Origin of the sequence: Microcystis sp. M049S2 (assembly GCF_020245625.1) — a bacterium.
GTDB classification, from domain to species: domain Bacteria; phylum Cyanobacteriota; class Cyanobacteriia; order Cyanobacteriales; family Microcystaceae; genus Microcystis; species Microcystis ichthyoblabe_A.
In genome coordinates, this window is the sequence record NZ_JADBUN010000116.1 from 1 (window position 1) to 57,671 (window position 57,671).

Below are 57,671 nucleotides of genomic sequence, written 5' to 3' on the forward strand. Positions count from 1 at the left end.
CAAATCTTTTAATAACTGTTGGCTATCACCACCGTTATTAAGATTAATCCCCAAAGCCGCTAAATCCGCATCTACCATTAATTTTACCAGTCCCTCGAACGTCACCGACGGCTGCCAACCTAATTTCTCTCTGGCTTTTGTAGAATCTCCTATTAATAAATCTACTTCCGCTGGACGCAAATAACGTTGATCAAACTCCACATAATCCTGCCAATTTAAATTAACGTATTGGAAAGAAATATCGAGAAACTCCCGGATAGAATAGGTTTCATTTGTCGCCACCACATAATCATCCGGTTCTTCCTGTTGTAACATTAACCACATCGCCCGCACATAATCCTTAGCATAACCCCAATCCCTTTTAGAATCGAGATTTCCTAGATAGAGTTTTTTCTGTTGTCCGGCAATAATTCGGGCCAAAGCGCGGGTAATTTTGCGCGTGACAAAAGTTTCTCCCCGACGGGGGGATTCATGGTTAAATAAAATGCCGTTACAGGCAAATAAGTCGTAGGATTCCCGATAGTTGATTGTTTGCCAGTGACCGTAAACTTTCGCACAAGCGTAGGGACTGCGGGGATAAAATGGCGTGGTTTCTTTTTGGGGAACTTCCATGACTTTCCCAAACATTTCCGAGGAACCTGCTTGATAGAAACGCACTTCGATGCCAGTTCTTTTTTGGTAATCCCGAATTGCTTCTAGTAATCTTAAGACCCCCACCCCCACAGCATCAACGGTGTATTCTGGAGCATCAAAACTAACCCGGACGTGGGATTGAGCGCCTAAATTATACACTTCTACCGGTTGCACTTGTTCGAGGATACGCCGCAGGGTCGTCCCGTCGGTGAGGTCGCCATAATGAAGAAATAATTTAGTATCGGGCTGGTGGGGGTCAGTGTAGATATGATCGATGCGATCGGTGTTAAAAGTTGAAGTACGACGGATGATACCGTGGACTTCATAGCCTTTTTCTAATAATAATTCGCTCAGATAGGAACCATCTTGACCGGTGATGCCGGTAATTAGGGCGCGTTTAGCTTCAGTCATCAGTAATTTACCTAATCGGGAAGAATAAAGACCATGGCAGGGTCTGACTGCTTATAGCACACTTTAGCCCCTCAGGACAAGTTTGGCCATAGTTATCGGCACAGTCACGGCAAAATCCCCTGAACGTGAATTTAGGTTTGGCAGTCCCCTTAACCCTCAATCCTTCCCCGTCTCTGGAGTTGCCCCAATCTTGTCCAGAAAACTCTTGCAACAAATAGCACAAATCTGTTATTATGGTTTGTCTGTGTCCCGATTAACCATACCAGTATTGAGAACAAGAAACGACTGTGGCTAATACAAAGTCTGCACTCAAACGAGTCCAAATCTCCGAAAGAAATCGTCTACGCAACAAAGCGTACAAGTCAGCCGTAAGAACCCTGATCAAAAAATGTCTTGTCGCTGTCTCGGCCTACGGAGCCAACCCCAGCCCAGAAGGGTTAGAAAGCGCCCAACAAGCTCTATCGGAAGCTTACAGTAAAATCGATAAAGCCGTCAAGCGCAACGTCTTGCACCGGAACAACGGTGCAAGAAAAAAAGCTGGTTTAGCCAAAGCTTTGCAAAAAGTTAGCCAAGCTTCCTAAGAAACGAGTAAGCTGTAATCAGGACAGACGCAACAAGCGATCGGGGGTCGATGCAATTAATAGATACGCACGTTCATCTGAACTTTGACGTTTTGCAAGCCGACTTGCCCGCTATCTCCGAACGTTGGCGAAGTGTGGGAGTCGTTCATCTGGTTCACTCCTGTGTCGAACCAGAGGAATTTGCAGCGATTAAAGCCATTGCTGATCAATTTGAGGAAATTTCCTTCGCCGTCGGTTTACATCCCCTAGATGCCCAAAAATGGCGAGATAATAGTGCCGATCAGATCGAATCCCTAGCCCGATCTGATCGGCGCGTCGTGGCGATCGGGGAAATGGGTTTAGACTTCTATAAAGCGGATAACCAAGAGCAGCAAAAACAAGTCTTTTGGACGCAATTAGAAATCGCCCATCGTCTCGATAAACCCGTGATTATCCATTGTCGAGATGCGGCCAAGGCAATGCGGGAGGAAATCAGCGCCTTTCGGCAACAAGTGGGCAAAATTGGCGGTGTGATGCACTGCTGGACTGGCAACCCCGAAGAAACTCAATGGTTTTTAGATTTGGGTTTTTACATCAGCTTTAGCGGCATTGTCACCTTCAAAAACAGTAAAACCGTGCAAGCTGCCGCCCAAATTGTCCCCAGCGATCGCCTACTGATCGAAACCGATTGCCCCTTCCTCTCCCCCAATCCCCACCGCGGTAAACCCTGTGAACCCTCTTTCGTCTTCCATGTGGCCGAAACCGTCGCCCGTCTGCGCGGCTATCCGGTCGAAACCCTAGCCGAACAAACCACCCAGAACGCCCGCAACTTATTTCAACTCCCCAGTTAAAAAACATAGTTTATTAGCACAGAGCAGGGGACGGGGAAATGGGGAAATGGGGAAATGGGGGAATTCAACTAAAACCCTAAAACCCCAACACCCTAAAACCCCAACACCCTAAAACCCTAAAACCCCAACACCCAACCCCTAAAAACCCCGATCTCCGAGAGCAATTCCCGACCGTCGCTATCGTGTCATCAGCCCTTGTAACCCTATGAACAATCTTACCTTTAACCTCTTACCCGACCTCATCGAAATCCAACACTCCAGTTTTCGGTGGTTTTTGGAAGAAGGACTAATCGAGGAACTGAATAGCTTTTCCCCCATCAGCGACTATACAGGTAAATTAGAACTACATTTCCTCGGCCAGGACTACAGACTCAAAGAACCGAAATACAACGTCGATGAAGCCAAACGACGCGATAGCACCTATTCCGTTCAGATGTACGTTCCCACCCGTCTAATCAACAAAGAAACGGGAGAAAACATCGAACAGGAAGTCTTTATCGGCGATTTACCCCTGATGACCGAACGGGGAACCTTTATCATTAACGGGGCCGAACGAGTCATCGTCAATCAGATCGTCCGTTCCCCCGGTGTTTACTACAAAGCCGAAATCGACAAAAACGGTCGCCGCACCTACTCCGCTTCCCTGATTCCCAACCGAGGAGCTTGGTTAAAATTCGAAACCGACAAAAACGGCTTAGTTTGGGTCAGAATCGACAAAACCCGCAAATTATCCGCCCAAGTTCTCCTGAAAGCGATCGGATTGAGCGATAACGAAATCTTTGACTCCCTACGCCATCCCGAATTTTACCAAAAAACCCTCGACAAAGAAGGCAATCCCAGCGAAGAAGAGTCCCTCCTCGACCTGTACCGCAAACTACGCCCCGGAGAACCTCCCACCGTCACCGGCGGACAACAACTGCTCGAATCGCGCTTTTTTGACAATAAACGCTACGATCTCGGTCGCGTTGGTCGTTATAAACTCAACAAAAAACTACGCCTCAACGTCCCTGATAACCAGCGCGTTCTCACCACCACCGACATCTTAGCGGCGATCGACTACCTAATTAACCTCGAATTTGACATCGGCAACACCGACGACATCGACCACCTCGGCAACCGTCGCGTCCGTTCCGTGGGTGAACTGCTACAAAACCAAGTGCGAGTAGGTTTAAACCGCTTAGAAAGAATCATTCGGGAACGGATGACCGTCAGCGAATCCCAAAACCTCACCCCCGCTTCCCTAGTCAACCCGAAACCCCTAGTAGCGGCCATTAAAGAATTCTTTGGTTCCTCGCAACTCTCCCAGTTCATGGATCAAACCAACCCCCTAGCGGAATTGACCCATAAACGCCGTATTTCCGCCCTTGGCCCTGGCGGTCTCACCCGGGAACGGGCCGGTTTTGCCGTGCGCGACATTCACCCCTCCCACCACGGTCGCATTTGTCCGGTGGAAACCCCAGAAGGTCCCAACGCCGGTTTAATCGGTTCCCTGGCCACCTACGCCCGCGTCAACGACTACGGTTTTATTGAAACCCCCTGTTATGTGGTGGAAAATGGCCGAGTCCGCTACGATCTCCCCGTTAAATACCTCACCGCTGACGAAGAAGACGATCTCAGAGTCGCACCGGGAGACGTGGCCACCGATGAAAATGGTTATATCCTCGGCGAAACTATCCCCGTGCGCTATCGGCAGGAATTCTCCACCACTTCCCCCGAACAAGTGGACTACGTTTGTGTTTCCCCCGTCCAAATTGTCTCGGTGGCCACTTCCCTGATTCCCTTCCTCGAACACGACGACGCTAACCGCGCCCTGATGGGGTCTAATATGCAGCGACAAGCGGTTCCCCTGCTGCGTCCCGAACGTCCCCTTGTGGGTACTGGATTGGAAGCACAGGCTGCTCGCGACTCTGGTATGGTCATCGTTTCCCGTACCAATGGGGTCGTTTCCTATGTCGATGCTAACCGGATTCGCATCAAAGTGGCGGATGAAGACAAAGAGATTTTCGGCAAGAGCGAGATCGAGTACGAAATTCAGAAATATCAACGCTCTAACCAAGATACCTGCCTAAATCAGCGTCCTTTAGTCTATCAAGGTGAACAGGTTGTTCCAGGGCAGATCCTCGCCGATGGTTCCGCCACCGAAGGAGGAGAAATCGCCCTCGGCCAGAATATCCTCGTCGCCTATATGCCCTGGGAAGGCTATAACTACGAAGACGCGATTTTAATCAGTGAACGACTGGTGGCACAAGATGTCTATACCAGTATCCACATTGAAAAATACGAAATCGAAGCCCGTCAAACTAAACTTGGACCTGAGGAAATCACCAGGGAAATTCCCAACGTCGGTGAAGATGCCCTGCGAAACCTCGATGAACGCGGCATTATTCGCATCGGTGCTTGGGTAGAAGCCAGCGATATCCTCGTGGGCAAAGTCACCCCGAAAGGAGAATCAGACCAACCCCCTGAGGAAAAACTACTGCGGGCAATTTTCGGCGAAAAGGCCCGGGATGTACGGGATAACTCCCTGCGCGTCCCCAACGGCGAAAAAGGCCGGGTAGTGGATGTGCGGGTATTTACCCGCGAACAGGGGGACGAATTACCCCCCGGGGCCAATATGGTAGTACGGGTTTACGTTGCCCAAAAACGCAAAATCCAAGTGGGCGATAAAATGGCGGGTCGTCACGGCAATAAAGGGATTATTTCTCGCATTCTGCCCCTAGAAGATATGCCCTACCTCCCCGATGGTCGCCCCGTCGATATCGTTCTTAATCCCCTAGGGGTTCCCAGTCGCATGAACGTCGGTCAGGTGTTTGAATGTTTACTGGGTTGGGCCGGGGAAAATCTGGGCGTGCGCTTTAAGATTACTCCTTTTGACGAAATGTACGGGGAAGAAGCCAGCCGTTTAACCGTCCACGGATTGCTAGAAAATGCCTCGAAAAAACCTAATCGCGATTGGGTGTTCAAGGAAGAACACGCAGGCAAAGTCACCGTCTATGATGGTCGCACCGGCGAACCCTTTGACCGTCCCGTTACCGTCGGTATGGCCTATATGTTAAAACTGGTTCACCTGGTTGATGATAAAATTCACGCCCGTTCTACCGGTCCCTACTCCTTGGTTACTCAGCAACCCTTGGGCGGTAAAGCTCAACAGGGGGGCCAGCGCTTCGGAGAAATGGAAGTCTGGGCCCTGGAGGCCTACGGGGCAGCCTATACCTTGCAGGAATTGCTAACGGTAAAATCCGATGATATGCAAGGACGGAATGAGGCTTTAAATGCGATCGTAAAAGGCAAGCCGATTCCCCGCCCAGGTACGCCAGAATCCTTTAAGGTTTTGATGCGAGAATTGCAATCCCTCGGCCTCGATATCGCCGTTCACAAGGTGGAAAATGCCCCCGATGGTACTTCCCGCGATGTGGAGGTGGATCTGATGGTCGATGTCGGCCGCCGCGCCCCCTCTCGCCCCACCTACGAATCCTTAACCACAGAAGACCTTGAGGAAGAAGAATCGGAAGTGTAATTTCAGTTATCAGTTATCAGTTATCAGTTATCAGTGAGAAGTCAGGAGTCAGTAATCAGGAGACAGGAGACAGGAGAGAATTTTCAAGGAAAAAGCCCAAAAAAAGGACAGTAAAGTAAAAATTTGCCTATTCCCCGTTCTCTATTCCCTGTTTCCTGTTCCCTTTTCTAACTGATAGCTGAATGCTGATGGCTGATAGCTAATAGCTGTTTACTTGTTACCCGGATCGAGATGTTTTATAACCAAACTGTTGACAAAGGAAAACTGAAAAAACTGATCGCTTGGGCCTATCAAAACTACGGTTCGGCGCGCTGTTCACAAATGGCCGATGAATTGAAAAACCTCGGGTTTCGTTTCGCTACCAAAGCGGGGGTTTCCATTAGTGTGGATGATTTAACCGTACCACCGGCTAAACGACAGATGATCGAAAGTGCCGAACAGGAAATCCGGCAAACCGAACAGCGTTATGTGCGCGGGGAAATCACCGAAGTGGAACGCTTCCAAAAAGTAATTGACACTTGGAATAGTACATCTGAATCGCTTAAAGATGAAGTAATTCGCAACTTCCAAGTCACCGATCCCCTCAACTCCGTCTATATGATGGCTTTCTCCGGGGCGCGGGGTAATATGAGCCAAGTGCGTCAGTTAGTGGGAATGCGGGGATTAATGGCTAATCCCCAGGGGGAAATTATCGACCTGCCGATTAAGACTAACTTCCGGGAGGGATTGACCGTTACCGAATACGTTATTTCTTCCTACGGGGCCCGCAAAGGTTTAGTTGATACAGCCCTACGGACGGCAGATTCCGGTTATCTGACCCGTCGTCTCGTCGATGTGTCCCAAGATGTCATCGTCCGCGAGGCCGATTGTGGCACCAATCGTTACATCGAATTAACCGCCATGACCGATGGCGATCGCGTGTTAATTCCCTTAAGCGATCGCCTATTAGGTCGTTCCTTGGCCGAAGATGTGGTGGTCAAGGGAGAAGTGATCGCCACCCGCAACCAGATTATCGATGATGAAACGGCGGAAAAACTGGGCAAACTGGTGGATAAAATCAAAGTCCGCAGCCCCTTAACCTGTGAAGCAGCCCGCTCGGTTTGCCAAACCTGTTACGGTTGGAGTCTCGCCCACGGTCATCCGGTAGATATGGGGGAAGCAGTGGGGATTATTGCCGCCCAATCGATCGGGGAACCGGGGACTCAGTTAACCATGCGTACCTTCCACACCGGGGGCGTATTTACCGGAGAAGTAGCCCGGCAAGTGCGGAGTCCCTTCGAGGGAACCGTGCGTTTTCTGCCGGGGTTAAGTATCCGTAACGTGCGAACTCGCCACGGAGATGAACGGGATCAGGTGGAGGCCCCGGGGGAAATTAAATTAACACCCAAGGATAAAACTAAAGAAACCGTCACCTACTCTTTGACTCCTGGATCGCTGCTATTCGTCACCGATGGGGCAGCGGTAAGCGAGGAACAGTTACTAGCGGAAATAACCTCCGATAAAGTCCAAAAATCGACAGAAAAAGCCACAAAAGACGTAACCAGTGACTTAGCTGGCGAGGTACTATTCTCCCAATTAGTCCCAGAGGAAAAAACCGATCGCCAAGGCAACACCACCCGCATCGCCCAACGGGGGGGATTACTATGGATTCTCTCCGGAGAAGTGTATAACTTGCCCCCAGGAGCCGAACCCGTGGTCAGTAACGGCGATCAAGTACAAGTGGGGGATGTTTTAGCGGAAACTAAGTTAGTATCCACTAACGGCGGTTTGGTGCGTTTAGCCCCCAATAGCCGGGAAATCGATATCGTCACCGCTTCCGTGTCTTTGGATCAGGCCGAAGTAAAAGTAGAAAGTAGTGCCGGTCGGGAACAGTTTATTATTCATACGGGAGATGGTCAAAGCTTCCTACTGAAAACCACTCCGGGGACAAAAGTACAGAATCATGCCATTGTCGCCGAGTTAATCGACGATCGCTATCAAACCCACACCGGTGGCATGATTAAATACGTCGATATCGAAGTCGCCAAAGGCAGCCGTAAACAGGGTTATGAAATTACCAAAGGCGGCACGATCCTCTGGATTCCCGAAGAAACCCACGAAGTCAATAAAGATATCTCCCTCTTACAGGTGGAAGATGGCCAGTATGTGGAAGCAGGGGAAGAAGTGGTTAAAGACATCTTCTGCAACTCTAGCGGTGTGGTGGAAGTGATCCAGAAAAATGACATCCTCCGGGAGATTATTGTCAAACCGGGGCTGTTATTTATGGATCTCGAACCAGAATCCTCCGGAATCGCCCCAGAACAGTTAATTTACCCCGGGACACAGTTGACTCCCGAAGTGACGATCGAGGAGTTACGGCAAGCGGAATGGGTGGAAACTAACGAGGGTTTGGGATTACTGCTGCGACCAGTACAGGAGTTCACCGTAGAAGACCAATCCACTTCTCCCACCCAGGGTTCTGCTAACCAAGAGGGAGGACGACATATCGAACTGCGATCGGTACAGCGCATCTTCTTTAAAGACGGGGAAAGAGTTAAATCCGTCGAGGGTTGTCAACTAATCAGCACCCAATTAGTCCTAGAAATTTCTAGCGAAGAACCAGAATCAGTCTCCCATCTGACGGCCGATATCGAGTTAGAACCAATCGAGGACAGGGATTGTCAGCGTTTACAGTTAGTTATTCTCGAATCCCTGGTGCTGCGTCGGGATAGTGATAATGATCCTTTAGGGGGTAATATTCAGACTCGCGTTCTCGTCCAAGATGGCGATGAAATCCCACCGGGGGCAGTGGTGGCCCGGACGGAGATTCAGTGCAAGGAAGCTGGAGAAGTTCGCGGGCTTCGCAAGGGAAGCGAAGCGGTACGCCGTCTTTTAATTGTCAGTGACCGTGACGAGTTTATTCTCCCGCTCCCCTTCGACGTAGCTCAGGGCAAGGCTGTTGCTCCCACCGTCAAAGCTGGAGATCTGGTAATCGCCGAAGCTGAGATCGCTGCCGGAGTTTTAGCCCCCAATTCCGGTCAAGTGCTGGCCATTGACCAAACCACCACCGGCTATGAAATCCGTCTGCGTAAGGCCCGACCCTACCGAGTATCGGCGGGGGCCATTTTGCACATCGATGAGGGGGATTTAGTCCAACGGGGCGATAATTTGGTGCTGTTGGTGTTTGAGCGCTCGAAAACTGGGGATATCATTCAAGGTTTACCGAGAATCGAAGAACTGCTCGAAGCACGCAAACCAAAAGAGGCTTGTGTACTAGCACGCAAACCGGGAGTTTGTCAAGTGGAGTACCAAGATTCTGAGATCGTCGATATTAAGGTGGTCGAGGATGACGGCACGATCAGTGAATATCCGCTTTTAGGCAGTCAAAACCCTCTGGTGAGCGATAATCAGCGTATCGATGTGGGCCAGGCGTTAACCGATGGTCAGGCTAATCCCCACGAGATTTTAGAGGTGTTCTTTAATTATTACGTGGATAGCTTGGGCAGTTACGAGGCAGCCCTGAAAGCTTTGGAAAAAACCCAGATGTTCCTCGTCGATCAGGTACAGTCGGTTTACCAATCCCAAGGGATCGATATTGCTGATAAACACATTGAAGTGATCGTGCGTCAGATGACTTCTAAGGTGCGGATCGATGACGGTGGCGATACCAGTATGTTGCCCGGGGAATTGTTGGAACTGCGACAGGTGGAGACGGTAAACGAAGCCATGTCAATCACCGGTGGGGCGGCGGCTAAATATACGCCTGTATTACTGGGGATCACCAAAGCTTCCCTGAATACCGATAGCTTTATCAGTGCCGCCTCCTTCCAAGAAACCACCCGCGTCCTCACGGAAGCGGCGATCGAAGGCAAGTCCGACTGGTTACGCGGTCTCAAGGAGAACGTGATTATCGGTCGTCTGATTCCAGCAGGTACTGGCTTCAATGCCCACGAAAACATGGCGGGGATCAGTGATTACACCCCCCCAGAGGAGGAATATAACTACAACAACAATCGTGGTTATTACGCTGCCCCCGGCGGTATCGGTTTCCCCCCTCGTCCCGGTTTCGGCGATAGTAGTGAGGATAGCGATATGATTCTTGACGATCAGACCGCTCGCGCCTACGCTGAGGGTGATGTGGTCGATTTAGAGGATGATGAAATGGCTTTCCTATCTTCCCGCGGCAGCAGTCGCTTTAGTCGCCAACCCATCAGCGACACCTGGTCAGAAGTCGATGAGGAAGGGGGAGAGGAGGATTTCGAGGAGGATTACGAAGAAGAATAATCGTCTGTGGAGATATTACAAGGAGCAGTGGGAGACACGGGGAAGCAAGGGCAATTTTTCTGGAGAAAAACCCCGATTATTCCCAAAAAATCCCCTGCTTCTCTCCTCAAACTCCCTAGGGTTTGCTGAATAAATATGAAATATAGACGAGGTAAGGGTTTTAGGGTTTTGTTTTGCGAAACAGGTGCAAGATTTTGGGCGTTGTCAGATCAGAATATGAAAGATGCAATGCAATCCTTGCTATCAAAGTAATTTCAGTTCCAAGCTGATTCGGAGCATCTTTCAATTTGACAACGCCAGATTTTGAGAGAATCGTGGTTCAAAACCTTGCATCTTCATCGACCCGCGTCTTGCACGGGCGAAGCAGTCGGGCATAACCTATCGCTGAAACCGTAGATTTCCTACCCGAATGCTTCGCCCCTACTTTTCCCCCTAACTCACCAGAGTTTGCCAATAAAAGAAGGCAGCATTGTTTGTCAACCAGAAAGGGTACAGGGTTGAGATTTTCTGAGTTTTCTCTCCAGTCGGGATGACAGGATTTGAACCTGCGGCATCCTGCTCCCAAAGCAGGCGCGCTACCAAGCTGCGCTACATCCCGAAGTCGATTCCTTCTTTAGTATAGCTTAAGAGCCGCATTCTTAATCAGGATACCAAAACATCCCTTTGATACCTTCGGGATCGAGAACAAAACCGAGACGACGATAGAAATCCACCACCTGCGGATCGGCGAAAAGAGTTATATTACTGATATCCTCACCCCGCAACTTCCTGATCATAAATTTCATCATTGCTTTACCAAAACCCTTGCTTTGATAGTGAGGATGAACAACCACATCCCAGACCGTGGCATTAAAAGCGTGATCGGAAGTGGCACGAGCAAAACCCACTAAACGACGGCGATTGCCTCGCACTTCCCACATCGACACCACTAAAAAACTACATTCGATCGCCTTTTTAACTTTGCGTAAAGGACGACGGGCCCAACCTACCGAGTCACAAAGTTCTTCTAACTCGTATAGATCTAGCTCTCGATCGGTACTAAAAAACACTCGCGTCTGTCCGAGGTCATTCTGGGCAACCTCTACCAAGTCTCCCGAATAGTCAGGTGATGCAGTGACTTCGGAACTATTAAACAATCTTTTCCAAAAAACCATGCCGGGGGGCTACTGCCTCAATATTATCCTTTTAGCCTAGTATATTTTATTTTCCCCTCTCTAAGAACAATCGGGCAACCGGAGTCCAAATGTGATTGGGTGAGTACGGAGAGGGTGGGATTTGAACCCACGAACCATTGCTGGTTACTCGATTTCAAGTCGAGCGCGATCGACCACTCTGCCACCTCTCCAAGGCAGCTAGACCTATATATTATCATTAGATCTCTTGCATAAATCAAAAAATTTTCCGCAAATGAAAGCAAAAGGTGTGCATATTATAAGCTTAAGGATTAAAGGTTAAAATTTCCCCTTTCCCCCTTCCCTGACTTCTGCAAGAGGTCTATTCTGGTACATTAGAAGCGTGATTAGGGCTTTCTGAGCAGGATTTTGGGCAGGCCTATCGGCCAGACCAGGATCACTTCCCCTCACCATCCCCACCGAGATGACCGACTTATTTCTTTAATTTCTGTAATTTTCGGCTTTCACTGGGGAAAACTCAAATTAGAATAGGGGGGAATACCTTGAAATCCCTCTTTTGACGTATAATCACCTCAATAAAATTTAGAAGCTCCTAGAGTTGATAGTTTTAAACATTTCTGAGAGGAAAATGTATTTATTATGAGTTCAATTATTGAAATCGGCGACCAAAAAATTAGCGAGTCAGAGGTATTGCCTCTTTTGGCAAAATATGGTATGTTACCCCAGTTAATCCGGGAAGTAATTATCGAGCAAGCGATCGCCGATATCACCTGCAATCCAGAAGAAAGAAACGCGGCCTATTCCCGTTTCTATCAAAATAATCAAATTGCCAACGATGAGCAAATGAAATCTTGGTTACAACAAAACGGGATGGATTCCGAGCAACTAGAATATCTAATTCTGCGGGACATTAAATTAGAAAAATTTAAACAGGAGACTTGGGACAACAAAGTAGAATCCTACTTCTTGCAAGTCAAAAATCAATTGGATAAGGTGGTTTATTCGCTGATTCGGACAAAAAATATCGGCATTGCCCAGGAACTATTTTTCCGGATACAGGACCAAGAAAATAGCTTCGCTGAACTAGCCAAAAAATATTCTCAAGGATCAGAAGCGGAAACCGGAGGACTGCTCGGACCGGTGGAACTGAGCGTCCCCCATCCCCAGATCGGGCAAATTCTCAAAGCAAGTAAACCGGGGCAACTGTGGCCACCGACGCAAGTGGGAGAATGGGTCGTGATTGTCCGGTTAGAAAAATATTTATCCTGTGAACTGGATCCTCCCACCCGTCAACGCTTACGCAATGATTTATTCCAACAATGGTTAATGACTCAAATGCAAACAGTGAAACTTATCTCTGAATCAACCCCAGTCAATGGCGAGCAGGTATCGATTATATAGCATTTCCTCGCAACACTGGGTAAACCCAGTCTTTTCGCCTAATTATTTGCCAACCTAGTCAATTTTCGCCTAGCCAATGAGTTATACCACTTTAGATTTTACCGCCTTTCTGGAGACTGTACAGCCCTTTGATCGCCTGCCCGTCGAGGTTAGACGTTCTCTGGGCCAGAAATTACAACCCTTTCGCTATGAGATGGGCAATGCCATACTCAAGTGCGATCGCTTACCCTCTCACCTCGTCCTTCTCTACGAGGGAGAGGCCAGACTTTTGGGTTATGATGCTAGGGTTAACAATCCGCTGCCGGTCACTTTGGCTAAATTACAGCCGGGGGATTTATTCGGGTGGATGAGTCTTCTGCGCGCTACCCCCTGTGAAACGGTTATCGCTTCTTCGGAAGTCACGATCTGTTTAACCTTAAAACAAGAGGATTTTTGGTCTTTAATCAATAATTACCCCGAATTTAAGGAACATTTCTTTAAAGAAACCTCGATCGCTGAAGTTTATGCTCTCCTAGGCTCCTATCTTAATCAACAGGCCTGGGGTGGGGGAGACCTGAAAGAAATTGCTCAGGCTCTTTTAAACAAAGCTTGTGTGTCCTACAACCAGATTAACGATGATTATCTCTGGTTAGTCAGCGAAAATACCGATAATTATCCTATCGGCACAGTTATCACCCAGAACAATCCGACTAACACGCGCTTATTAGGTCTTTCCTCCGACCAGTTAGACAAGTTCTTGACAGTTGCAACCGAAGCGGCTGCGGAAACAGAAACGGATGATATCTGGGAAACCCAAGTCATTAAGGGAAATAAACCCACCCAGGTATTAGATATCCCCCAAGGAAGAATAAGCGACATCACCAGCGATATCGACGTTGAAAAAACTGTCGAGAAAAACCGGAAATCCTATCCCTTTTTCGGGGGAAAAACGGAACTAGAGGCGGTGAGTGCCTGTTTTCAGATGCTCTGCAAATATTTTAATATCCCCTTTCGCAAGGACGTGATCCAACGCATCCTAGGAGATCAACTGCAAAGAACCGGCAGCCTTTCCCTGCCTCTGTGTGGGGCTGTGGCCGAGGTAGTGGGACTCCATAGCCAATTAGTACCCCTAAATGCTTCTTCCTTGCCCAATATCAACCCTCCTGCCCTAATTCGCTGGCAAGACACCATCGTTATCCTCTACGAAATTAATCAACGGGAAACCACGATCGCTGTTCCCCAAAGGGGGATAATTAAACGCAAAACCAGCGAATTTCTGGAATTTTGGGACGAAAAAGGGGAAGTAATTCTGCTCAAACCCACCAAACACACCCAGCAACAGCGTTTTGGCCTATCATGGTTTTGGCCTTCTGTCAAGAAACATAAACGAGTCTTAATAGAAGTTTTTATCGCTTCTTTCTTCGTGCAGTTATTTGCCCTAGCCAATCCCTTGATGATTCAGGTGATCATCGATAAAGTGATCGTGCAGAATAGCCCGGAAACTCTGAACACCCTCGGGGTTTTCCTCTTAGTAATTGCCGTTTTTGAGGGAATTTTAACCTTTTTGAGGACATCCCTTTTTGTCGATACCACTAACCGCATCGACATGACCCTCGGTTCAGAAATTATCGATCACCTGCTGCGCTTACCGCTGAAATACTTTGAACGGCGACCTGTGGGGGAAATTTCGACAAGAATCAACGAATTAGAGAATATTCGGCAATTTTTAACAGGTACAGCCCTAACGGTGGTATTAGATGCCATTTTCTCGGTTATCTACATCGTGGTTATGTTGATCTATAGCCCGATCCTAACCGTTTGGGCCCTGGGAGTCGTGCCGATTTTAGTTCTCTCCACAGCTATTTTCGCACCGATCGTGCGGCGACAACTGCGAGCAAAAGCGGAACGAAACGCCGAAACCCAATCCTATCTAGTGGAGGTGATGACGGGAATCCAAACAGTAAAAGCACAGAATATCGAATTGCGTTCCCGTTGGCAGTGGCAAGAACGTTATGCACGCTATGTGGCCGAAGGTTTTCAAACGGTCATGACCTCAACTTTGGCAGGTTCCTTTAGTCACTTCTTTAACCAATTATCGGGTTTATTAGTGCTGTGGGTGGGAGCAGCCTTAGTTTTAGACGGAAAACTCACTCTTGGTCAATTAATCGCCTTCCGGATTATCTCTTCCTACGTTACCTCGCCGATTCTGCGTTTGACCCAACTCTGGCAAAACTTCCAAGAAACTGGCTTATCTCTGGAAAGATTGGCCGATATCGTCGATACTCCCCAAGAAGCGGAACTCGATCGCCACAATATCCCTATGCCCTTAATTAAAGGCACTGTCACCTACGAAAACCTCGCTTTCCGCTTCAATCCCCACGGCGCCCTGCAACTATACAACGTCAACTTAGAATTCCCCGCTGGTACTTTTGTCGCTTTGGTGGGAGAAAGTGGCGCCGGGAAAAGTACCATCACTAAACTATTAGCTCGTCTCTACGAACCAGAATCGGGACGAATTCTCATCGACGGCTATGATATCAACAAAGTGGAACTCTATTCCCTGCGTCGTCAAATCGGCATGGTTCCCCAAGAAACCCTATTATTTGACGGTACGGTACAGGAAAATATCGCCCTGACTAACCCCGATGCTACTGTGGAGGAAATTGTCTCGGCAGCGAGAGCAGCTGCAGCCCACGAATTTATTATGACCCTACCCAATGGCTATAATACCCGCGTCGGTGAACGGGGGGCATCCCTATCGGGGGGACAACGACAACGGGTTGCGATCGCTCGTTCCGTCCTGCAAAGACCGCAAATTCTCATTCTCGATGAGGCCACCAGCGCCCTCGACTATAATACCGAACGGCAAGTGTGTCTGAATCTCAAGGAAGCTTTCAAGGATCGTACGGTCTTTTTTATCACCCATCGTCTAGCTTCGATCAAATCCGCCGATATTATTGTCATGATGGATAAAGGAACAGTAGCGGAGGAAGGCACCCACGAGGAATTAATGGCCAAAAAAGGCCTTTACTATACTCTCTATAAACAACAGGATTCGCAAATCTAGTCAGTCGGGAGACAGGGATTAGGGAAATGGGGAAATGGGGAAATGGGGAAATGGGGAAATGGGGAAATGGGGAAGTTTCAACTAATACCCCAAAACCCCCCGCAACGCGCACGCAGTGACCACCCCACACCCTACACCCCACTCCCCACTCCCCACTCCCTACCCCCACGAAAAACTTTTTCAGCAAACCCTAAATATAGGAGAATCTTCATGAACGGTAATTCTAACAACGGCCACAACGGCAACGGCAACGGTAAAAGCGATGAACTGACCCAAGCAAGTAAAAACGTGGCCACTACCACGAAAAATAAAAGTATTACCCCTTCTTTACCCACTTTCAGCCCACCGGAACAATCGGTGATTCTGAAACAATCGCCCATTTGGTCGCGGACGATTATCTGGACATTAATGAGTGTCACCACTGCCGCTTTAATTTGGTCAGCGTTCGCCAAAATCGAGCAGGTGGTCGGTGCCCAAGGACAACTTAAACCCCAGGGCAAAGTGCAAGAAGTACAAGCGCCGGTGAATGGGGTGGTACAGGAAGTTAAAGTTAAAGATGGCGATCGAGTTAACAAAGGGGATGTACTGGTTTTAATGGATTCCAGTGCCTCGCAAGTGCAGTTAGAATCTTTGAAAAAAATTCGCGCCACTGCTGAGAAGGAAAATCAATTCTATCGTCTCTTAATGGCGCAGGATCTGACACCGGCAGCAGTGGAAAGTTCGATCGCTCAATTAAAATTACCGAGTGAAATCGCCGATTTAGCCCGTAATCGTGCCGCTTTGGTGGCAGAAAATCAACTTTATCAAGCACAGGTCAATGAAGGTGCCTCTAGCTCTGCTTTACAAGGTGATCAATTAGCCCGTTTAGAGGCGGCCCAACGGGAGGCCAATTCTCGACAAGCGGCTGCTAGATTGGAAATGGAACAATTAGAAAAACAATTGACCCAAACCAGGGTACAGTTGGCCGATGCCCGCTCGCAATTAATCAAAGATCGTTTAGTCTTAGAAGAAATTAAGACTCGTAATGCCAATTCGATGAAACAAGGCCAAGAAGGCTTGGATATCGAGCGTAATATTCTCAAAGATATTGAACCCTTGGGGGATGAAGGGGCGGTCGCCCGTTATCAGATTAACAAGCAAAGACAGTCAGTCACTGACCGTCAAAATGAACTGCAGCAGCAAGAGGCTAATGGCAAAATCGATCGAGAAAAACAAGAGAAAGAAGTACAAACCCGCATCGCCGAAATTTCCCGTTTGGAACAGGAAGAAAAGCGTTATTCCCTATTGATCTCCCAAGCGCGAGAAAAGCTGATTAATACCACAGTAATCACGGAAAAAGATGTGCGCGATAAAATGGCGGACAATCAGAAACGGATCGCTGAAATCGATAGTCAGATCAGTCGCGTGATCATTGATAACAACAAGCGCATTGCTGAGTTAGATAGTCAAATTAGTCAAGCACAACAGACGATTAAATATCAAAAAATTACCGCCCCCATCGATGGTGTGGTCTTTGATCTCAAGGCGCGGCCTGGGTTTGTTCCCCAACCAAGTCAAGCGGAAGCATTGTTAAAAATTGTTCCCGATGGCTGTCCCACCCAGATCAAAGATGCTGCTAAAGGTTGTTTAGTGGCAGAGGTGGACGTGACTAACCAAGACATCGGTTTTGTGCGCGTGGGACAAAAGACCGATATTCGCATTGATTCCTTTTCCTACAGTGAATACGGCGATATTAAGGGAGAAGTAATCTCGATCGGTTCTGATGCTTTACCTCCCGACGAAAATCACCGTTTTTATCGGTTCCCTGTCCGGGTAAGCTTGAACAGTCAAGATTTAGTTTTGAAAGATCAATCCACTCTGCCGCTGCAATCGGGGATGTCCGTGAGCGTCAACATCAAAGTCAATGAAAATCGCACGGTTTTGGGACTATTTACCGATATGTTCAATAAACAGGTGGATACTCTCAAACAAGTCCGTTAAGCGAAAAAATTCGGGGGTACATCCTGCCAACGGCCCGATCCGATCGCGTTAATCGCTTCCGAGAGGTTAACTGCACCGGTATAAAGGGCGCGGCCCACGATTACTCCCGTTACTCCCAAAGGTTCCAAAGACAATAAACTCAGTAGATCCGTCAGGGAACTAATTCCCCCAGAGGCGATCACGGGAATTTCGACAGATTCGGCTAATTCTCGCAAAGCGGCGAGATTAGGGCCAGAAAGCGTGCCATCTCGATGAATATCAGTGTAGATAATCGTACTGGCTCCTCTTTTTGCCATATCTTGACCAAGAGCGATCGCCTCTACCTCGGAAGTTTCTAACCAACCCCTGGTGGCTACTTTGCCATCGCGAGCATCAATCCCAACAATTATTTGCCCCGGAAAGCTTTGACAAAGTTCGCTGACTAATTCCGGCTTTTCTACGGCTACTGTCCCTAAAATCGCCTTTTCTACCCCGATTTTTAGGAGATTACTCACCGTTTCTACATCCCGCAGTCCACCCCCCACCTGCACTGGGATGGCAATATCATTAAGAATTGTTTCAATAGTTGACAAATTAACCGATTTACCCTCTTTAGCTCCATCCAAATCGACTAAATGTAATCTGGTTGCCCCCTGATTGACCCATTCTCGCGCCACTATTGCGGGATTATCGTTAAAAACCTGCGATTGTTGGTAATCTCCCTGATAAAGTCGCACACATTTGCCATCGAGAATATCAATAGCGGGGATAACTTCCATGTTTTTCTCAATATCTAACTAAGGAGCGTTTTTATTATATAGTACCAGCCGTCAGAATTCAGGAGACAGGAGGCAGGAGTCGGTGGTCAGGAGATAGGGTGGTCACTGCGTGCGCGACGTTCGGCGACGCTCAGTCGAGCCGTTGCGGGGGGGGTGTTGGGGTGTTAGGGTTTTAGTTGAAATTCCCCCACTTCCCCACTTCCCCACCTCCCCATTTCCTACACCCCACTTTCCTATACCTTTTAAACGGGATTGCGGATCAGGGTGTCTTAGCCAGCTATTTTAGCTATTTCTGGTTGCTTAGAGATAATCTTCAGAATATTAATCGATTCCTAGGAGAAAAAATTCTTCTAGAATGATAAGTAAATATACGAGAGGAATTATACTCATGTCTGCTACGAAGTTTCAAACAGCCGCTTCATTATCTGATCGAGAGCTAGAAATACTCGATTTGGTGGCTAATGGTTTAACTAATCAAGAAATCTCGGAAAAGCTAGAGATTAGTAAGCGTACCGTTGATAATCATATTAGTAATATCTTGACGAAAACGAAAACCGATAATCGGGTGGAGTTGGTGCGTTGGGCATTGCATTGGGGTAAAGTTTGTCTTGATGATATTAATTGTTGTATCCTTCCTTCCCCGGTGCCGACCGATGATCAGGTTTCCTAAACTTCTGGGACTTTTGCTTGCGGTTAATATCATCAGTCTGGGGGGATGTAGTGATGCGGGTTTTGTCACCCCTCCCCAACAGCTTTTAGGAAATACTTTAAATACCCCTTCCTCTGAAGATAATCCCCGTTTTAACTACGATGGTCGTTATCTGGTCTTTGCCTCCGATCGCAGGGGTCAACGAACGATTTATTTATTCGATCGAGTGGCGAATCGTTTAGTTCCCCTACCCGGGTTAAATCAAGCAAAAACCTATCAAGATCAACCGGATATTAGTGCCGATGGTCGCTATATTGTTTATGTGTCGGAACAGTCCGGTAAACCCGATATATATATTTATGATCGACAAACTCTGCAAGCAAAAAATATCACCGAAAATATTTTAGGAGAAGTGCGTCGTCCGACGATTAGTGGTAACGGTCGTTTTATTGCTTTTGAAAGTAATCGTTTCGGTCAATGGAATCTGGAAATATTCGATCGAGGTGGCGAAATTTCTCCTTCTTTACCCCCGATTAATTCTTCCCCGTCCCGATAATCAGTGATCAGTAAACAGTAATCAGTAAACAGTAATCAGTGATCAGTGAAAAGACAGCATTGTTACTGCCAATAGACCTCGACCTAATATTATCTCAAGACCAAAAGTCTTTCTAGTTAAGGAATCTACCCGAATAAAAATTATTTTAATTGCCTCATATTTTTTAAGTAAAATTGAATTAGCAACGATAGATATACATTCCAGCTATCGAACTGTTTAGTTAGTACATAGACCAAAAGCAAGCTGTGACTGGGTTATAATTTTTGGAGATGTCTAATGATGCTCACTTAATACATACTGCTCACTTAATACTCAAAACTGATAACTGATAACTGACAAGGCCGACAGCTTTCTTTTGCCTTTGGCCTTTTTACTTGGTATAAAGTAGGTTTATTGAAGAAGTGGAGGGAATCATCATCCTATGACGATAATGACAAAATCATTGAGACAAAGACTGGCAGAGATTTTCGGGTTTGACCTGCGATCGCTGGCTTTATTTCGCATTGCCTTGGCGTTAGTGGTTTTAGTCGATTTATCAGTTCGTTTTAGCCAAGTAACTGCCCATTACAGTGAATTAGGGGTTTTACCTCTAGAAATCTTATCGAAAGTCTCTGCCAGTCCTTTTTACTGGTCTATTTTTGCTCTCAGTGACTCGGTACTGGTGCAGAGTATCCTGTTTATTGTCGCTATAGCGATCGCATTCTTGCTTTTAATTGGCTATCATACCCGTTTAGCCACGATCGCCACTTGGGCGCTAATCGTCTCATTACATCATCGCAACCCCCTGTTACTATTTGCCGCCGATGACGTAATCCGGGCAGTATTATTCTGGGCGATGTTTTTACCCCTCGGTGCTTGTTATTCCGTGGAAAGTGCCTTAAACACCAATCCCAACCCCCTACCCAAGCGAGTGGTTTCGGCTGCCACGGTGGCTTTGATGATACAAATTTGTTATATCTATATGTGGTCAGCGGCCTTTAAAACCAAAAGTGAAACTTGGTGGCCCGACGGTACAGCCGTCTATTACTCTCTCAGTTACGATCAATACGGTACTGCTTTTGCTGGTTTCTTACTATCTTTACCGCAACAATTACTAAAAATCCTGACCTTTTCAGCGTTAATCTTTGAATGGGTAGGTCCACTGCTAATTTTTATTCCCTTTCGCAATAGTTTCTTTAAAATAGTCGCCATTCTCTCGTTTATTCTCTTACATATCGGTTTTGGTCTCAGTTTTCATCTGGGAATTTTCCCGTTTTTGAGCGTTACCCATTGGTTGCCGATCATACCTAGTCTTGTCTGGGATTGGGTACAAAAACGGATAATAAACCCAGAAAGAGAAGGTTTAAGGATTAATTATGATCGAGATTGTGGATTTTGCAAGAAAGTTGTTCATCTTCTCCGCACTTTTCTCATTTTACCCGGCACTCCCCTGTTAGTCGCGCAGGATAACCCCTCAATATACGAGGATATGGTGGCCCAAAATTCTTGGGTGGTGGAAGATTGGCAGGGAAAACGTCAGTTTAAATGGTCAGCATTGGTTTATATTGTCAGTCTTTCGCCGATTTTCTGGTTTTTAGCGCCAATTTTGCGTTTACCGCCCCTGATGGTCCTAGGAACGAGAATTTATGAGTGGATTGCCTCCCATCGTCGTTTTATGGGCAATTTCACTAAACCTCTCAAGTTTCGTCCCCTGACGATTAAATCCTCTTTACCCTTAAATATTTTGGCAATTTTCTTCTTATTGTTGGCCAGCATCTGGAATTTACGCAGTTTTGTCCAGCAATCGGTCATTAGAGGCGATTTAAATACACCTTTAATTCAATCCCTCGATCGCTTGCTCACCCGTCGTACTTTTAATACAATTGATATTCTGGCAAGAATAACTCGTTTAGACCAGTATTGGACTATTTTTGCCCCTTCTCCCCCTCGCGATGATGCTTGGTTTGTGGCAGTCAGTCAATTAGTCGATGGTTCCACGGTAGATATATTTAGAGAAGGACAGCCGGTAATTTGGGATAAACCGACGGAAAGCGATCGCAATCGTTTGTATAAAACCATGCAGTGGCGGGTATATTTTATTAATCTTGATCGATCTATTGGTCGGTCAGTTTATAGAGAGTTTGGTCAGTATCTCTGTCAAAACTGGAATCAGCAGCACAGTAGTGATCAACAGATTAAATCCCTGCAACTTTATATCATGCGGGAAAGGACTGTCCCCCCCGGAGAAAAACAGAGAATCGAAAAAGAGCTAATCTGGCAGCAAAATTGTCTTTAATCAGTTATCAGTTATCAGTTATCAGTTATCAGTTATTAGTCAGATAAAAGTTATATGGCTAACTAATGCAATAAAAGACAACTAAAAATGGACAACTGATAGCTGATTACCGATTGCTTCTTTTTCCCTTTCCAACTAACCTAACTACCGCTAAACTTTAAAAATCGCTAGAACCGCTCTGGAGACTAGCGAGGGATCTTTCAAAATTCATTCTCTGTTCAGCATTGCGGAGAAAGTAACCACTCATCATTGCCGAGGCCAATAACCGGCCCAGATGTTCGCGACTGGTACTGATAGTGACACCGAAATGTTCGGAAGGAAGGTTGCCCAAAAGTCCGATAATGTTGCGTTCCATCACTTGGAAAACCTCTTGGGATTCTGGTTTCGAGAGTTGGGCGATTGTTTCGGGACTTAAGGTCTGGACATACTGCCACAAACTCTCGGAAAATTCACTATCGGTACCGAATAAATTGTGAGGGCGATCGTTTTCTCTATACACCTTTGATCTCCTGAACTCAATTTTTTTATAAACTATCCTTTTGGTTCTTCCAATTTAACAGTTTTTTGAGATAGTGGGAGTCGGTAGAACCGAACCTGAACGGAATGGTTATACCAAGCAAAAAACCCATCTCCAGCAAAAATAAAAAACTTAACACTGATGATAACCGATCACTGTTCACTGATAACTTTTATTTACCCATACCTAACTGCTGGGCCTTTTGATAGACTTTACCCTCCGTCAGCAGCGAGGGGGCAATCACCACTTCCACCTGTTGCATTTCCTTTAAGTTCTTAGCACCTAAAGTTCCCATACTGGTTTTCAGCGCCCCTAGGAGGTTATGAGTACCATCATCTAATTTTGCCGGTCCGACGAGGATTTCGGCAATAGTTCCGGTACTGCCCACACTAATTCGGGTTCCCCGGGGTAGAACCGGACTAGGTGTGGCCATACCCCAGTGAAAACCGCGGCCGGGGGCCTCCACGGACCGGGCAATGGGAGAACCAATCATCACCGCATCGGCGCCACAGGCGATACATTTGCAGATATCACCGCCGGTAATAATGCCGCCATCGGCAATAACGGGGACGTATTTGCCGGTTTCTTGGAAAAAATCGTCCCTAGCGGCGGCACAATCGGCCACAGCAGTGGCTTGGGGAACTCCCACTCCTAAAACGCCGCGAGAAGTACAGGCAGCCCCGGGACCGATACCGACTAAAACCCCAGCTGCCCCAGTTTTCATCAGGTTAAGGGCGACTTCGTAGGTGACGCAGTTACCCAAAACCACGGGAATGGGCATTTCTTGGCACAGTTGCACTAAATCGAGGGGGGTGATAGCTTCCGGGGATAAATGGGCAGTGGAAACAACGGTTGCTTGGACAAAGAGAATATCGGCCGCTGCTTGGGCAACGATAGCACCGTATTTGACGGCACCGGCAGGGGTGAGGCTAACTGCCGCAATACCGCCTTTTTCTTGAATTTCTTGGATACGAAGCTCGATTAGTTGCGGTTTAATCGGTTCTGCGTAGAGTTCCTGCATTAAACCGACGAATTCTGCTTTGCCGACTGCGGTAATGCGATCGAGAATCGGGTTAGGATCCTCGTAACGAGTTTGAATACCTTCGAGGTTTAGTACCCCTAGCGCCCCCAACTCGGAGAGAAGGACGGCCATTTTAGTATCCACCACCCCATCCATAGCGCTGGCGATAATCGGGATTTCCCGCTCGATATTGCCGAGAGACCAACGGGTATCGGCTAAACTAGGATCGAGGGTTCGCACTCCGGGTACAAGTGCGATTTCATCGATACCGTAAGCTCTACGGGCTGTTTTGCCCCGACCAATAATTGTATCCACGTTTCTATACTATTTCAGACCTATTTAGCCTAGACTAGCAAATTTCGCACCATCTCGAAAAGCTTTTCGGTATTATGGCAAACTAGGCATCGGGAAAATAATCGCCACAGTCGATCGCTTGTTCGGTGTTGGCGCTCCTGGGTTGTACACTACATTTGAGGCGATAATCGTTGGTAAAGTAGCGGCAGTGGGAGCAAGGGATGGAGTGCATCCGTCGGGCAACTTGCCAACTATCGCGCACGGCACTGGTTAAAGACCAGCAAACTAAAGCGATAATGGCAGCGGCGATTGAAAAACGTAAAATAATCCAGATTTCCATGGCGAGCAACTAAAATTACCTGATTTGAATAGGAATCAACTAAGGCAATCGGCAGAGGGTTAGATACTGAACAGTTTACTGACATCCAGACTAACCGTTAGCAATCACCAGACTTTTAAGAACATTTTCGGTCATGGCCGCTATTTGATCCAATTGTTCCTGATGGCGTTTTGCCTGTTTTTTGGCTTCTACCTTGCGTTTCAGGGCTTCCCGGGCTAAATCATCGCGATTTCTGCTTAAAGCTTCGATCGCTACTCGATTCCATGTTTCTGCTTCTTGAATGGCTTTTTTGTACTGGGGTTGAATTTCATCCCAACTCACCTTAAGATTGCTTAAAGCCCCTTTTAATAGGGTTTGGGCATTGTTGGGGTCGGCTCCGATGAGGGATTTTTTCAGAGGTTCGTAGAGTCCCACCGCTTGTAAATGGGTAATAATCGGGATAAATTCTTCTATCTGTTGACTTTTGCTAATACCGGTCTTACACCAAGTGGCAAAATGTTCGCAGTTGTTAAAAAGAAGATTATATTTCTGCTCCCCCAGACGACTTAGCGCCCTTTCTACCACCACATCGGGGATAAAGGAAAATCCCACCTCTACATGGCGCACCACATAGATTTTACCGCCCCTAGCAAAGGTTTCTAGGGAAGTTCGTTCCACAATCTCGCTCGGTTTTCGGTAATGAATGACGCTACCATCACCGCAATCGATGCCATGATGGGCATAAACACCCTGAAGATTGAGCAATTCCCGATAGGCGTATATTTGATCCCCTCTAGCCATATTTTTTTAGTGATAAAGTAAACAAGGAGATTGTCTATTGAGTCAGTTTTTCCAGTTATTAATAAGCCATTCAGATTTGGGTATTCTGGTTTTCGTGTTTTACTTTTTGTTATGAATTAAAGCCAGCAAACAGCTTAAGTCGAAGATGTTCAAGATTGCTTTAATTCATAACTTATTCTTTTAATAGGCTTTATTTTTGTATTCATACCCTCAGTTAATCCATTGGTTGTATAATTTTCACAGTAATTATCTAACTGTTGACTCTGTGGAAGGACTCTGGTGGGGCAGCGGAGAAGGAGAATCACTAACCCTCCTAGAGGCGCGATTCCTGATTTTGAAAATATGCGCTGCCGCTTTTTAGCCAGCCTTTCGCCATAATTTTTGATTATCATCCTTGATCCAGAAGAGCCTTTTCTTATTTTACTAAAGAATGCTTAACAGAGAAACACCAGCCAGTATAATAATACAACCAAATAGTCTTTGTTTGATATTTTTTCCATGAAATAAAAAATAGCCATACCCCACACTCATCAATAAACTGCTTTGTTTCACCGCCACTGAATTCGCCGCCACCGTTCAATTAAATCTTTTGCCAGATAAAGATTTAGTCGATTTATGCCCCCCTATCGAACCATAACAAGTAACGAAGAACCGTCAAGGTAAAGTTTTATGACAGGATTCAACGTTTCTGCATCTAGTCAGTGAGGTACTGGTATGCTTCAAACTTGAATGGGCCGCTCTCAGACGAGCGAATCAGACACCTGTGACAAGCCTCTTACGGAGACTCTATGGCTAAACAATTCAACGGGACAATCGCCCTCGATATTCGTGATTCCGTACCCGATTGGGAACCCTACGCCGAACCGAAAGCACCCGCAAATTCACCGAATATTCTTTACATAGTCATTGACGATACGGGATTTGGTGCCTGGGAAATGTTTGGTGGCAAAATTAAAATGCCCAATTTAGCTCGTATTGCCAAAAAAGGCTTAATTTATACCAACTTTCACACTACCGCTCTTTGTTCTCCCACTCGTTCATCCCTATTAAATGGACGCAATGCTACCAGTAACGGGATGTCTTGTATCGAAGAGGTGACAGCGGGTTTCCCTGGTAATAATGGTCGCATTCCCTTTGAAAATGCCATGATTCCAGCCGTATTGAGTGAGCGTGGCTGGAGTACCTTCGCCCTTGGTAAATGGCACTTAGTGCCAGAAGAAGAGGCAAATATGGCATCCACGAAGCGGCATTGGCCTTTAGGTCGTGGTTTTGAACGCTATTATGGCTTTTTAGGCGGAGAAACCGATCAATGGTATCCAGATCTGGTCTATGATAACCATCTGATTGAACCTCCTTATGGTCCCAATATGGGGGATACAGAGAACGGTTATCATCTATCGAAAGACCTGGTAGATAAGGCAGTTGCCTTTATCCAAGATCAAAAGGCGATCGCTCCAGATAAACCTTGGCTGATGTACTTCTGTCCCGGTGCCAACCATGCACCCCATCAAATCTGGCCTCAGAAGATCTTAGATTATGATTATAACACGAGCCTGGGAGATCCCGATAATCCAGAGGATTTATCCTTTGTCGAGACAAGTATCTTTAAAGATGGCTATGAAGTCTATCGCACAGAAGTCCTTGCCAAAATGAAAGAATTAGGCATCTTTGGGGATGAGGTAACAACACCCTCGGAGATTAATCCTCATGGTGAAGGTGAGCTTGCACAACATAACCCTGACCACACTAAGATCCAAGGAGTTCCTGCTGGTAAGACGTGGCCTCAAACTGATTGGGTAAAACCTTGGGAAGGATTAAGTCCCGAAGAAAAGGCATTATTTATCCGTATGGCCGAGATTTATGCGGCATTCTCCACCTATACCGATGAACAAATCGGTCGTTTGCTCGATTTTCTCGAAGAAACGGGTCAAATGGATAACACCATCATTGTTGCTGTAGCTGATAATGGTGCTAGTGCAGAAGGTGGGCCTAATGGTTCAGTGAATGAAAACCTGTTCTTTAACGGTATTCCCGATGATTTTGACAAGAACTTTGCCCTTCTCCAAGATTTAGGCACACTGAAAACCTATAATCACTATCCTACAGGATGGGCTTGGGGCTTTGATACGCCTTTCAAATACTGGAAACGTTGGTCAGGTTATGAAGGTGGTGCTGCAACTCCCTTTATGATGTGTGGACCGGGTATTAAGAAGTCACGAATGGCAGATACGGGGATTCGCAAACAGTACATTCACGCGGTTGACTTAGTACCTACCCTTTACGAAATGTGTGGTGTAGAACCCCCAGAAGTGGTTAAAGGTTACACCCAAAATCCCATTGAGGGAATTAGCTTCGCCTATACTTTCGCTCCCGAATATGCTCAACCTGAGTATCAATTTGCTTACAGACTCTCTGACGAGCAAAAACCCAAGGATGCCAATGGAAAACCCAAGAAAGTGCGAGAAACTCAGTTCTATTCCATGTTAGGCACAAGGGGAGTCTGGTATAAAGGTTGGCACGTTTGTACTGTCCATGCTCCTGCACCTTCCAATTGGGGTAATTTTGAGAAGGATATCTGGGAATTGTACTGTATGGATGGGGATCGGGAATTAACTCCCGATCCGACTCAATCTCGTAACTTAGCTAATGACCCGAAATATGCCGATAAACTCGAACAGATGAAGTATATGTGGTTCGTGCAAGCAGGGTTATACAAAGGTATGCCTATTGATGATCGCTCGGCTATGGGTGGAGATCGTCCCCAATTACGTCCCCCAGCATTTGCTCAAGATGACCCAAAGGATGCTACCTTCAGTTACACCTATTATCCAGGGGGATCAGAAATTCCCGAAGCCGTTGCTCCGAATACCCGAGGTCGTTCTTACGAAATCGAAGCCATTGTTGATTTCTCCACGGGTGAGACTCCTAAAGGGGTAATGATAGCTCATGGAGGAAGTTTTGGTGGATATAGTTTCTATATCTACGAGGGCAAACTCTGTTATGTCTATAACTGGTTAGGACAACAGCAACAGAAGATCACTTGTCCACTCCCTATCCCTAATCTTGCCGACGAGGAAAAGACACTCAAAGTTGTATTTAACAAGAAGCCCAATCAACAACCGGATAGCAAGTTTGGTGGTAGTACCATAGGAGAGGTACAACTCTATATCAATGGTATTAAGCAAAGTGCCACGATTGAGAGAGCTTTCCCTGAAGATCCCGATAAATTCCTGGTTGTACTTTCCAAGAAGCCAAATCCAAATTCAGAACCACTAGAGAGCAAGTTTGGTGGTAGTACCATAGGAGAGGTACAACTCTATATCAATGGTATTAAGCAAAGTACCAAGATTGAGGAAGCTTTCCCAGAATATCCTGAGCAATTCCTGACTCAACCGGGTAAGTTTGGGGCGGGATTTAATATTGGTCGAGATCCCGGACAGCCTGTATCATCAGACTACGAACATGAGTTCGAGTTTTTCGAGTTTGAAGGTGCGAAGCTGAAAAAAGTCATTGTCACGATTAAAAATGACGCGGGCGCGGGCGCGATCGATCCTCAGACAGAATTAATAGGGATGTTGTGGCGTGACTAATCTGCTTAGTCTGTAGCATAGACCCGATTTGCTTTCAAAGCTGTAGGGGTAATTTCTGCATTGCCCCTACCCACTCTAACCCTTGATAAAATAAAGGCTATATCTTGAGTATGCAAATATCTCAAAACCCCTCATCTGCTCCAGGTAAACCTCCCCATAAAGATCTGATCTGGATTCCGGGGGGAACATTTGAAATGGGGTCAAACAGTCGTAAATATCCTGAAGAAGGACCCGTCCACACCGTAACCGTTAGCGGCTTTTGGATGGATAAATATTTGGTCACTAATAAACAATTTAGAAAATTTGTCAAAGAAACAGGATATATTACCTTTGCTGAAAAACCACCGAAAGCAGAAGATTATCCTAATGCTGATCCTGAAATATTAGTTCCCGGATCTGCCGTTTTTGTGAAACCAGATCGTCCCGTTGATCCTCGTACTGTCTGCTGGTGGCAATATATGCCGGGGGCAAATTGGCGACATCCCGAAGGTACTGGAAGTTCAATTAAAAATCGAGAAAACCATCCTGTAGTACATATTGTCTATGAAGATGCCCTTGCCTATGCAAAATGGGCAGGAAAAGAACTCCCAACTGAAGCACAATGGGAATTTGCTGCACGAGGGGGTTTAGAGGGGGCAGAATTTGCTTGGGGTGATGAATTTATGCCTAATGGTAAAGTCATGGCTAATACTTGGCAAGGACAATTTCCTTGGCAAAATCTCAAACCTCATGCACCCGGTCCAGAAGCAGTAGAAAGCTATCCCCCCAATGGTTATGGACTTTATGACATGATAGGTAATGTCTGGGAATGGACACAAGATTGGTATCAGGAACAACATCCCAAAAACCCGACTAAAGCCTGTTGTACCCCGAAAAATCCCCTAGGCGGAACCGAAGAAGATAGTTATAACCTCAAACTTCATCCCTCAATGCGAAAACCCCGTAAAGTCCTCAAAGGAGGCTCTTTCCTCTGCGCCCCTAACTACTGCGCTCGTTACCGTCCCGCCGCTCGCCATCCCGAAGATATCGACACTTCTACCAATCATATCGGTTTTCGCACAATTTTTTGTCCTGATTAGAATTTATTACCGCTCACAATGACAATTAAGATGGCTCATTATGTTCTATTTTTAAAAGTTTCAGAGGGAAAATAACCAAACAGTTGTTTATAATCAGAGGCAAGATGTCCTCGCTCAAAAAAACCTAATTCTTCGGCAATTTGATAAATTAACGTTAGTTCGGGGTTTTGGGTAATGGATTGATGTAAGGCGTTAAGACGAAGCTTTTTAAAATAATTTTGAGGAGACATTTCTACTCTAGCTTATATGACGCAGCCAAGCACTCTAAGCGATCGTGCTTATATGTCGCCCCAAGAACGAGATCTGGCCTATAAGAAAATGCGTGAAGATTTTGAAGGCTACAAACGTCGTTTAGGCTGCTAATAGTCTAAATTTAGATCTCTTAACTGAAGTTTAATTAATAATTTTTGAGGCGCGTTTCTAACGTGCCTTTTTTCAAAATTTTATTTAAACTTTGGCGATTATAATTGACATTAATTCCTTGCATTTTCACGAGCGCACTTAGGTGTCTCATGCCAACGATACTTTTAGCCAGCACAAAACCTACCCAGCAGCACATCAAGGTAAATGTACTTATGTAAAATAATCATTTTTGGGGAGTGGTTTGAGAAGCTATTTCATTAGTTTTGGTAAAATTATAAGCCTGGCTTATTCACACTTATTAGGGTATATTTAATTTATGTTCCTATCTATAAAAGCAACTTTTGTATAACTTCTTTCCATATTTGAAGATTTACAGCTTGTCAAAACCTATTGTAGCATTCATCTTAATGGTGAGGCACGAAGTTTTCCTCTGGTGGAGTCGGTCATCAATACCAAATTAGGTTACACTTCATCTCTATGGGAAACGCTGTAAAAATTATCCCAGCAGAAATTGAGGACTATAGCCTAAACACCAGCGATGGAAGCCCCTTTTTAACTGTTAACCCCCTTACCCCAGAGATTATGGATGCTTTTAGTCCCTTTCCCCCTGACTGGACAGAGAGTGCTGTTCACGCCTACAATTTTTGTTGTCCTTACTGTGGGGCAAAAGCTAAAGAAGCTCAGTCCGTTTGGATCAATCGCCGCGCTCCCGTTTTAGGAGAAGATTCCCGTCGTAAATGGCAGGAATTCTATCATTGTCAATGCGATCGAGTTTGGTGGGCCTGGAGTAGTGATCGACCTGCCGAAAATAAGTAATTCTGAATCGGGAATGGAAAATATGGCCGATGTCTATGTTTCTTGGGATGAATACCATCGTCTGATCGAAAAATTAGCAGTAAAAATTGATCGTTCCGGTTGGCAATTTGCTCAGATTGTCTGTTTAGCTAAGGGAGGATTGCGCGTCGGTGACATTCTCTGTCGTCTTTTTCGTCAACCCCTAGCCATTCTCTACGCTGCTTCCTACGGGGGGCAAAATAATCAAATTCGGGGAGAATTAACTATTTCCTCAAATTTAGCCATGCTCGAGGCCCAATTAAAGAGTCCCTTGTTATTAGTGGATGATTTAGTCGATTCGGGAATCACTCTCCAAAAAACCTCGATTTTGTTACAGGAAAAATACGGGATTACCAATATCAAAACTGCGGTGATCTGGTACAAAGCAGCATCAAGAATTAAACCTGACTATTATGTGGAATATTACCCCGATAATCCCTGGATTCATCAACCCTTCGAGCGTTACGAGTTAATTACACCCCAAGACCTCCTAGAATAAAACTACCACAGAAGCGGTGACAATGATGATAGTAGTAGCCATTCTCACCATACCATCAGTACCTTTTTGATAGGCATCAAATTTATATTCTCAGCGGTCAACTTTTTGACCAAGTTTTTCTCGCAATTGAATCAACGCCGCTCTGATGTCATCATTACTGGGATTTTCGGGAATTTGCATGACCTTGATTAGCAATCAACTAACAAACGCACACGTTATAGCAGATATTAGCCATAAATTACAATTTTTTATCGGGAGGAGGAGTCAATCGCCAACGCACTAAAAAACTATCAATACTTTCTAAACATTCCAAATCATTTTTAGGTAAATAAGAATCTTTTAACAAGAAAGAAAAAGCCTGCTGAAACTCTTGACTATCAGCTTGAATCGGACTAGCAAAATGACAAGGAATAACCTGTTTAATCGGCCATTGGCAAATTCTATCAACCCATTGACTCACCTCGTCGGTATTGCGATTAAGAATCAAAGTTTGCAAAATTGGCGCGACTATTAACCTCCCCTCTCGACGCAAATTTAAAAAAGTCTTTTGCCAATCATCACCCCATTGAAAAGGGAATAAACCAAAATAGGCTTTTTTACTCTTTTCCCTAGCAACAAAAGCATCTCGAAACACCTTAATCCAATTGGGAACAGATAAAGCATCAGGTTGAAAATAAAGAGCAAAAAGACAAATTCTCTGCCAACCCCGACGGCGATTTTCTGGGGTATCCTCCACCAGATCCTTAGCAGTATTTTTAGCGTGAAACAGCAGCGGATAGGGGTCTAATTCTAAAATAGCGGGGGGATTTTCTGGGATAGAAATAATGCCATCAGTTAGCAGCAGAGTTTGAGAGTAGTGATGAAAAAAAGCCACTTCCGAGAAGTATCCCACATTTAGATCGATTGCGGGTAAAATTTCATAACTAAAATCTTTTCCTAAAGGAGTAGTTGCCGAGTCAGCAGGTAAAATTTCCGTTCGTTTTGCCGGTAAACCCAACCAACTCAAAGGTAAATTAAGAGGAAAACTCCATTGATTAGGAGCAACATAAACTATAGCCTTAGGAAAATAACGGGCAAAAGGACCCACAAAAACCTTATGTTCGATCCCAGAAATCGTCGGCAAAATAATATATTTAACTTCCCCGTGTTCACTTTCCAACTCACGCATTAAGCGAATACATTCCGGAGTCGGGGCCACTGGTGCATAAACAAATAAACCCCCAGATGCTAACTTAATTACCGTCATGCGAATCGGCACAACCACATAAAAAATACCCTGCAATTGCTCAAATGTCCAGAGCGTATCTTTCACCACTTCTTGGCGAATTGTCCGTCTTTGACCGTAGGGATAAAGTGGTACAATTGGCCAAAACGGCCATGATAAATCTTGCGGACTAATTGCGGCTTTTGTCATCGTCTGATTCTATGGCTGAAAATCTCTATTTTAGTTATCATAAACCCTTCTAATCCCCATGACTAATAAACTGCCCATTGATTCTTTGGTCAATACTTGGAATAGTCTCACGGGGGAAGTGATGAAAAGACTCCCCATCGACCAGTTGACTAATACTGTCCTGCAATGGTTTAGTGTTAGTGACAGTCAAGTGGCGGAAATTTTAGAAAAAGTCCGTCAAGAATTACCCACCACCGAGGCGCTGTTAATCGGCAAACCGCAAACGGGAAAAAGTTCGATTATTCGGGGAATAACGGGAGTTTCGGCGGAAATCGTCGGGCAAGGTTTCCGTCCCCACACCCAAAACACCCAGCGCTACACCTACCCCGCAGAAGATTTACCCCTGTTGATTTTTACCGATACGGTGGGGTTAGGAGATGCCTATCAACACACAGAGACAATAATCGCGGAATTATTAGCAGATTTAGCCGAAAATACGGGACGCGCCCAGGTTTTTATCGTGACGGTAAAAATTGATGATTTTGCCACCGATAGCCTTCTGGAAATTACCAAACAACTGCGGCAAAAATACCCTAAAATCCCCTGTTTACTGGCTGTCACCTGTCTTCATCAGCTTTATCCTCCTAATACCGTTGATCATCCCCCCTATCCTCCCGATTTCGAGGATATCAATCGCGCCTATCAAGAAATTAAAGAAACTTTTAAGGATTTATATGACAATTCTGTGCTAATAGATTTTACCCTAGAGGAAGACGATTATAACCCCGTTTTTTACGGTTTAGAGGCATTTAGAGACAATTTAGCCGATTTATTGCCAAAAGCCGAAGCTAACACCATCCACCAACTTTTAGATCGGGAAACCAGCAATAAATTAGGCCATCTCTATCGGGACGTGGCCCGACGCTATATGTTAGCCTTTTCTGTCATAGCGGCAACCTTGGCGGCGATTCCCTTACCCTTAGCGACTATGCCGGTGTTAACCGCCCTACAAGTGTCAATGGTGGGGGTTTTAGGTAAATTATACGGTCAAGTCTTAACCCCATCCCAAGCCGGCGGAGTCGTCAGTGCGATCGCTGGCGGCTTTTTGGCCCAGGCCATCGGTCGGGAATTGGTGAAATTTATCCCCGGTTTTGGCAGTGTCATCGCCGCTTCTTGGTCCGCTGCCTATACCTGGGCCCTAGGAGAGGGCGCTTGTGTCTATTTTGGCGATTTAATGGGGGGTAAAAAACCCGATCCTAAAAGGATTCAAAGGGTGATGAAAGAGGCTTTTTCTGCTGCCCAAGAAAGATTTAAAAATGTCGCTACAGGGGAAGATAAAATGTAGTTATTAGCCTCTTAAGTGTTGGAGATGAAGCAGCCTAAGACAAGTAGCATATCTTCAATTTAGCGAGATTTTAGTAATATTCGTCAGCTTTAGCCCCACTGGAAATTTACTTGGGCTTCTCAACCAGATCTATGGTTTAATACAGTTGAATATATCCCGTTCAAGTAATAGACAAAACATATAAAAAATGTGCCATCAGTTTCAGTGAGTAGCAGTATAATGGCTTTATGCAGTTTGACTGGGATAAGAATAAGGCAGAATGCAATCTATCAAAGCACGAAGTCTCATTTGAGGAGGCAAAAACTATTTTTGATGATTCTCTCTATGTTGAATTCTACGATCCAGATCATTTAGAAGGAGTTGATATTAAGTAGCTGGTTATAATTAAATTAAAAATGGATTTTAGGTTCGATCCCCCGTGCCCCCCTTGATAAGGGGGGTGCCGATAGGCGGGGGGATCCCCCCTTAATCCCCCCTTAATAAGGGGGGCATCTGACAACTTTTAACGCCTACCTACTTATGTTAGTTAAAGGAATCAAAAAAGGCAAAATTATTGAGTTATTAGAGGAAGTTGATTTTCCCGATAATGAAGAGGTATTAGTAGAAATTAGAGAGGTTAATGATTTTTGGTCAGCCTTGCAAGATTTTAGGCAAAGGGTAGATTTGACAAGTCTTGATGATGATACTTTTGATAATTTACGCGACAACTCAACCGGGAGAGATGTTCATTTATGACTCTCAAGTATTTACTAGATACTAATGTTTTGTCAGATCATGGCTCTTATACCAGTTATCTTAGCCGTTGTTGTAGTACCTTAACCCCGATACTTTACCCACAGTTAAAAACGAAAGGAAAAAGGCAGTAAATCCGAGAGACTAAAACAATAATTTTGCTGAGTTCCACAGATAATAATCTCTGCTTGCGGCGCTAATTCGGCTATCCATTGACGACAGGCTCCGCAGGGAGTTAACTGACTAATATCATTCTTCCCATCGATACAGGCTATAGCGATCGCCCGTACTTCTCGATCGCCCGCCGCGATTATTTGCGCTAAAGTTGCCCTTTCCGCACACAAACTCAAGCCATAACTAGCGTTCTCCACATTAGTACCAGCATAAATCTTTTTATCTGTCAAGACCGCTGCCCCCACCCGAAAACGGGAATAGGGAGAATAGGAAAGTTTCGCCACTTCCCGAGCAGTGTCACAGAGTTGTTGTCTTTCTTGGTCAGATAGGGTCATCGGCTGCCGATAGCAGGAATTGGGGAATTGGGGAAGTGGGGTGTGGGGTGTGGGGTGTGGGGTGTAGGGTGTAGGGTGTGGGGAGTTTTCTCAGTTAACTGATAACTGATAACTGACTCCTAACCCAATGGTAGATGTTGGATTGTTGCGGGAGTTCTATTTTCCGACAAAGATAAGCAAAAATTATTTATTGACTGCAAAAACTTGAGAATATTTAAATTAACATTCCGCAATATTTATAAATTCTTAAGAATTAATTGAGAAAGATTTTTATTTAACAACGATGTTATCAAGGTTACAGCGATTTGATAGAATTTCATAATGGGTTTTTCTGTGCTTTTTTGGGCAGCAATGGTTGAAACCCTTGCCAGACCTAGAAGGTGATCCTAATTAAGACGGGTAAATCAGTCAATTTCACCCACAACGATGATCTTTTTTTTATGTAGTTTTATTGCAAAAAAAAAGTTTTTTTGACAAAAAGCACAAAGTATGATATTCACCAACGTATTTCTGGCTGCGAGTAATTATTGTAGAGAGGGGAGAAAAAAGCCGAATACCGACTCCTAACCCCATCAACAAACTTTTTCAGCAAACCCTAACTTACCACTTAACATTTCCCTGACGATTTTAGCGGTAGCGGGGGCTAATAAAACCCCGTTGCGGTAGTGTCCCGTGGCCAGAATAACGTTATCGTATCCGGGCAAATATTCGATGATGGGAGCGGATTTTTTCTCCGGTCGCGGTCGCTTACCAGACCAAGTACGCACGATCGCACCCGCAGCCAAAGAGGGACAAAAAGTGATCGCCTTTTGATATACTTGTTCTAACAGGGCAGTATCGGCGATAATTTCGCCCTTTTCGTCCATAAATTCCACCGTTGCTCCAATCCAGTATTCTGCTCGGGCCAAAGGCAGAATATGCAGGTCATTTCCCGTTAAAATCGGCTTAAAATCGGAACTTTCTAGGGGTTGCGTCAATTTTATCTGTAAAGCTTGCCCTAAAACCGGTCGGATTTCCACTGGATGGGTAAGAGTTTCGGTTAAAGCAGTGGAACCAATTCCCGCACAAAGAATCAAAGAGTCGTTTTCCTCTATACTATTGGAACTATAAACGTGGGTGCATTGCCTCAAATTAGAGCCTTGAAGCTCTGTCTTCCCGAAATTTTCAACTTTTACCCCAAATTGACATTTAACCCCCCTTCTTGCCGCAGCAGCGACGAGAGCCTCCGTGAGCAGGACTGGATTAATTTGATGATCCCTGGGCGAATAGATAGCACCCTGGAGATGATCGCTGGCCACTTGGGGACATTTTTGGTTTAAAGTCTCTTTATCCCAGATTTCTAGACAATATCCCTGTTCTTGGCGGATTTGGGCTAACTTGCGCCAATTTTCTTCGTCTTCGGCACTCGATCGCAGTAGGACAATACCATCACGGTTACAGGGAATAGTCAGTCCGGTGAGGGATTCTAGCTCAGGAAGGAGGGTTTCGTAACGTTTTAAACTTTCTTGCCGCAGTTTCCAGGCTCTACCTTTAGTTTTATGGCTGATAATCCCCATTAAAATCCCTAGAGCTGCCCCGGTTGCTCCTTGTCCTGGTTTTTTTTCATCGATAAGGGTAATTTCTAATCCTTCGATGGCGCTTAATTCGTAGGCAATGGTGGCCCCCACTATCCCCGCACCGATGATGACAATTTTAGTCATAAACTCCAGAGGCTATTTTTCTAGTGGGAATAGGACTAAAAAAGGGTTGAACAGGTTTCAACCCCGATAATTAATTACAGAACCCGGAAAATAAAAGGATAACGGAAAACCTTATAGGCATCTTTCCAGACTTGCAGGATAGCAAGAATGGGAAGAACAATATTCACCACAGCAAGAATCGGTAAGAGCAAATAACCGATTAAAACCCAAACCAGAATCCCGGCAATTAGGTAGTATAACCACATATTCAGGTGAAAGTTTAAAGCTTCTTTGGCGTTTTCCTTCACCGTTCCATCATCAGAAATGAAATAAATAGCTAAGGGAATCCCCACCGATACCAGCGTAGCACTCAAAAGGATCGAAGCATGACAAGCCACGGATAGGAGTCTTTTTTTGGTTAAATCTTCACTCTTGACCATCGGGTTTATCCCCCTAAAATTGGCGGAGAAAGCGGATATCACTATTATAACAACGGCGAATATCGTCTATCTCATGTAATACCATAGCAAATCTTTCCACGCCAAAACCAGCAGCAAAACCCGTATAGATTTGGGGGTCATAACCGACTGCTTTTAAGACATTGGGATCCACCATACCACAGCCCATCACCTCCAACCATTTGCCTTTCCACTGCACATCTACCTCGGCCGAGGGTTCGGTAAAAGGGAAGTAGGAAGCGCGGAATTTAACTGGTAAATCGGCCCCAAACATTTGCTTAAGAAATTCTTTAATTGTTCCTTTCAAATCCGTAAAGGTTAATCCCCGGTCCACCGCTAATAATTCCACTTGATGGAAAACCGCAGAATGGGTTGCATCCACGGTATCGCGACGATAAACGCGGCCCGGGGCCACAATCCGAATCGGGGGTTCGTGACTTTCCATGTAGCGAATCTGCACCGGGGAAGTATGGGTCCGCAATAAACGACCATCCCTCAAGAAAAAAGTATCCTGCATATCCCGGGCCGGATGGTCAGCAGGAATATTTAAAGCCTCAAAATTATAATAATCGCTTTCTACCTGCGGCCCGGTGGCGATGCTGTAACCCAGACCGACGAAAATATCGATCATGCGATCAACTGTGCTATTTAAGGGGTGAATTCGCCCTAAAGGACGGCTCAGAGCAGGTAGGGTGACATCGAGGGTTTCCGCCGCTAATTTCGCCTTAATTTGGGCATTCTGGAGACTTTCTCGCCGGGATTCCAGCAGCGATTGTACTAATTCTTTGACCTCATTAGCGATCGCACCTAATCGTGGTCTCTCTTCGGGGGTTAATTTGCCCATTTCGCGTAAAATCTGCGATAATTCTCCTTTTTTGCCAAGATAATTCACCCTTAGCTGTTCTAAGTCTTCTAGGGTTGTTGTTTGTTCGATGGAATTTTCCGCTTTCGCTGCCAGGGTTTTTAGGGCAGTTTCGATCGGATGGGGGGATAAACTCATAATTAGGGCATTTTATGGGGCAGCATTCTAGTCTAGTTTATCAAGAGAGGGAATTTGGGGAGACAGTTGCAGGGGCGATTTGCTTTCCGGGGTGACGATTCCCTGAGATGGTTTGCTGTATCATGTTCATCGCTCCCTGTCCCCTCTGATCAAATGAGAGCTTATTGCATGAGTACCTCGTCGAACCTAGAACTTTCAATGGGAACCAGCTTATCTTGATTGCATCAGATTTCTGGTTTTTTTAAAATGAACTCGATCGAGGCAAAAACCGCAGATAATTCTAGTTTAGTTGACGAGGAGAGTTTCTGGTAAACTTCGGCAATTTGATTAGAAAAACTATAGACTAATTTATTCTCCATATAGAGAGGATGTCCAATATAGTGGGAATCTTTAAGAATTTTTTTCAGTTTGTTGACTCGCTTCGGTGGAACAATTAACACAAGTTTTCCTGCCAGTTCTGGATAAATTTTTAGTAATTCCATAAAGCGATCGATTCCTGTGGTGATCGGTGTACTGGTTTCTACTTCAAAAGCGAACACTGCATCGCCTAAGTTATTAAACCAGATGAGATCGATCTGTTGTATTTTATCTCTGTCCCACTTTCCTAATTTATCGATCGGTAATTTTTCTAGAGAAATATCTTTAAAAGCTTCTCCATTCCAATAACCTGTAGATTGTTCTTTTTTGCCAATATAAGGCTTTAATCCGACAGCAATAGCAATTTTTGCCAGAGCGTAGATAATTTGATCGTGAGGAATTTTATCTGCTTGTTTGGGAAAATCTAAACCAGTTAAAACGGAAGAAATTGGCTCTATATTTAAATCGAGAGTTAGCTGAAGACCTTCTTCTTGCCCTAGTTGCCAGTGCCGACCATCGGGAGAATAAGCTAACTTTTCTAAAACCTTTAAAATCGATTGATCGCTTGGTGTTGTCCCGTTGATCAGGTTAGGCATGACCGCAAAAATAATTTCATCAAAAGTTGCTACTTTTCCCTGTCGTTTTTTGGCAGTTAGAAAATCCAAGAGATAAAATCTTATTCGATCTTCTAGCGGAATAAAACAACCGATTTTCGTATTTGTACGAATTCTCCAGAGATGATCTAATTCCGAAAAGTTGAATTCCTCTTTTAACAAAGGAGTAATATCATCTATTTGTTTCTTGACTTGGGTTAGTAAGCCATTTTCCAATAATTTAGGAATGAGCGCATTATAAATATCTTCTGTGGAAGCACCCGAACTTTTAACGATTGTCATCTCGGCCACTTCTTTAATAATTTGCAGGATATCGATCCCGACTTTACTGATGGCGATTGTTTTGGGATTATTCACTTTTCTAAAGTTTAAAACTAACTCTCCCGATAGGACAGTCAGAGGATTTTTCTTTTTGTGTAATGAGGGCGTAGTAGAATGTTGTACAGAGGAATTTACATACTCAAAACCAGCTTCTTGAGCAGATTTAACGATCGCATCCCAATAGGCGGGATCTTTATGAGCAAAAACAATACTCATCCAGCGATCAAATTTCAAAACTCGAAACATTTCTCGAATGGAATTCGATAATAAATTGATGTAAGTTTCTTTCGATTTCTTTAAATCTCCTCCTTCGATCGCTTCCAATTCTCTTGCGTTATCGCTCACTTCAAATCCTAGCCAAGCATTCCACATAGTCGAGAGATCTAAATAGGCAATATGTTGTCCGTAGGGAGGATCGGTATAGATATAATCCACGGATTCGGACGATATGCCAGTTAAGTCCGTCGCTGAGAAATCAAAAATTGAAAAATTTTCTTGATAAAAATCACCGATTACTGTATTAGTTTCGATCTTGAATTTTGCCGTCCCCTTAAATTTCTGCTCGAATTGTTCCCAGACATTAAGATCGATAGTTTGAGGAGGAATCCAATAGCGATAACGGTGCATAATTCCGCTATTTCCCCGGCTTTCTATTCTTCCTCTCGTGGAACTAAAGGTTAAATTGGTTTTATTGAGAGTTGCCGAGAAAGTAAACCTCATTAAATCTTTAATGATCGGATCGGTGATTAATTCAATCTGGTTGAGAATTAGAGAAAGGGAAAATAATTGACGTTTGGTAAACAAATTTTCTACAGATTCTGCGTCCGCATTTTTCGGTAAACGAACCCCTTGCGGATACCAATAGGGAATCTCTAAATCCGCCGCTTCTTCTGGAGACATTCGATAAACTTCCTCAATCTTTTCCTGACAATTTCTGGCGATGTCATCGAAAGCAGACCGAAAATCATCGATGTTAACGGGACTAACAGCGATATTGCGGCAGATAAAACCAGCCATCGGGTTAATATCCGAGTAAATCGCCTTTCGCTTTAAAACTAGAGCCTCTACCGCAGTCACTCCCGATCCCCCAAAGGGATCTAAAACCACATCTCCCACCTGACTAAAACGCTTAATATATTCCTGTACCACATTCCAAGCGCGCCGGGTAAAATAGGGATGACTTCCCCAATGGCGTAACGTCCCTTGTTTTTTGGGATCGATCGGCCCAGAAATGGGATCGATCATTCTATAGTCGAAGGAGGAAGCACTCATCTGGCCTTAAGAATAGAGTTCTATATATTACTGTACCCAGATGTGAGGGTATGGCGAGGATACCCTCTTGGGAGCATCCTACGCACTGCCGGAGGAAGTCCGGCTCTTGTTGCCGTTTCTCGGCAACAGGTGGGGAAAGCACCCCAGAAATCGAATCCTCGGCCTTAGTTTCCAGGGTTTTTAGGGCAGTTTCGATCGGACGGGGGGATAAACTCATAATTAGGGCATTTTATAGGGCAGCATTCTAGTCTAGTTTATCCGCTCCCGTGGCGAGACAGGCAGAATCGATAAAAGCTAATAGCTATGTGCTAGGATGGAAATTGAGAATAAAAGTCGGCACTGCGGCTCGTTGTCAGTATTAATGGTCAAAGCGTTTCTGTTTAGTATTGGTTCAGCTAGTTCCCGAAATCTTGGTTCTCTACAAATCTGTTGTTTTTATCTGTGCAAGGATAGGTTTTATGTCAATTTATGTTGGTAATCTCCCCTTCGAGGTTGACCAAGACGACGTGGTTGAGGTTTTTAAGGAATATGGTGAGATCAAACGCGTTCACTTTCCCATGGATCGGGAAACGAAAAGAAAACGCGGGTTCGCTTTCGTGGAAATGGAAACCCCAGAGCAAGAAGCGAAGGCTATTGCCGCTCTTGACGGCGCTCAATGGATGGGACGGGAATTAAAAGTCAATCAAGCTCGTGAAAGAGAACCCAAACCTTCCTTCGGTGGTGGCAATCGCAATCGAGATCGTCGCTACTAATCCCCAATCGTAACCATTCTAGGCTATGATTACCTAACTTCTTTTCATTGTCAATAGGGGAAGCGATCGCTCGTTTCCCCGCTTGTCTATCTAATATCCCAAGGAGATTCTTGTGGCTAAACGTCGTAATTTGAAAAAAGAAAAAGCGGAACGCAACCGCGCCTACGCTCGTCAATTCCGGGCTGCCTCTAATCGTACCACCACCAGAGGAGGTAGAGGCGGTTATTCCAGCGATCAAAGACAATCTTCGGAAAATGAAGGGGCAGCCGATACCTAATCTGCTGACTTAGTTAGGGTCTGCGGCAAAAAGTTTTTCGTGGGGACAGGGTGTAGGGTGTGGGGTGTGGGGTGTAGGGTTTTACCGATTCTCATCTGGTCAATTACCTAATTTTCAGAGAAAAAGTCCCAGAATTTTCCCCCTATCTCTCCCACAACTGGTACTTTTTGATTGACAAAAAGTCTAAAAGTCTTACCCAATAAGGTTTTTAGATTTATTCAGCAAGCCCGAGTTAATCTAGCAATAAAAGCCATAGCTTCGCTTTTATTGCTGACTATTCCATCTAAAGTTGCCCCCAACACTGCCGCAAGTAACGATTTAAACTGGGGACCCGGTTGATAACCCAAAGCTTTTAGGTCATTGCCGTCGATAGGAGCCTCTATCTGAGACCATTTAGTTAAATATTGCCAGATTAAAGCCCGCATCCTAGTCTCACTCCTCACCGCCACCAATAACAAACTAGGAACCTGATAACTCTTGAAAAAGCTGACAATTTGACTAACGGGTCGATCATAAGCAAAATTATTGCTAATCTCCTTTTCCATAACTTCTAGTTTTTGTAAACGCTCCACAGTATCTTTGGGCAATTGTAAATTATTAGCGATCGCTATTCTTTCCCCCACAGCCAGAGAAGCGATTAATAATTCCAACCGCATTAACCAAGCATTTACCGGCAATTCCAGACTTAAACAATCTAACCAACGACTGAGACAGCGCAATTGTCGCCATAAAGCCCGATTTAAACTTAAATCCCCGTGTAAACAGTGCAAAGCCCCCAAATCGGCCAACTTTTCTAAGGCACTTTCCCAGTAATCCGCCTCTAAAATATAATTCAACTCCGCTTTTAAACGGGACTGTAAAGCGGGTGCATTCTGATTTTGTTGCCGTGAGCGCTCATAAACTCCACTTTCGATCGCATACCTAATATAGTTTTCTGTCAAGGGTTCAATAACAAATCCTAACCGAGTGGCAAAACGCACCGCTCGATAGATGCGCGTCGGATCCTCAATAAAACTATTAGCGTGGAGAACCCGGATTTCTTGAGCGCGTAAATCCAACATACCGCCAAAAAAGTCGAGTAATTCCCCCTCTTTCGGCGAAGTTAGGCGAATTGCGAGAGCATTAATTGTAAAATCCCTTCTATACAAATCCTGTCGAATCGAACTAGCCTCCACTTGGGGATTACTGGCAGGATAGGGATAGAATTCCGTGCGTGCCGTGGCGATATCCACCCATAACGAGCCAAAACGCTCATCTTTGTGCCATAACAAAGCCGCCGTCTGAAATTCCCCGTGAATCGATAACCGGGCCCCTGGATAAATTTCGCGTAAACAATTAGCCAATTCTACCCCCGCACCCACACCGGCGGCGCGATGGCAGCCATCCACCACTAAATCGATATCCTGTAACAGTAAAGTATCCCTTTCTGTGGCTAACAATAAATCGCGCACCGCACCCCCAACCAGATAGAGATGCCAACCGCGTTTTTGAGCGGCAGCGGCGGCAGCTTGCAGAAATAACCATAAAACCGGCTCTAAACGCTCTTTAATCGTCGGTAAAAGACAGGAAACCAAAGCAACCCCTTCAAAACGCACCCGCTCATTTTGATGAATCTGTCTTAATACATCTGTACGAGTGACGATACCGACTAACTGCCCATTTTCTAGTACAGGTAAACGCCCTAAATCATACGTTACCATCAGTGACTCGATTTCCTGAAGGGAAGTGTCGGGGGTAATAGTTTTCGGATTACAAGTCATGTATCCCTTCACGGGAGCGTGAGAAAAGCCGTGATGGAGAGCTAAATCGAGGTCACGACGAGAAATCACCCCAACTAAGCGATCCTGCTCATCTACCACCGATAACCCCGAATGGCCGTAACGTAAAAGGATGCGCTCGGCTTGAGATATGGAAGTATCGGGACGAATTGTCCGCACCGGAGAAGACATTAAATCCCTAGCGGTAGGAGAAGGGGGAATTTGGGCAATTAAGTCCCCCAGCAGTTGGTTTAACTGTTGAACTGGCTGAACATCGCGAAAACTCACCGAGGCGGCCTGAGCATGACCACCGCCGTTATAGGGGCAAAAAAGCTGATATAGATTCACTCCATCGATTCTAGAGCGACCGATCACGGTTAAACGCTGTCGGGAATTATCTTCCTCGTCTTTACTATAACTATGTCCAAAAAGTAGCGCATCACTATCGGATAATTCCAGTAGGCGCTCGGCTACACTAGACAAACCGGGGATAAAATCGGCAGTATGGAGGAGAACATGGGCGATTTTACGACCATAGATCCTTTTAATCTCTAGATTTTCCCAAGCAAGGCTAAATAACTCCTGTAAGCGCGGGGAAAAACTCGGTTGACAGTATTGGGCGATCGTTTTAATGTTAGCAGCACAGGTCATTAACCAAGCCAAAGCATAGGCATCCCTGGGGGTACTACCGGCAAAAGTCAGGGAACCCGTGTCAACGTGAATACCGAGTGCCATTACCGTCGCTGCCATCGAGTTTGGTTTAATCTGGGCTTTTTGTAAAGCTTCGACAATTAAAGTCGTGGTGGCTCCCACCGCTTCTAAATGGACGCTAGAGGCATGAATATCGCTTTCACTATCTAAATGATGATCATACAATTCGATCGCCTGTAAATGCCCTAAATCGAGCCACTGGGAGGCTTTTCCCAGACGCTCCCGCCACTGATTATCAACGACAATTAAAGAGCGAATACGGTCCGGATTGACACTACGCATTTCAATTAAAGCGAATTCATCCCGATGCAGGGCTAAAAATTCTCTCACCGTTGGGTGCGCTCCCCCAGTTAACACAATGCGACTACCCGCTTTCAGCAACGATAAACCCACCGCTGCCCCCAAAGCGTCAAAATCCGCCGTTTGATGACATAAAATTAAATCCATAGTTTTTAGTGAGGAGAAGATAGCGAGATTTTTTCTGTATCTATTGTTACCGAATACTCGGAAATAACCGCAGCAAGGACTATAAGTTAGCAAATCATGACCGAGAGAAACCGATGTTATTCAAAATTTTAGTAATTCTCCACACCCTAGGGGCGACCGTCTGGGCCGGTGGCCATTTATTGTTGGCAGTCACCGTTCTACCCCAGTCCCTCAAAAACCGAGAACCAGACCGAATTCGTCAATTTGAGCAATATTTTGAAGGTTTTGGGTTATCTGCGCTATTGTTGCAGGTAATAACAGGCCTGGGACTGACTTGGATTTATTTGCCCAGTTTTCGTGATTTTTGGTCATTTGATAGTTTTTTATCGGTTTATATAGGAATTAAGTTAGCTTTACTGTTATTAACTCTCATCTTAGCCCTTCATTCCCGCTTTTTTCTCCTTCCTAAACTGAGCAAGGAAAACTTAAATTTCCTCGCCCTGCACATAGTCGCCGTCACCACTCTAGCAGTATTATTCGTCATTTTTGGTGCTGGCATCCGTTTGGGGGGCCTCAACCATTAGCTTTTAGCAGTTCAGCAGTCTGGAGACCTTTCTAGGGCAGCTTTGGCGAAAACGCGAAAATACTGTAATCTGAGCAAGGGATTACAGGGAGTCAATTCCCCCACCTAACCCTTGCCATGCTGCTTTTGCCAAGGATAGACACTTGAAAAAAGTTTTCAGCCCCGCTGCGGCTAGGTAGTCACTGGCAGTAAAATTAAAATGCTCGTGGATTCGGTCTGACGGGTATATATCCTTTAACCCCCGATTCAGGGAGGACTGAGAGTTGAGTGGAAGCGAGGCTCTTCCATACAAGTATCAAATCTGGGAGAATCATCTAGATAAAGATCAACTGCTTTAGGAGAACCCAATCATGTCTATTGTCTTTCAATTTTTTCTCATTGCCCTAGTTTTATTTTCCTTGCTAATGGTAATTGGTGTCCCCGTTGCCTATGCTTCCCCCCAAAACTGGGACCAATCGAAACCACTTCTCTATCTGGGTTCGGCAATTTGGGCGATTTTAGTCGTTGCCGTCGCTATTTTAAACTTTTTAGTGATTTAGTCTTGATCAGGAGTCAGGAGGAGATAGGGTGATAGGGTGATGAGACAGTTTCCCCACCTCCCCACTACCCCATCTCCCCACCCCCCCACACCCCACACCCCACACCTTATGACTGTTTTTGAGGGAAATTTTACCGAGGATATATCCTCTTTGCGCTTTGCGGTCGTGATTGGTCGTTTTAATGATCTCGTCACTGATAAACTGTTATCAGGCTGTCAAGACTGTCTCAAGCGTCACGGGGTTGATGTTAATCCCGATGGCACTCAAGTGGATTATATCTGGGTACCCGGTAGCTTTGAAGTGCCAATGGTAGCCCGTCAAGTCGCCCTTTCCCACCGTTACGATGCCGTTATTTGTCTAGGGGCAATTATTCGCGGCCAAACGCCCCATTTTGACTACGTTGCCGCCGAGGCCGCTAAAGGTATCGCTGCGGCCGCTTTTCAGACGGGTGTTCCCGTTGTCTTCGGTATTCTCACCACTGATACTCTACAACAGGCTCTCGAACGGGCCGGGATTAAAAGTAATTTGGGCTGGAATTATGCCCTATCTGCCCTAGAAATGGCTAGTCTCATGCGTCAATTGCGCCCCCGGGATGAAGATAAACCCCTAGGATTATTGCAAAATAATCCCCCACAGGCACTGATAGAAGGCTAAGAAAATTCCCCCAGCATTGAGGGTTTTAGCTGTCCCCACTCCCCCGGAGTTCCACTGATGAGCGCAGCCCAACAGAACAAATATATTAACCAACTCAGGCGGCAATTAGTTAACGCTGTCGAGACAATCAAGACTCTGGAATTAGATTTAGAACCAGAGGGGCGGATTACAGAAGCTTTTGACGCGATGGAACGCCCTATGGCTGAAAAATTCGCCGCCATTGACAAGCGCTGTGAGCGTTTGGAACATCAGTTCAACCGACTACAGGCGAAGATAGAAGTGGTTCTCGAAGCTATTACCGGTTTGGGGGACTTGCTGGAAGATGAATCATTGTAAAAAAATGCTCCAAACTACTTGACAAATGCTCTGAGATTTGGCAGAATTAGGGGAGTGTCAAAAAAACGGCTTGCGGGCATAGCTCAGTGGTAGAGCGTCACCTTGCCAAGGTGAATGTCGCGCGTTCGAATCGCGTTGCCCGCTTAGAAAAATCTTAAAATAGACCTTAAGATTGGGATGAATAACTCAGGGATATCCTTTAATATGAGAACTATCCGTGGGCAATAGGGTTGGGGATTTTCGACAAGCGTTGAATCCCTTAGCTATTGCTCACGAGCGACTAAAAACAACCATTTATAAACAAAAATTTAGCTTGTGCGACCGCATAAATATACCAAAATCGACCTACACCAAGACTATCCCTGTCCCTGTCGTCGGAAAGGGACATTATGCCCGATTTTATTAACCGATGCCTTTGGATGCGATCGCTGTCAACAAATATTTGTGCTACAGGAAAACGGCCAAATTATCGAACAATTAGCCCCCCACTATCCCTATAAACGCACTTGGCGCTGGACAGGATTTCGTTGGGTGAGTACCAATCAGCGCCTTGCACAAGAGGTATTACCCCTGATGGTGGGGATAATTCTGTTATTATCGATCGTCTGGCTACCCTTAATTTTAAAATCACCGCCGGGGGTAAGCGTGATTTTTGGGGCAATTCTAGTTATGCTATTAGTTATTTTGCCCGCATTCATCTTTTGGTTAGCCTATCGACGCTAGACAAAAATCTATGATCGAAAGTTCCTCCATCCCCCCCCTGACGATCTTTAAGCAAGCATACAATGCTTTTCTGGCTCTAGGTCAATTTAATGGCAATGAAAGAAATCGCGGAGTAATTGCGATCGCTAATGCCATTAAAACTGGCTTTGATCGTATTTTAGAAGCCAATACCCTCGATTTAGAAGTCAGTCGAGAGATGGCTGTCTCAGAACAGATGATTCGCTGGTTACGGTTAACTCCCGAACGTTTAGAGACGACGGTGGAGGTATTGCAACAACTAGCGGAAGCATCGGATCCGCTGCAACAGGTAATTAACGCAGCCTATCAACTCAATCCTTCCCAAACCTATTGCCAAAGGATGCCTTTAGGAGTGATTGCCTTCGTCTATGAAGGTTTTCCGGAATTAGCGATGGTAGCGGCGGGATTTTCCCTAAAAAGTGGCAATAGTTTGATTATTCGCGGTTCCAATGCCTCTAGTCATTCCGATGGGGTGATTACGGAAATTATCCAAGAAGCATTGGAAGATGTGGGTTTACCCGTGGATTGTGTCAGTGGTTTACCCTGTGATTCTAGTCCCTCCCTAGAGGAGTTGCTGACCCAAGAAAATTATGTTAATTTGATTATTCCCTACGGTCGCCCTAGTTTAATCGGTCGGGTGAGTCAATTGGCAACGGTTCCCGTTTTGCGTGCGGCCATGGGAAACTGTTATTTGTATTGGTCTCCTAGTGGCGATTTGGAGTTAGCTCGTCAGGTAATTATCGATAGTCATGGCAGCATACCGGATCCGGTTAACGCGATCGAAAAAGTTTTAATTAGTCCCCATCACAATTCTTCAACTTTAAGTCGTTTGTTTAAAAGTTTGCAGGAAAAAGGCTTTAAATTGCGGGGAGATACCCGATTAGCGGCGGATTTTCTGGAACATTTAACTATTGCTACCGATAATGATTGGCAAAGACCCTATTTAGAAAAAACGGTGGCCTTTAGGTTAGTGGATACCCTCACTGATGCGATCGCTTGGATTAATAAGTATAGTAGCGGTCATGCGGATTGTATTGTCACCGAATCCTATCGAGAAAGTCGTCAATTCGCCATGGAGTCCGATAGTGCTTTAGTTTATATCAATTCTTCACCCCGATTTGATCGCAATCCCAAACAGGGAGAATCGGTATTTTTGGGCATTTCCAACCAAAAAGGCCAGCGCCGGGGGTTAATCAACCTAGAAACCTTTACCACCCTTAAACAGGTAGTGCAGGGCTAGTTTTTTTCAGTGAACAGTGAACAGTAAACAGTGAACAGTGACCAATTACTAATCAATGATAACTGATAACTGATAACTGATAACTGAGGGATCGGACTTGCCTCGACCGTGCTTTTTTAACAGCAACCGCCCCCATTATAGTGCCAAGTGGACTCGGTGATGAGGATATCTTGGGGAGAGAAACGAGCTAAGTTGCTCGCAGTTTTATCACAGACGGCCACCGGTAATCCTTTGGCTAAAATATGCCCAGCACCATCATCGAAAATTGCCTCCCTACCAGTATAAATAGCAGTTCTGCCCGTAAAAATACAGGCCCCATCTTCGGGAATAGCTAATTTAAAAGCAACGGAATCCAAACTTTCTAAGAGGAGCGGCTCGGCTAAATTATAACTCTGACAGTCCAGTAAACGATAGGGACGACGGGCCCGAATTTCTACCTGACCAAAACCAGCAGCAATCAACTGTTGAATATAATCATCGTAGGTCAAGGCCCCCGATAAACACATAGCGCGTAAACGCTGATCTTCTTGCAAATGTTCGGGAATTGGACGAGTGGCGATCGGATCGCTCATCAGTAAACGTCCTCCCGGTTTTAAGACGCGAAAAGCTTCGTGTAAAGCTAACTGTAAATCGGCTGGTTTAAAGATATTAAAAAGACAATTCTGCGCCACCACATCGACGGAGGCATCCTCCACCGGCAATTCAAAGGCAGAACCATCTCTAATTTCCACAAAATCGAGACTAAACCAAGGATTTTCCGGCAGTGCTTCGCCGAGATTTCTTTGGGCTGCCCAACGCATTTCTGGCACTGGATCCACCGCAATCACTCCCCCCGGACGACGGGAAAAATAGGCGAATTGCAGTGCTTCTAAACCACCACCCACACCCACATACAAAACCCTGGGAGAATTGCCCAATTCATTAACCTGCACCGTCGTGCCACAACCATAGTTCATCTCCTGCATAATGGCGGGGATTTTTAACCCCGGCAGTTGCAAAGGACTGCTTTGAACACAACATAGCCCCACTTCGGGAGTTTGGGCTACTTCGCTGTAAAATTTGGCAGTAGCTTCCAGATAAGTCATTTTCATCCTTTAAACTCCTTTTCTCTGATCAATTCAAGGATCGACTTCCCATCCCCGCCCAACACTATCTTAGCATTTGTACTGACCTATAATCTCTAACTGATCACCTTGAGATAGGCAAGTTCATCGGCGCTCAAATCCCAGAAACGGGTTACACTGTCTTTAAAGTTCGCCTCAAAAACAGCAATATTCACAAGGGCAAAAGTAGCGGCTATCCTGTTCAGTGGGTGGGTGGAATTAAATATAAGATGAACGTAGGTTGAGTTGAAGCATGAAACCCAACGCCCGCATAGTTTACGCTACCGCTAACCCATCCTACAAATAATTGTGCCTCCCTACTTAATACTAAATCCTGTTTAAAAGGTATAGGAGAGCAGGGGGCTTTTTTCAATGCTCAGTCAACAGTAAAAAGTAATCAGTGAACTGATAACTCAAATCTGACACCTGCTAACTGATAACTGATAACTGATAACTGATAACTGAGAAAACGGTAGCAATTTCTACCAAAAGTCAGAATAAAATTCGTTATTGTCATAAGGTCATGACGGAATGTAATTAAAACCAGAAAGAATGCGGATCGAGCAATTGCAAGCCTTTTTAGCCGTAGCCGATACAGGCAATTTCGGTCAAGCTGCCCGCCAGTGTGGGGTCACCCAATCGACTATCAGCCGCCAGATTCAATCCCTAGAAACCGATTTGGGCTTACCTCTTTTTCATCGTACCGCCCAAGCAAAATTAACCATTGCCGGCGAGAAATTACTGCCCCGGGCGAAACGGATTTGTCAAGAATGGACGAATATTCACAGGGAAATCACTGACCTACAGGCAGGAAAACAGCCGGAGTTGTGCGTGGCGGCGATTCATTCCGTCTGCGCCCACTATTTACCGCCGATTTTGCCGAAATTCTGTGCTGAATACCCAGAAGTTCAGTTAAGAGTTACAGCCCTAGGCAGCGATCGCGCCCTAAAAGTGCTGCGGGATGGTTTAGTAGATCTGGCGTTGGTAATGAATAATCGTTTTCTCACCTCTAGCCCGGAGATGGTGGTAGAAATATTATACGAAGAAGCGATCGAAATTCTCATGGCCGCTAATCATCCCCTCGCCCAATACAAAGAAGTGCCATGGTCGGAATTAATCCCCTATCCGCAAGTGGTTTTCAAAGATGGCTACGGAATGCAAAGATTAGTACAAGAATGGTTTTCCCGTCAGGATGCTCACCTGAAAACCGTCATGGAATTAAACACCCTCGATGCTTTTCGCGGTGTGGTGCGTCAGGGTAATATTATCGCTCTTCTGCCCCAATCTGCCCTGATGGAGGCTCGTAGCGATGCCACCCTCGCCATTCGTCCCCTTCGACTTGGCTCAGGACAAGCTCTTGCTTCCCCTAGTAGCGAAAATCCCCATCTTAATAATGGTAAATTTAGTCATCGTCTCACCCGTCAGGTAGTCCTTGTCACTACTAGCGATCGCCTACAGATACCACCGATCGCTCATTTTTGTCAATTAGTGCGGCAAATAAAGCAAAGTATGATTAAAAACCTAGAAAATCACCACGTCCAGCCTTAGCAATCCCAATCAATCCCATTTACTTTTTATTTTCTTCCTTGAGATGAGCGATACTTTTCGAGAATTACTAAAAGCGATCGGTAGTGGCGCCCATACGGGCAAAAATTTAACCCGTCCCGAAGCGGCAATGGCCACTAAGATGATGTTAACCCAAGAGGCAACCCCAGCCCAAATCGGTGCTTTTATGATTGCCCATCGCATTAAACGCCCCACCAGCGATGAGTTAGCGGGAATGCTTGATGCCTACGCCGAGCTTGGGCCGCAAATAACCCTAGAATCAGCCTCTTTTCAGCATCCGATCACTATTTTTGGCAATCCCTACGATGGACGCTCTCGCACTGCCCCGGTTACTCCGATCACTACTTTAATCTTAGGGTTGGCGGGGGTTCCCGTAGTCCTGCACGGGGGCGATCGAATGCCGACTAAATACGGTATTTCCCTCAGAGAAATCTGGCAGCAATTAGGAGCAGATTTTAGTCAATTATCCTTAGCAGCAGTGAAAGACTGTTTAATCACCACAGGATTGACTTTTTTCTATATTCCGCGCCATTTTCCCCTAGTACAGAATTTTATTCCCTATCGGGAGCAAATCGGTAAACGTCCGCCTATGGCTACGGTAGAGTTAATCTGGTCGCCTTTTGTGGGTAATATTCATCAGATATCGGGTTTTGTTCACCCCCCCACCGAAGATCGTTTTTGCGAAACTTTCGCTCTGAGAAATATCTCTCACTTCACCACCGTGAAAGGATTAGAGGGCAGTTGTGATTTAGCCTGTAATCGGACGGCGATTATTGGTCTAGGAAATCCCACCGATCCCCCTTCCTTTCAGCGATTTTTACTAAATCCTCGCGATTATGGCTTCTGTCCATCGGATTATCCCCTCGAATCTTTAGAGATGCTCACCGCTAAATTAAAGGGTTTATTAGCTGGAGAAAATAACGAATTAACCGACGCGGCAATTTTTAACGGTGGTTTTTATCTTTGGCGCTGTGGAATTGCCCCGGATATCCCCACCGGTTTCCAGCAAGCACAACAATCTTTACAGTCAGGAAAAGCCCTAGCTAAACTAGAACAAATCCGTAATTATCTGGAAAATCAGGAATAGATAGGAATAGGACTGTAGGGGAAATTACTTCTAAATCAATCATTAATTTGAGAAGTTGGGCCAAGAAGGTCAACCCCAGACTTGGTGTAACTTCTAGGTTTAAAGATCAATGCTTTTGAAAAAAAATTTTTCCCGACTGCATCATTTCCTCGCTCAAGCGGGAAAACCATGACTAGGGTGAACGATTTAGAGGTTTCTAATTCCTATCACAGTCGCCCGTAGAGAAGCCACCATGTCTGCAATTAATCCCTCGACGCTCGAAACTGAATTTATCTCTCCCTCTTTTTCTATCTTAAAACTGAAGGAAAACTCGATCGACCTAGATGAGGATTTTCTCGGCCATGATTTAAAAGATGATTTAGTATCTAGTCCCCAAAAAAGCTACAGCAACCGTACAACTACCGATTTAGTCCGTTTATATCTACAAGACATTGGCAGAGTGCCTCTACTCAAACGAGAGGAGGAAGTTGAACAAGCGCAACGGGTGCAGCGTCATCTGTCTTTACTGAAATTGCGCGCCACTGCTCTTAAACAAGGTGATGCACAAATACAGCAATTTGTCAAGTTAATTAAGATTTGTGATCGACTGACCGCCCTTCGGCTTCTCTCAGGGTCAACTCGATCAGCCCATCCTCTCTCCCTGGAACGTTGGGCAGAAACTGCCCAAATCACCGTGTCTGAGTTAAAAAATGCTTTGAAAGCGGGAAAACAGCGTTGGGCGCATCTAGCGGGCTTAGAAGTGGAAGAATTAGAAGAAATTATTGCCCTTGGTACCCGTGCCAAAGAACAGATGATTAAGTCCAATTTACGTCTGGTGGTGTCGGTGGCCAAAAAATATCAGAATCGCGGTTTAGAATTATTGGATTTGATTCAAGAGGGAACCCTAGGTTTAGAATGCGCCGTCAAGAAATTTGACCCCACCAAAGGCTATCATTTTACTACCTATGCTTACTGGTGGATTCGTCAAGGAATTACGAGGGCGATCGCGACTCAAAGCCGGATTATTCGCTTACCGGTGAGTATTACCGAAAAACTCAACAGAATTAAGAAGGCACAACGGAAAATCTCACAAATGCGCGGTCGTACTGCGACCGTAGAGGAAATTGCCCAAGAGTTAGGGATGACTCCTGAAACTGTGCGGGAATTGTTGATGACAGTGCCGCGTTCGGTTTCCTTAGAAATAAAAGTGGGTAAGGAAAAAGATACGGAATTAATAGACCTTTTGGAAACTGAAGAAGTGTCTTCAGAAAATCGTCTTGTCTATGAATCTTTGCAAAGAGATATGAGAGAACTATTGGCAGATTTAACCACTCGCGAACGAGAAGTGATTGAATGGCGCTATGGTTTTCTCGATGGTAAATCCCATTCCTTGGCTGATATCGGTCGCATCTTGGAATTATCCGGGGAAAGGGTGCGAAAAATTGAGTTGAAAGCGTTGCAAAAACTGCGTCAATCCGGGCGACATCATCAAATTCGCGATTATTTTGAAGCGTTGAGTTAGTTAGGGTATGTGGAAAAAGTTTTTCCTGGGGGCAGGGTGTGGGGAGTATTTTCAGTGAACAGTAAACAGTAAAAAGTAATCCTAAATCCTGTTATTAAAAACTGATTATTTATTCCTCCTTTTGCCTCTTGCCTCTTGCCTCTTGCCTCTTGCCTATCCTGATATGTAGCCTATACTCAACGGATTTAGTATTAATATGTCCAATTTTGTTTCGTCTGTAGGGTGTAGGTTCCGTCGCGCACATTGACCCGATGGGGGATCAGCTTCAGGTCTCGGAAGATATGAGCTTGGTGTTGTAGGGCCGTCAGAGAGCGATCATCGATCGGGATAATGGCACGTTCAGAGGCCCTCTGTTCGAGATTAGTCACGATCGCCGGATCGATCTCGTGGTGAGCTGCCAAGCGTCTCGTCGCCTCTAACTCCTGTTGTTTCGCCCAGGCACCCGCCTCGTTCACCTCTTCTAAAATCACCTTCAGTACATCGGGATAATCCCGCACCAATTCGGGAACCGCATAATAATAGGTCGGCACTTCTAGAGAGGCGTTTTCCCCAAAGATACTCTCTAGATCGGCCAACGGTCTTCCCGGATAGCTGCGCGTCTCCGTGGGAGAATAGGGAACCCAGACCACCCAAGCGTCGATCTCACCGCGACGGAAAAGCACCAGCGCTTCCGGTTGAGTCGCATACACCGGTTCGATATCGCTTAATTCTAGATTCACTCTCATCAGGGCGCGGATGAGGACATAATGGGCGCTCGAACCTCGATCGAAGGCGATTCTTTTGCCTTTTAAATCCGCCAAGGTCTGTATTGGCGAATCCTCAGGCACGAGAATCGCCTGACCTTTCGGGGCGGTATATTTTTCCTTGGCTACCCGGACGAAGACGTGTTCGGCTGCTTGCGAGAAAATACTCGCCGTACCGCCACCACCGCAGAAGTCGATCGTTCCGTTGCTCAAGGCCTCGATCAGAGAGGAAGCGGCCAGAAAACTCGTCCACGTTACCGTCACCCCAAAGGGTTTTAAGCGTCTTTCCAGAAAGGCCTGGGCGCGGAGAACTTCCAGATTAGTCATGCCCTCGGGATAGCCGATCTTGAGGGTTCCTAACCGCCGCGCTTGTTTGGCGAGAGGAGTGATATCGGAGGGGGTCGAGCGCTTGAACCAGCGATCGATCGCGATACAGAAGAGAATTCCAGCGATAAATAATCCCACGGTTTCCAATAGCCGGGGAGTGGTATTCCGGGGGAATTTAAAGCTATCGACGAGGTTCAGAATCAGGTTATCGGATCGAGAATTTTGACCGACGGCGATCTCGCGTAGCGAGCGCTTTGCGTTCGTGTCGGAAAATCCAGCCAGGAGAAAGCTCCCCACCAGACTGGTCAAAAAAAGCAGCGCGGGAAGAACTCCCCGGCAATTTCGCCACGGTTTCCAGAGACACTTGATCGAACGGTGGAGCATGGGATTTCTCGCAGAAAACAAGATTTATTATCGGGAAAGGAGACAAGAGGGAAGGGTTTCCCAACTTGATCCCTTCGACTTGGCTCAGGGCAAGCGGGAGAGGTTCCATTAGTTTTATCTACATACTATAGAAATCCACGACTCCTCGATTGTGTAACAAAGTACATTTATAAATGTATTGAAAATGATATAGTTTCAAAATAAAATTGCGCCTGCATTTGAGAGATCGAGGTGGTATGGATGGATTGGTTGATCGAAATCGTCAAAATCGCGGTGGCCACCGGCATAGCCACCACCTTCGACGACAATATTTATCTAACCGGCTTCTTTAGCGAGGTAAATCGTACCTTTCGCCCAGTTCACGTCGTCGTCGGCGAGCTAGTCGGGTTTACGGCCTTAGTATCGGTGAGCTTGCTGGGTTTTCTACTCGGCCTAATCATCCCGCCGATTTATATCGGTCTTCTCGGAATCTTGCCGATCCTCATCGGTGTGAGAAATTTACTGACGTTAAATCGCGATAACGAGAGGGAAACCGCAGATCGCAAGGTGAATTTGCGAAGAAACGCCCGATTTCACGGATTCGCCTCCCGCAGACTATCCCTCGGTCAAGTCTTCAGCGATCGCCAAACCTATAAAGTTTCCGCAGTCACGATATCCAATGGCGGCAATAATCTCGGTATCTACATTCCCCTATTCGCCAATAGTACCGTGGCGCAGTTAGCCGTAATCATCCCGATCTGCTATCTAATCGTCTGTACTTGGTTATTTCTCTCCTATAATCTAACCCGCCAACCGGGGATCGCGGTCGTCCTCAGCCGTTATGCGAGTAAGCTTTTCCCTTTTGTGCTGATGTGGTTGGGCCTACGGATTATTCTCGATAACGGCTCCTATCGCCTGTTGATTCCCATCGGCTAAATTAGACCCCCCGTAAACGCCAATCTCCAGATCCCACGGGAGTCAAAATTCAGGAAGAGAGAATAAAAAATTAGTTGGTTTAGATCAACCTTATCGAGAAAATCCCGATGAATGTATCACTGTTGCCAATTCGATCGCTGTTTCGTCCCTTTCGTTCCTTATCGGGGAGGAGCTTCCTTTCCTTCCTGTTAGTGGGACTGTTGGCAAGTCTCGCCCTCGCCTCCTGCGGGGGAATCGGCTCAAAACCGGAGGTGAAACTGAATCTCGTTTCCTTCTCGGTCACGAAAGCCGCCCACGACCAGATTATCCCGAAATTCGTCGAGAAATGGCGGAAAGAGCATAACCAAAAAGTCATTTTCCAGCGGAGTTACGGCGGTTCCCTGGCCCAGGCCGATGACGTGATCGCCGGGAAACAAGAGGCGGACGTGGTACATCTGGCCCTTCCCCTCGACGTGATGCGGATATCTCAAGCCGGCCTGATTAATCGCGGTTGGGAAGATCGGGTGCCGCGGCGGGGGGTGGTGAGTCACTCGGTTGCAGCGATCGTGACGCGGGCGGGAAATCCGAAAAAGATTCAATCTTGGGCGGATCTGGCTAGAGAGGACGTTACGGTTCTATCCGCCGATCCGAAAACTTCCGGGATCGCTATTTGGCAGTTATTAGCCCTCTGGGGTTCGGTGACGCAAACGGGGGGCGAACCGCAACAGGCATGGGATTTTGTCCGCCGGATCTATCAAAAGATTCCCACCCTAGCTAGGGACGCACGGGACGCCAGCAATGCCTTTTTCCAAGAGGGAAAGGGCGATGTTTTAGTCACCTACGAAAACGAGGTAATTCTAGCGGCAAGAAATCAACCAGATACCAATTACTTAGTCCCCCCGGTCAATATCTCGATCGATAATCCCGTGGCGGTGGTGGATAGAAATGTCGATAAACACGGCACGCGAGAGGTGGCCGAGGCCTTTGTGAATTTCCTCTATTCCGAGCCGGCACAACAGG

The 57,671-nt window shown here is 45.7% G+C and carries 46 protein-coding genes, 3 tRNA genes and 3 pseudogenes (1 of these 52 running past the window's edge); 31 read left to right on the forward strand and 21 right to left on the reverse strand.

The window, feature by feature from the left end; translation table 11 throughout:
- The coding region (gmd, locus tag IM496_RS09775; protein ID WP_287661831.1) for a GDP-mannose 4,6-dehydratase at positions 1-1,044 on the reverse strand (1,044 nt) is incomplete at its 3' end.
- Between the two features lie 287 nt (positions 1,045-1,331).
- On the opposite strand from gmd, the gene rpsT reads away from it, so the two are divergent.
- From rpsT to IM496_RS09795, 4 genes are all read left to right on the forward strand, one after another.
- Positions 1,332-1,625, forward strand: a complete 294-nt coding sequence (gene rpsT / locus IM496_RS09780; protein ID WP_002737368.1) for a 30S ribosomal protein S20 — start codon at positions 1,332-1,334, stop codon at positions 1,623-1,625.
- 50 nt (positions 1,626-1,675) lie between these two features.
- Complete coding sequence (locus IM496_RS09785; RefSeq protein ID WP_194015731.1) at positions 1,676-2,455, forward strand: TatD family hydrolase; 780 nt, start codon at positions 1,676-1,678, stop codon at positions 2,453-2,455.
- Positions 2,456-2,660: 205 nt separating this feature from the next.
- Positions 2,661-5,972 (forward strand): DNA-directed RNA polymerase subunit beta, encoded by a 3,312-nt coding sequence (gene rpoB / locus IM496_RS09790; RefSeq protein WP_194015733.1) that lies wholly within the window; start codon positions 2,661-2,663, stop codon positions 5,970-5,972.
- Between the two features lie 231 nt (positions 5,973-6,203).
- Positions 6,204-10,235: a DNA-directed RNA polymerase subunit beta' gene (locus tag IM496_RS09795; RefSeq protein WP_194015735.1), complete on the forward strand. Its 4,032-nt coding sequence runs from the start codon at positions 6,204-6,206 to the stop codon at positions 10,233-10,235.
- 524 nt (positions 10,236-10,759) lie between these two features.
- Here the strand turns inward: IM496_RS09795 and IM496_RS09800 are convergent.
- From IM496_RS09800 to IM496_RS09810, 3 genes are all read right to left on the reverse strand, one after another.
- A tRNA-Pro gene (locus tag IM496_RS09800) sits at positions 10,760-10,833 on the reverse strand.
- 40 nt (positions 10,834-10,873) lie between these two features.
- Complete coding sequence (locus IM496_RS09805; RefSeq protein ID WP_104397101.1) at positions 10,874-11,389, reverse strand: GNAT family N-acetyltransferase; 516 nt, start codon at positions 11,387-11,389, stop codon at positions 10,874-10,876.
- 106 nt (positions 11,390-11,495) lie between these two features.
- Positions 11,496-11,580 (reverse strand) — tRNA-Ser (locus tag IM496_RS09810).
- A gap of 427 nt (positions 11,581-12,007) precedes the next feature.
- Between IM496_RS09810 and IM496_RS09815 the strand changes: the two genes are divergently transcribed.
- The 3 genes from IM496_RS09815 to IM496_RS09825 all read left to right on the forward strand — a co-directional run bounded on the left by IM496_RS09815 (position 12,008) and on the right by IM496_RS09825 (position 17,795).
- Positions 12,008-12,769, forward strand: coding sequence for a peptidylprolyl isomerase (locus IM496_RS09815; RefSeq protein ID WP_194015737.1), 762 nt, complete (start codon positions 12,008-12,010; stop codon positions 12,767-12,769).
- Positions 12,770-12,845: 76 nt separating this feature from the next.
- Positions 12,846-15,815, forward strand: a complete 2,970-nt coding sequence (locus tag IM496_RS09820) for a peptidase domain-containing ABC transporter (RefSeq protein WP_287661832.1) — start codon at positions 12,846-12,848, stop codon at positions 15,813-15,815.
- Between the two features lie 210 nt (positions 15,816-16,025).
- On the forward strand, positions 16,026-17,795 hold the full coding sequence (locus IM496_RS09825; RefSeq protein WP_194018366.1) for a beta-barrel domain-containing protein: 1,770 nt from the start codon (positions 16,026-16,028) through the stop codon (positions 17,793-17,795).
- Here IM496_RS09825 and hisA read toward each other — a convergent pair.
- On the reverse strand, positions 17,792-18,553 hold the full coding sequence (gene hisA / locus IM496_RS09830) for a 1-(5-phosphoribosyl)-5-[(5-phosphoribosylamino)methylideneamino]imidazole-4-carboxamide isomerase (protein WP_194018367.1): 762 nt from the start codon (positions 18,551-18,553) through the stop codon (positions 17,792-17,794). The genes IM496_RS09825 and hisA overlap by 4 nt on opposite strands.
- 388 nt (positions 18,554-18,941) lie before the next feature.
- Between hisA and pedR the strand changes: the two genes are divergently transcribed.
- The 3 genes from pedR to IM496_RS09845 all read left to right on the forward strand — a co-directional run bounded on the left by pedR (position 18,942) and on the right by IM496_RS09845 (position 22,033).
- Positions 18,942-19,223 (forward strand): photosynthetic electron transport-dependent transcriptional regulator PedR, encoded by a 282-nt coding sequence (pedR, locus tag IM496_RS09835; RefSeq protein ID WP_104397097.1) that lies wholly within the window; start codon positions 18,942-18,944, stop codon positions 19,221-19,223.
- Entirely contained in the window at positions 19,207-19,758 is a 552-nt protein-coding gene (locus tag IM496_RS09840; protein ID WP_190719762.1) for a TolB family protein, read from the forward strand. Before pedR ends, IM496_RS09840 begins: the two co-directional genes overlap by 17 nt.
- A gap of 421 nt (positions 19,759-20,179) precedes the next feature.
- A complete protein-coding gene (locus IM496_RS09845; protein ID WP_287661833.1) occupies positions 20,180-22,033 on the forward strand; it encodes a hypothetical protein in 1,854 nt (617 codons plus the stop codon).
- Positions 22,034-22,190: 157 nt separating this feature from the next.
- Here the strand turns inward: IM496_RS09845 and IM496_RS09850 are convergent, their stop codons facing one another.
- The 5 genes and pseudogenes from IM496_RS09850 to IM496_RS09870 all read right to left on the reverse strand — a co-directional run.
- Positions 22,191-22,532, reverse strand: coding sequence for a DUF760 domain-containing protein (locus tag IM496_RS09850; protein WP_104397094.1), 342 nt, complete (start codon positions 22,530-22,532; stop codon positions 22,191-22,193).
- A gap of 190 nt (positions 22,533-22,722) precedes the next feature.
- Positions 22,723-23,886, reverse strand: coding sequence for a GuaB3 family IMP dehydrogenase-related protein (locus IM496_RS09855; RefSeq protein ID WP_002796238.1), 1,164 nt, complete (start codon positions 23,884-23,886; stop codon positions 22,723-22,725).
- A gap of 82 nt (positions 23,887-23,968) precedes the next feature.
- Positions 23,969-24,205 carry a hypothetical protein gene (locus IM496_RS09860; protein WP_016514875.1) on the reverse strand — a complete coding sequence of 79 codons (237 nt, stop codon included), beginning with the start codon at positions 24,203-24,205 and terminating at the stop codon, positions 23,969-23,971.
- Between the two features lie 90 nt (positions 24,206-24,295).
- The gene (locus tag IM496_RS09865) at positions 24,296-24,985 is read right to left on the reverse strand and encodes a lecithin retinol acyltransferase family protein (RefSeq protein WP_012267801.1); all 690 of its coding nucleotides are present in this window, start codon (positions 24,983-24,985) and stop codon (positions 24,296-24,298) included.
- A 109-nt stretch (positions 24,986-25,094) separates the two neighbouring features.
- A pseudogene (locus IM496_RS09870) lies at positions 25,095-25,245 on the reverse strand (transposase); the annotation flags it as partial.
- 528 nt (positions 25,246-25,773) lie between these two features.
- Here IM496_RS09870 and IM496_RS09875 point away from each other — a divergent pair.
- Together IM496_RS09875 and IM496_RS09880 are read left to right on the forward strand one after the other, a co-directional pair.
- A complete protein-coding gene (locus IM496_RS09875) occupies positions 25,774-28,575 on the forward strand; it encodes a sulfatase-like hydrolase/transferase (protein ID WP_287661835.1) in 2,802 nt (933 codons plus the stop codon).
- 110 nt (positions 28,576-28,685) lie between these two features.
- Positions 28,686-29,654, forward strand: coding sequence for a formylglycine-generating enzyme family protein (locus tag IM496_RS09880; RefSeq protein WP_002774263.1), 969 nt, complete (start codon positions 28,686-28,688; stop codon positions 29,652-29,654).
- Positions 29,655-29,692: 38 nt separating this feature from the next.
- On the opposite strand, the gene IM496_RS09885 is transcribed toward IM496_RS09880, so the two are convergent.
- A complete protein-coding gene (locus IM496_RS09885) occupies positions 29,693-29,884 on the reverse strand; it encodes a helix-turn-helix domain-containing protein (RefSeq protein WP_002757988.1) in 192 nt (63 codons plus the stop codon).
- A gap of 715 nt (positions 29,885-30,599) precedes the next feature.
- Here IM496_RS09885 and IM496_RS09890 point away from each other — a divergent pair.
- Positions 30,600-30,833, forward strand: a complete 234-nt coding sequence (locus IM496_RS09890; protein WP_287661843.1) for a hypothetical protein — start codon at positions 30,600-30,602, stop codon at positions 30,831-30,833.
- Positions 30,834-30,855: 22 nt separating this feature from the next.
- Entirely contained in the window at positions 30,856-31,350 is a 495-nt protein-coding gene (locus IM496_RS09895) for a phosphoribosyltransferase (RefSeq protein WP_104397209.1), read from the forward strand.
- Here the strand turns inward: IM496_RS09895 and IM496_RS22385 are convergent.
- Together IM496_RS22385 and IM496_RS09900 are read right to left on the reverse strand one after the other, a co-directional pair.
- A pseudogene (locus IM496_RS22385) lies at positions 31,342-31,530 on the reverse strand (ssr2422 family thylakoid membrane protein). The gene IM496_RS09895 and the pseudogene IM496_RS22385 sit on opposite strands and share 9 nt — an antisense overlap.
- A 58-nt stretch (positions 31,531-31,588) precedes the next feature.
- Entirely contained in the window at positions 31,589-32,764 is a 1,176-nt protein-coding gene (locus tag IM496_RS09900) for a DUF4336 domain-containing protein (protein WP_287661836.1), read from the reverse strand.
- A 58-nt stretch (positions 32,765-32,822) separates the two neighbouring features.
- Here IM496_RS09900 and IM496_RS09905 point away from each other — a divergent pair, with 58 nt between their 5' ends.
- The 3 genes from IM496_RS09905 (at position 32,823) to IM496_RS09915 (ending at position 34,823) form a co-directional block, all read left to right on the forward strand.
- A complete protein-coding gene (locus IM496_RS09905; protein WP_194015516.1) occupies positions 32,823-34,088 on the forward strand; it encodes a YcjF family protein in 1,266 nt (421 codons plus the stop codon).
- A gap of 227 nt (positions 34,089-34,315) precedes the next feature.
- Complete coding sequence (locus IM496_RS09910; RefSeq protein ID WP_194015518.1) at positions 34,316-34,462, forward strand: BrnT family toxin; 147 nt, start codon at positions 34,316-34,318, stop codon at positions 34,460-34,462.
- A 145-nt stretch (positions 34,463-34,607) separates the two neighbouring features.
- A complete protein-coding gene (locus IM496_RS09915; RefSeq protein WP_002798019.1) occupies positions 34,608-34,823 on the forward strand; it encodes a hypothetical protein in 216 nt (71 codons plus the stop codon).
- A 104-nt stretch (positions 34,824-34,927) separates the two neighbouring features.
- Here the strand turns inward: IM496_RS09915 and cdd are convergent, their stop codons facing one another.
- The 5 genes from cdd to IM496_RS09940 form a co-directional block, all read right to left on the reverse strand.
- On the reverse strand, positions 34,928-35,329 hold the full coding sequence (gene cdd / locus IM496_RS09920; RefSeq protein ID WP_194015520.1) for a cytidine deaminase: 402 nt from the start codon (positions 35,327-35,329) through the stop codon (positions 34,928-34,930).
- A 572-nt stretch (positions 35,330-35,901) separates the two neighbouring features.
- Positions 35,902-37,029 carry an NAD(P)/FAD-dependent oxidoreductase gene (locus tag IM496_RS09925; RefSeq protein ID WP_287661837.1) on the reverse strand — a complete coding sequence of 376 codons (1,128 nt, stop codon included), beginning with the start codon at positions 37,027-37,029 and terminating at the stop codon, positions 35,902-35,904.
- A gap of 74 nt (positions 37,030-37,103) precedes the next feature.
- Positions 37,104-37,448: a DUF4870 domain-containing protein gene (locus tag IM496_RS09930; protein ID WP_104397935.1), complete on the reverse strand. Its 345-nt coding sequence runs from the start codon at positions 37,446-37,448 to the stop codon at positions 37,104-37,106.
- 13 nt (positions 37,449-37,461) lie between these two features.
- Positions 37,462-38,466 carry a phenylalanine--tRNA ligase subunit alpha gene (gene pheS, locus IM496_RS09935; protein WP_287661838.1) on the reverse strand — a complete coding sequence of 335 codons (1,005 nt, stop codon included), beginning with the start codon at positions 38,464-38,466 and terminating at the stop codon, positions 37,462-37,464.
- 224 nt (positions 38,467-38,690) lie between these two features.
- Entirely contained in the window at positions 38,691-41,030 is a 2,340-nt protein-coding gene (locus IM496_RS09940) for a DNA methyltransferase (protein WP_002798025.1), read from the reverse strand.
- Between the two features lie 458 nt (positions 41,031-41,488).
- On the opposite strand from IM496_RS09940, the gene rbp reads away from it, so the two are divergent.
- Both rbp and IM496_RS09950 read left to right on the forward strand, forming a co-directional pair.
- Positions 41,489-41,782: an RNA-binding regulator gene (gene rbp, locus IM496_RS09945; protein WP_104397937.1), complete on the forward strand. Its 294-nt coding sequence runs from the start codon at positions 41,489-41,491 to the stop codon at positions 41,780-41,782.
- Between the two features lie 112 nt (positions 41,783-41,894).
- Positions 41,895-42,059 carry an Asl3888 family RNA-binding protein gene (locus IM496_RS09950; RefSeq protein ID WP_002733784.1) on the forward strand — a complete coding sequence of 55 codons (165 nt, stop codon included), beginning with the start codon at positions 41,895-41,897 and terminating at the stop codon, positions 42,057-42,059.
- 218 nt (positions 42,060-42,277) lie between these two features.
- Here IM496_RS09950 and IM496_RS09955 read toward each other — a convergent pair whose 3' ends face one another.
- A complete protein-coding gene (locus IM496_RS09955; RefSeq protein ID WP_287661839.1) occupies positions 42,278-44,974 on the reverse strand; it encodes a CBS domain-containing protein in 2,697 nt (898 codons plus the stop codon).
- 113 nt (positions 44,975-45,087) lie between these two features.
- Between IM496_RS09955 and IM496_RS09960 the strand changes: the two genes are divergently transcribed.
- The 7 genes from IM496_RS09960 (at position 45,088) to IM496_RS09990 (ending at position 49,046) form a co-directional block, all read left to right on the forward strand.
- Positions 45,088-45,537, forward strand: a complete 450-nt coding sequence (locus tag IM496_RS09960; protein ID WP_194016714.1) for a CopD family protein — start codon at positions 45,088-45,090, stop codon at positions 45,535-45,537.
- A 349-nt stretch (positions 45,538-45,886) separates the two neighbouring features.
- On the forward strand, positions 45,887-46,075 hold the full coding sequence (psbZ, locus tag IM496_RS09965; protein WP_004160875.1) for a photosystem II reaction center protein PsbZ: 189 nt from the start codon (positions 45,887-45,889) through the stop codon (positions 46,073-46,075).
- 108 nt (positions 46,076-46,183) lie between these two features.
- A complete protein-coding gene (gene ribH, locus IM496_RS09970) occupies positions 46,184-46,729 on the forward strand; it encodes a 6,7-dimethyl-8-ribityllumazine synthase (protein ID WP_287661840.1) in 546 nt (181 codons plus the stop codon).
- Positions 46,730-46,786: 57 nt separating this feature from the next.
- Positions 46,787-47,065 (forward strand): hypothetical protein, encoded by a 279-nt coding sequence (locus IM496_RS09975; protein WP_194017468.1) that lies wholly within the window; start codon positions 46,787-46,789, stop codon positions 47,063-47,065.
- 72 nt (positions 47,066-47,137) lie between these two features.
- Positions 47,138-47,209 (forward strand) — tRNA-Gly (locus tag IM496_RS09980).
- Between the two features lie 171 nt (positions 47,210-47,380).
- A complete protein-coding gene (locus IM496_RS09985; protein ID WP_271928062.1) occupies positions 47,381-47,788 on the forward strand; it encodes a hypothetical protein in 408 nt (135 codons plus the stop codon).
- Between the two features lie 10 nt (positions 47,789-47,798).
- Positions 47,799-49,046, forward strand: coding sequence for a glutamate-5-semialdehyde dehydrogenase (locus tag IM496_RS09990; RefSeq protein ID WP_271928060.1), 1,248 nt, complete (start codon positions 47,799-47,801; stop codon positions 49,044-49,046).
- Positions 49,047-49,162: 116 nt separating this feature from the next.
- Here IM496_RS09990 and arsM read toward each other — a convergent pair whose 3' ends face one another.
- Positions 49,163-50,137 carry an arsenosugar biosynthesis arsenite methyltransferase ArsM gene (gene arsM / locus IM496_RS09995; protein WP_287661841.1) on the reverse strand — a complete coding sequence of 325 codons (975 nt, stop codon included), beginning with the start codon at positions 50,135-50,137 and terminating at the stop codon, positions 49,163-49,165.
- Positions 50,138-50,701: 564 nt separating this feature from the next.
- Between arsM and IM496_RS10000 the strand changes: the two genes are divergently transcribed.
- From IM496_RS10000 to sigC, 3 genes are all read left to right on the forward strand, one after another.
- A complete protein-coding gene (locus IM496_RS10000; RefSeq protein WP_194017475.1) occupies positions 50,702-51,697 on the forward strand; it encodes a LysR family transcriptional regulator in 996 nt (331 codons plus the stop codon).
- 43 nt (positions 51,698-51,740) lie between these two features.
- Positions 51,741-52,802 (forward strand): anthranilate phosphoribosyltransferase family protein, encoded by a 1,062-nt coding sequence (locus tag IM496_RS10005; RefSeq protein ID WP_194017477.1) that lies wholly within the window; start codon positions 51,741-51,743, stop codon positions 52,800-52,802.
- 232 nt (positions 52,803-53,034) lie between these two features.
- A complete protein-coding gene (sigC, locus tag IM496_RS10010; protein ID WP_287661842.1) occupies positions 53,035-54,303 on the forward strand; it encodes an RNA polymerase sigma factor SigC in 1,269 nt (422 codons plus the stop codon).
- Between the two features lie 191 nt (positions 54,304-54,494).
- Here sigC and IM496_RS10015 read toward each other — a convergent pair whose 3' ends face one another.
- The gene (locus IM496_RS10015; protein ID WP_194017333.1) at positions 54,495-55,757 is read right to left on the reverse strand and encodes a sulfonate ABC transporter substrate-binding protein; all 1,263 of its coding nucleotides are present in this window, start codon (positions 55,755-55,757) and stop codon (positions 54,495-54,497) included.
- A gap of 240 nt (positions 55,758-55,997) precedes the next feature.
- Here IM496_RS10015 and IM496_RS10020 point away from each other — a divergent pair, with 240 nt between their 5' ends.
- A complete protein-coding gene (locus IM496_RS10020) occupies positions 55,998-56,672 on the forward strand; it encodes a cadmium resistance transporter (protein WP_002763668.1) in 675 nt (224 codons plus the stop codon).
- A 107-nt stretch (positions 56,673-56,779) separates the two neighbouring features.
- Positions 56,780-57,671, forward strand: a pseudogene (locus IM496_RS10025) (sulfate ABC transporter substrate-binding protein) (its annotated part continues 158 nt past the right edge of the window); the annotation flags it as partial.

Coding starts and splice junctions, on each gene's coding strand:
- IM496_RS09795 (WP_194015735.1), top strand. CDS start 6,204: ATGTTTTATAACCAAACTGTTGACAAAGGAAAACTGAAAAAACTGATC.
- IM496_RS09900 (WP_287661836.1), bottom strand. CDS start 32,764: ATGACAAAAGCCGCAATTAGTCCGCAAGATTTATCATGGCCGTTTTGG.
- cdd (WP_194015520.1), bottom strand. CDS start 35,329: ATGACCCTATCTGACCAAGAAAGACAACAACTCTGTGACACTGCTCGG.
- IM496_RS09865 (WP_012267801.1), bottom strand. CDS start 24,985: ATGGCTAGAGGGGATCAAATATACGCCTATCGGGAATTGCTCAATCTT.
- IM496_RS09820 (WP_287661832.1), top strand. CDS start 12,846: ATGAGTTATACCACTTTAGATTTTACCGCCTTTCTGGAGACTGTACAG.
- pedR (WP_104397097.1), top strand. CDS start 18,942: ATGTCTGCTACGAAGTTTCAAACAGCCGCTTCATTATCTGATCGAGAG.
- ribH (WP_287661840.1), top strand. CDS start 46,184: ATGACTGTTTTTGAGGGAAATTTTACCGAGGATATATCCTCTTTGCGC.
- rbp (WP_104397937.1), top strand. CDS start 41,489: ATGTCAATTTATGTTGGTAATCTCCCCTTCGAGGTTGACCAAGACGAC.
- hisA (WP_194018367.1), bottom strand. CDS start 18,553: ATGGAAGTTATCCCCGCTATTGATATTCTCGATGGCAAATGTGTGCGA.
- IM496_RS09805 (WP_104397101.1), bottom strand. CDS start 11,389: ATGGTTTTTTGGAAAAGATTGTTTAATAGTTCCGAAGTCACTGCATCA.
- IM496_RS09915 (WP_002798019.1), top strand. CDS start 34,608: ATGTTAGTTAAAGGAATCAAAAAAGGCAAAATTATTGAGTTATTAGAG.
- IM496_RS09885 (WP_002757988.1), bottom strand. CDS start 29,884: ATGTCTCCTCAAAATTATTTTAAAAAGCTTCGTCTTAACGCCTTACAT.
- IM496_RS09785 (WP_194015731.1), top strand. CDS start 1,676: ATGCAATTAATAGATACGCACGTTCATCTGAACTTTGACGTTTTGCAA.
- IM496_RS09960 (WP_194016714.1), top strand. CDS start 45,088: ATGTTATTCAAAATTTTAGTAATTCTCCACACCCTAGGGGCGACCGTC.
- IM496_RS09975 (WP_194017468.1), top strand. CDS start 46,787: ATGAGCGCAGCCCAACAGAACAAATATATTAACCAACTCAGGCGGCAA.
- IM496_RS10020 (WP_002763668.1), top strand. CDS start 55,998: ATGGATTGGTTGATCGAAATCGTCAAAATCGCGGTGGCCACCGGCATA.
- IM496_RS09940 (WP_002798025.1), bottom strand. CDS start 41,030: ATGAGTGCTTCCTCCTTCGACTATAGAATGATCGATCCCATTTCTGGG.
- IM496_RS09845 (WP_287661833.1), top strand. CDS start 20,180: ATGACGATAATGACAAAATCATTGAGACAAAGACTGGCAGAGATTTTC.
- IM496_RS09825 (WP_194018366.1), top strand. CDS start 16,026: ATGAACGGTAATTCTAACAACGGCCACAACGGCAACGGCAACGGTAAA.
- sigC (WP_287661842.1), top strand. CDS start 53,035: ATGTCTGCAATTAATCCCTCGACGCTCGAAACTGAATTTATCTCTCCC.
- IM496_RS09990 (WP_271928060.1), top strand. CDS start 47,799: ATGATCGAAAGTTCCTCCATCCCCCCCCTGACGATCTTTAAGCAAGCA.
- IM496_RS09895 (WP_104397209.1), top strand. CDS start 30,856: ATGGCCGATGTCTATGTTTCTTGGGATGAATACCATCGTCTGATCGAA.
- IM496_RS09860 (WP_016514875.1), bottom strand. CDS start 24,205: ATGGAAATCTGGATTATTTTACGTTTTTCAATCGCCGCTGCCATTATC.
- psbZ (WP_004160875.1), top strand. CDS start 45,887: ATGTCTATTGTCTTTCAATTTTTTCTCATTGCCCTAGTTTTATTTTCC.
- IM496_RS09925 (WP_287661837.1), bottom strand. CDS start 37,029: ATGACTAAAATTGTCATCATCGGTGCGGGGATAGTGGGGGCCACCATT.
- IM496_RS09910 (WP_194015518.1), top strand. CDS start 34,316: ATGCAGTTTGACTGGGATAAGAATAAGGCAGAATGCAATCTATCAAAG.
- IM496_RS10015 (WP_194017333.1), bottom strand. CDS start 55,757: ATGCTCCACCGTTCGATCAAGTGTCTCTGGAAACCGTGGCGAAATTGC.
- IM496_RS09880 (WP_002774263.1), top strand. CDS start 28,686: ATGCAAATATCTCAAAACCCCTCATCTGCTCCAGGTAAACCTCCCCAT.
- IM496_RS09905 (WP_194015516.1), top strand. CDS start 32,823: ATGACTAATAAACTGCCCATTGATTCTTTGGTCAATACTTGGAATAGT.
- IM496_RS09930 (WP_104397935.1), bottom strand. CDS start 37,448: ATGGTCAAGAGTGAAGATTTAACCAAAAAAAGACTCCTATCCGTGGCT.
- arsM (WP_287661841.1), bottom strand. CDS start 50,137: ATGAAAATGACTTATCTGGAAGCTACTGCCAAATTTTACAGCGAAGTA.
- pheS (WP_287661838.1), bottom strand. CDS start 38,466: ATGAGTTTATCCCCCCATCCGATCGAAACTGCCCTAAAAACCCTGGCA.
- IM496_RS09955 (WP_287661839.1), bottom strand. CDS start 44,974: ATGGATTTAATTTTATGTCATCAAACGGCGGATTTTGACGCTTTGGGG.
- IM496_RS10000 (WP_194017475.1), top strand. CDS start 50,702: ATGCGGATCGAGCAATTGCAAGCCTTTTTAGCCGTAGCCGATACAGGC.
- IM496_RS09890 (WP_287661843.1), top strand. CDS start 30,600: ATGGATGCTTTTAGTCCCTTTCCCCCTGACTGGACAGAGAGTGCTGTT.
- IM496_RS09815 (WP_194015737.1), top strand. CDS start 12,008: ATGAGTTCAATTATTGAAATCGGCGACCAAAAAATTAGCGAGTCAGAG.
- rpoB (WP_194015733.1), top strand. CDS start 2,661: ATGAACAATCTTACCTTTAACCTCTTACCCGACCTCATCGAAATCCAA.
- IM496_RS09875 (WP_287661835.1), top strand. CDS start 25,774: ATGGCTAAACAATTCAACGGGACAATCGCCCTCGATATTCGTGATTCC.
- IM496_RS10005 (WP_194017477.1), top strand. CDS start 51,741: ATGAGCGATACTTTTCGAGAATTACTAAAAGCGATCGGTAGTGGCGCC.
- IM496_RS09840 (WP_190719762.1), top strand. CDS start 19,207: ATGATCAGGTTTCCTAAACTTCTGGGACTTTTGCTTGCGGTTAATATC.